This is a genomic window from Streptomyces sp. NPDC002467, from assembly GCF_042889825.1.
In the GTDB taxonomy this organism is placed as follows: Bacteria; Actinomycetota; Actinomycetes; order Streptomycetales; family Streptomycetaceae; genus Streptomyces.
Genome location: NZ_JBIARJ010000009.1, coordinates 112,733 through 153,207, shown reverse-complemented (window position 1 = coordinate 153,207; position 40,475 = coordinate 112,733). Strand labels below are relative to the sequence as shown.

General features: G+C 71.1%; 42 protein-coding genes (1 of these 42 cut by a window edge). 35 read left to right on the top strand and 7 right to left on the bottom strand.

Going from position 1 to position 40,475, the window contains the following annotated elements:
- Nucleotides 1-245: 245 nt before the first annotated feature.
- Entirely contained in the window at nucleotides 246-746 is a 501-nt protein-coding gene (gene bldD / locus ACFYYJ_RS20280) for a transcriptional regulator BldD (RefSeq protein ID WP_007263032.1), read from the bottom strand.
- Between the two features lie 280 nt (nucleotides 747-1,026).
- Here bldD and pyrR point away from each other — a divergent pair, with 280 nt between their 5' ends.
- From pyrR to ACFYYJ_RS20210, 14 genes are all read left to right on the top strand, one after another.
- On the top strand, nucleotides 1,027-1,599 hold the full coding sequence (gene pyrR / locus ACFYYJ_RS20275) for a bifunctional pyr operon transcriptional regulator/uracil phosphoribosyltransferase PyrR (protein WP_385128282.1): 573 nt from the start codon (nucleotides 1,027-1,029) through the stop codon (nucleotides 1,597-1,599).
- A 93-nt stretch (nucleotides 1,600-1,692) separates the two neighbouring features.
- Complete coding sequence (locus ACFYYJ_RS20270; protein ID WP_385128283.1) at nucleotides 1,693-2,679, top strand: aspartate carbamoyltransferase catalytic subunit; 987 nt, start codon at nucleotides 1,693-1,695, stop codon at nucleotides 2,677-2,679.
- A 2-nt stretch (nucleotides 2,680-2,681) separates the two neighbouring features.
- Entirely contained in the window at nucleotides 2,682-3,968 is a 1,287-nt protein-coding gene (locus ACFYYJ_RS20265; protein WP_389134192.1) for a dihydroorotase, read from the top strand.
- Entirely contained in the window at nucleotides 3,965-4,546 is a 582-nt protein-coding gene (locus ACFYYJ_RS20260) for a hypothetical protein (RefSeq protein ID WP_384593127.1), read from the top strand. Before ACFYYJ_RS20265 ends, ACFYYJ_RS20260 begins: the two co-directional genes overlap by 4 nt.
- Complete coding sequence (gene carA, locus ACFYYJ_RS20255; protein WP_385128284.1) at nucleotides 4,543-5,685, top strand: glutamine-hydrolyzing carbamoyl-phosphate synthase small subunit; 1,143 nt, start codon at nucleotides 4,543-4,545, stop codon at nucleotides 5,683-5,685. The genes ACFYYJ_RS20260 and carA overlap by 4 nt, the downstream gene beginning before the upstream one ends.
- Entirely contained in the window at nucleotides 5,678-8,986 is a 3,309-nt protein-coding gene (gene carB, locus ACFYYJ_RS20250; RefSeq protein WP_385128285.1) for a carbamoyl-phosphate synthase large subunit, read from the top strand. The genes carA and carB overlap by 8 nt, the downstream gene beginning before the upstream one ends.
- An 85-nt stretch (nucleotides 8,987-9,071) precedes the next feature.
- Nucleotides 9,072-10,181: a quinone-dependent dihydroorotate dehydrogenase gene (locus tag ACFYYJ_RS20245; protein ID WP_389134188.1), complete on the top strand. Its 1,110-nt coding sequence runs from the start codon at nucleotides 9,072-9,074 to the stop codon at nucleotides 10,179-10,181.
- Nucleotides 10,178-11,023 carry an orotidine-5'-phosphate decarboxylase gene (gene pyrF, locus ACFYYJ_RS20240; protein WP_389134185.1) on the top strand — a complete coding sequence of 282 codons (846 nt, stop codon included), beginning with the start codon at nucleotides 10,178-10,180 and terminating at the stop codon, nucleotides 11,021-11,023. Before ACFYYJ_RS20245 ends, pyrF begins: the two co-directional genes overlap by 4 nt.
- Before the next feature lie 289 nt (nucleotides 11,024-11,312).
- A complete protein-coding gene (locus ACFYYJ_RS20235) occupies nucleotides 11,313-11,636 on the top strand; it encodes an integration host factor (RefSeq protein ID WP_030008746.1) in 324 nt (107 codons plus the stop codon).
- Nucleotides 11,637-11,697: 61 nt separating this feature from the next.
- Nucleotides 11,698-12,261 carry a guanylate kinase gene (gmk, locus tag ACFYYJ_RS20230; RefSeq protein WP_376662360.1) on the top strand — a complete coding sequence of 188 codons (564 nt, stop codon included), beginning with the start codon at nucleotides 11,698-11,700 and terminating at the stop codon, nucleotides 12,259-12,261.
- 65 nt (nucleotides 12,262-12,326) lie between these two features.
- Complete coding sequence (rpoZ, locus tag ACFYYJ_RS20225) at nucleotides 12,327-12,599, top strand: DNA-directed RNA polymerase subunit omega (RefSeq protein ID WP_004948662.1); 273 nt, start codon at nucleotides 12,327-12,329, stop codon at nucleotides 12,597-12,599.
- Between the two features lie 107 nt (nucleotides 12,600-12,706).
- Nucleotides 12,707-13,930 carry a bifunctional phosphopantothenoylcysteine decarboxylase/phosphopantothenate--cysteine ligase CoaBC gene (coaBC, locus tag ACFYYJ_RS20220; protein ID WP_389134180.1) on the top strand — a complete coding sequence of 408 codons (1,224 nt, stop codon included), beginning with the start codon at nucleotides 12,707-12,709 and terminating at the stop codon, nucleotides 13,928-13,930.
- A 190-nt stretch (nucleotides 13,931-14,120) separates the two neighbouring features.
- A complete protein-coding gene (metK, locus tag ACFYYJ_RS20215) occupies nucleotides 14,121-15,329 on the top strand; it encodes a methionine adenosyltransferase (RefSeq protein ID WP_384593147.1) in 1,209 nt (402 codons plus the stop codon).
- A 201-nt stretch (nucleotides 15,330-15,530) separates the two neighbouring features.
- A complete protein-coding gene (locus tag ACFYYJ_RS20210; protein WP_385128289.1) occupies nucleotides 15,531-17,693 on the top strand; it encodes a primosomal protein N' in 2,163 nt (720 codons plus the stop codon).
- Nucleotides 17,694-18,429: 736 nt separating this feature from the next.
- Here ACFYYJ_RS20210 and ACFYYJ_RS20205 read toward each other — a convergent pair.
- On the bottom strand, nucleotides 18,430-18,930 hold the full coding sequence (locus tag ACFYYJ_RS20205; protein WP_385128290.1) for a hypothetical protein: 501 nt from the start codon (nucleotides 18,928-18,930) through the stop codon (nucleotides 18,430-18,432).
- A 227-nt stretch (nucleotides 18,931-19,157) separates the two neighbouring features.
- Between ACFYYJ_RS20205 and fmt the strand changes: the two genes are divergently transcribed.
- The 8 genes from fmt (at nucleotide 19,158) to ACFYYJ_RS20165 (ending at nucleotide 25,313) form a co-directional block, all read left to right on the top strand.
- Nucleotides 19,158-20,102: a methionyl-tRNA formyltransferase gene (gene fmt / locus ACFYYJ_RS20200; RefSeq protein ID WP_385361930.1), complete on the top strand. Its 945-nt coding sequence runs from the start codon at nucleotides 19,158-19,160 to the stop codon at nucleotides 20,100-20,102.
- Between the two features lie 44 nt (nucleotides 20,103-20,146).
- A complete protein-coding gene (locus ACFYYJ_RS20195; RefSeq protein WP_385128292.1) occupies nucleotides 20,147-21,619 on the top strand; it encodes an RsmB/NOP family class I SAM-dependent RNA methyltransferase in 1,473 nt (490 codons plus the stop codon).
- A gap of 142 nt (nucleotides 21,620-21,761) precedes the next feature.
- The gene (locus ACFYYJ_RS20190; RefSeq protein WP_389134425.1) at nucleotides 21,762-22,046 is read left to right on the top strand and encodes a DUF6177 family protein; all 285 of its coding nucleotides are present in this window, start codon (nucleotides 21,762-21,764) and stop codon (nucleotides 22,044-22,046) included.
- Nucleotides 22,047-22,236: 190 nt separating this feature from the next.
- Entirely contained in the window at nucleotides 22,237-22,923 is a 687-nt protein-coding gene (rpe, locus tag ACFYYJ_RS20185) for a ribulose-phosphate 3-epimerase (RefSeq protein ID WP_376657676.1), read from the top strand.
- Nucleotides 22,924-23,015: 92 nt separating this feature from the next.
- The gene (locus ACFYYJ_RS20180; RefSeq protein WP_385128293.1) at nucleotides 23,016-24,062 is read left to right on the top strand and encodes a sugar-binding transcriptional regulator; all 1,047 of its coding nucleotides are present in this window, start codon (nucleotides 23,016-23,018) and stop codon (nucleotides 24,060-24,062) included.
- An 87-nt stretch (nucleotides 24,063-24,149) separates the two neighbouring features.
- Nucleotides 24,150-24,371, top strand: coding sequence for a CarD family transcriptional regulator (locus ACFYYJ_RS20175; protein WP_384746843.1), 222 nt, complete (start codon nucleotides 24,150-24,152; stop codon nucleotides 24,369-24,371).
- A 49-nt stretch (nucleotides 24,372-24,420) separates the two neighbouring features.
- Nucleotides 24,421-24,855, top strand: a complete 435-nt coding sequence (locus tag ACFYYJ_RS20170) for a ribonuclease domain-containing protein (RefSeq protein ID WP_389134173.1) — start codon at nucleotides 24,421-24,423, stop codon at nucleotides 24,853-24,855.
- Nucleotides 24,852-25,313, top strand: coding sequence for a barstar family protein (locus tag ACFYYJ_RS20165; RefSeq protein WP_389134170.1), 462 nt, complete (start codon nucleotides 24,852-24,854; stop codon nucleotides 25,311-25,313). The genes ACFYYJ_RS20170 and ACFYYJ_RS20165 overlap by 4 nt, the downstream gene beginning before the upstream one ends.
- 49 nt (nucleotides 25,314-25,362) lie before the next feature.
- Here the strand turns inward: ACFYYJ_RS20165 and ACFYYJ_RS20160 are convergent, their stop codons facing one another.
- The 5 genes from ACFYYJ_RS20160 to ACFYYJ_RS20140 form a co-directional block, all read right to left on the bottom strand.
- Nucleotides 25,363-25,839 (bottom strand): group II truncated hemoglobin, encoded by a 477-nt coding sequence (locus ACFYYJ_RS20160; RefSeq protein ID WP_385361937.1) that lies wholly within the window; start codon nucleotides 25,837-25,839, stop codon nucleotides 25,363-25,365.
- Nucleotides 25,836-26,165, bottom strand: coding sequence for a putative quinol monooxygenase (locus ACFYYJ_RS20155; protein ID WP_389134167.1), 330 nt, complete (start codon nucleotides 26,163-26,165; stop codon nucleotides 25,836-25,838). The genes ACFYYJ_RS20160 and ACFYYJ_RS20155 overlap by 4 nt, the downstream gene beginning before the upstream one ends.
- A 72-nt stretch (nucleotides 26,166-26,237) precedes the next feature.
- A complete protein-coding gene (locus ACFYYJ_RS20150; RefSeq protein ID WP_389134164.1) occupies nucleotides 26,238-26,753 on the bottom strand; it encodes a hypothetical protein in 516 nt (171 codons plus the stop codon).
- 59 nt (nucleotides 26,754-26,812) lie between these two features.
- Nucleotides 26,813-28,447: an FAD-dependent oxidoreductase gene (locus ACFYYJ_RS20145; protein ID WP_385361974.1), complete on the bottom strand. Its 1,635-nt coding sequence runs from the start codon at nucleotides 28,445-28,447 to the stop codon at nucleotides 26,813-26,815.
- Nucleotides 28,448-28,554: 107 nt separating this feature from the next.
- Nucleotides 28,555-28,827 carry a UBP-type zinc finger domain-containing protein gene (locus tag ACFYYJ_RS20140; protein WP_384746850.1) on the bottom strand — a complete coding sequence of 91 codons (273 nt, stop codon included), beginning with the start codon at nucleotides 28,825-28,827 and terminating at the stop codon, nucleotides 28,555-28,557.
- A 281-nt stretch (nucleotides 28,828-29,108) separates the two neighbouring features.
- Here ACFYYJ_RS20140 and ACFYYJ_RS20135 point away from each other — a divergent pair, with 281 nt between their 5' ends.
- The 13 genes from ACFYYJ_RS20135 to ACFYYJ_RS20075 form a co-directional block, all read left to right on the top strand.
- Complete coding sequence (locus ACFYYJ_RS20135) at nucleotides 29,109-29,933, top strand: type 1 glutamine amidotransferase domain-containing protein (protein ID WP_385128301.1); 825 nt, start codon at nucleotides 29,109-29,111, stop codon at nucleotides 29,931-29,933.
- Nucleotides 29,934-29,949: 16 nt separating this feature from the next.
- Nucleotides 29,950-31,608 carry a thiamine pyrophosphate-binding protein gene (locus ACFYYJ_RS20130; protein ID WP_385128302.1) on the top strand — a complete coding sequence of 553 codons (1,659 nt, stop codon included), beginning with the start codon at nucleotides 29,950-29,952 and terminating at the stop codon, nucleotides 31,606-31,608.
- 28 nt (nucleotides 31,609-31,636) lie between these two features.
- A complete protein-coding gene (locus ACFYYJ_RS20125) occupies nucleotides 31,637-32,071 on the top strand; it encodes a nuclear transport factor 2 family protein (RefSeq protein ID WP_384586027.1) in 435 nt (144 codons plus the stop codon).
- 23 nt (nucleotides 32,072-32,094) lie between these two features.
- Nucleotides 32,095-32,550 (top strand): nuclear transport factor 2 family protein, encoded by a 456-nt coding sequence (locus ACFYYJ_RS20120; protein ID WP_385128303.1) that lies wholly within the window; start codon nucleotides 32,095-32,097, stop codon nucleotides 32,548-32,550.
- A gap of 16 nt (nucleotides 32,551-32,566) precedes the next feature.
- Nucleotides 32,567-32,944, top strand: a complete 378-nt coding sequence (locus tag ACFYYJ_RS20115; RefSeq protein ID WP_385128304.1) for a nuclear transport factor 2 family protein — start codon at nucleotides 32,567-32,569, stop codon at nucleotides 32,942-32,944.
- Between the two features lie 9 nt (nucleotides 32,945-32,953).
- Complete coding sequence (locus ACFYYJ_RS20110; protein WP_389134159.1) at nucleotides 32,954-34,558, top strand: GMC family oxidoreductase; 1,605 nt, start codon at nucleotides 32,954-32,956, stop codon at nucleotides 34,556-34,558.
- Nucleotides 34,551-35,162 carry a DJ-1/PfpI family protein gene (locus tag ACFYYJ_RS20105; protein WP_385361946.1) on the top strand — a complete coding sequence of 204 codons (612 nt, stop codon included), beginning with the start codon at nucleotides 34,551-34,553 and terminating at the stop codon, nucleotides 35,160-35,162. Before ACFYYJ_RS20110 ends, ACFYYJ_RS20105 begins: the two co-directional genes overlap by 8 nt.
- Nucleotides 35,162-35,614, top strand: coding sequence for a VOC family protein (locus tag ACFYYJ_RS20100; RefSeq protein WP_389134157.1), 453 nt, complete (start codon nucleotides 35,162-35,164; stop codon nucleotides 35,612-35,614). The genes ACFYYJ_RS20105 and ACFYYJ_RS20100 overlap by 1 nt, the downstream gene beginning before the upstream one ends.
- Before the next feature lies 1 nt (nucleotide 35,615).
- Nucleotides 35,616-37,436: an AGE family epimerase/isomerase gene (locus ACFYYJ_RS20095; RefSeq protein ID WP_385128308.1), complete on the top strand. Its 1,821-nt coding sequence runs from the start codon at nucleotides 35,616-35,618 to the stop codon at nucleotides 37,434-37,436.
- A gap of 61 nt (nucleotides 37,437-37,497) precedes the next feature.
- Nucleotides 37,498-37,854, top strand: coding sequence for an STAS domain-containing protein (locus ACFYYJ_RS20090; RefSeq protein WP_385128309.1), 357 nt, complete (start codon nucleotides 37,498-37,500; stop codon nucleotides 37,852-37,854).
- Nucleotides 37,851-39,986 carry a glycogen debranching protein GlgX gene (gene glgX / locus ACFYYJ_RS20085; protein WP_389134153.1) on the top strand — a complete coding sequence of 712 codons (2,136 nt, stop codon included), beginning with the start codon at nucleotides 37,851-37,853 and terminating at the stop codon, nucleotides 39,984-39,986. Before ACFYYJ_RS20090 ends, glgX begins: the two co-directional genes overlap by 4 nt.
- Nucleotides 39,987-39,999: 13 nt before the next feature.
- Complete coding sequence (locus ACFYYJ_RS20080) at nucleotides 40,000-40,311, top strand: STAS domain-containing protein (protein ID WP_376657694.1); 312 nt, start codon at nucleotides 40,000-40,002, stop codon at nucleotides 40,309-40,311.
- Between the two features lie 14 nt (nucleotides 40,312-40,325).
- Nucleotides 40,326-40,475: the beginning of an ATP-binding protein gene (locus ACFYYJ_RS20075; protein WP_385128311.1), read on the top strand. The gene runs 306 nt beyond the window's last position; only the first 150 of its 456 coding nucleotides appear in the window; its start codon is at nucleotides 40,326-40,328; its stop codon lies off the right edge, out of view.

The window sequence follows — 40,475 nt, the reverse complement described above, 5'->3', positions numbered from 1 at the left end:
CCGCGGGGCCCCCGGGGGGGGGGGCCGCCCCGCCCCCCCCCGCCCCGCGGGGGGGGGGGGGGCCCCCCCCCCCGGGGGGGGGGGGGGGGGCGCCGGGGGGGGGGCCGGCCCCCCCCCCCCCCCCCCCTCCGCTTTTCGCCGCTCGGGACGTGCCTCGTGGCGGCGGGGACGCGAAACGGCGGGTGCCGGGAGCCTCTCGGACTCCCGGCACCCGCCGGTAAACGTTTCTTCTGGGGCCTGACGGACTAGATGTCCTCGTGGGCCACCGCACGACGGGCATCCGCGTCCAGGACGCCCCAGCTGATCAGCTGCTCGGTCAGGACCGAGGGGGACTGGTCGTAGATGACGGCCAGGGTGCGAAGGTCGTCCTGGCGGATCGACAGCACCTTGCCGTTGTAGTCGCCGCGCTGGCTCTGGATGGTGGCCGCGTAACGCTGGAGCGGGCCGGCCTTCTCGGCGGGCACGCCCGCCAGGCGCTCCAGGTCCAGACGCAGCTTCGGCGGCGGCTCGGCGGCCCCGCCGGGAGTGGTGCCAGGCAGCAGTTCCTGCACCGGAACCCCGTAGAAGTCCGCCAGCTCGGCAAGGCGCTGGACGGTCACGGCGCGGTCCCCGCGCTCGTAGGAACCGACCACCACGGCCTTCCACCGGCCCTGCGACTTCTCCTCGACACCATGGAGGGAGAGGCCCTGCTGGGTGCGGATGGCGCGGAGCTTGGCCCCGAGCTGTTTGGCGTATTCGCTGGACATAACGCTCCCGGACGCTGTGACGCTGTGACGATATGGACAACGCGACCAATTGCGGCTCCGCCGCGCGGTTGGTAACTCACTGTGAGGTTACGCAGCGTTACTTGGGTGCGTCAAGCCGAATGGTCTCCATCGCCCCCTTAAGAGGAGCCCCAGGAGCCCCGTGCGCGCTCCCGCGCACCAGCCCGGTGCCCGTTCACCGCCGAGCCCCTGGTACCGTGTGAGACGTACATCAGACGTCCTTTAAGGTCCGTCCCGTGAGGCGGAGAAGGAGGTCCTTTTCATGGACGCTCAGAACGATGACGTCATGCGCCCCGTGCTGGACGCGCAGGACATCGCCCGGGTCCTGACCCGCATCGCCCACGAGATCGTCGAACGCGCCAAGGGCGCCGGCGACGTGGTGCTCCTCGGCATTCCCACCCGCGGTGTCTTCCTCGCCCGCCGGCTGGCCGCCAAGCTCGAAGAGATCACCGGCACGAAGATCCCGGTCGGATCGCTCGACATCACCATGTACCGCGACGACCTGCGGATGAAGCCCGCCCGCGCGATCGGTCGCACCGAGATCCCCGGCGACGACATCGACGGACGCCTCGTCGTCCTCGTCGACGACGTCCTCTTCTCCGGCCGCACCATCCGCGCCGCCCTCGACGCGCTCGGCGACCTCGGCCGCCCCCGCGCCGTGCAGCTCGCCGTCCTCGTCGACCGCGGCCACCGCGAACTTCCGATCCGCGCCGACTACGTCGGCAAGAACCTCCCCACGTCGCTGCGGGAGATCGTCAAGGTCCAGCTCCAGGAGGAGGACGGCCGTGACGCCGTGCTGCTCGGCCAGCGGACCGCCCAGGCAGCCGGGCACTAGCCCGTACGAGCGGACGGGCCCCGGACGGGGCCCGCGCCGCAGCCTGCCCTGCTCGAACCCCAGCCTGCCCTCCTGACCTACGGAGCCATCCAGATGAAGCGCCATCTCATCTCGGCCGCCGATCTCACGCGCGACGACGCCGTCCTGATCCTCGACACCGCCGAGGAGATGGCACGCGTCGCGGACCGGCCGATAAAGAAGCTGCCCACCCTGCGCGGCCTGACCGTCGTCAACCTCTTCTTCGAGGACTCGACGCGCACGCGGATCTCCTTCGAGGCCGCCGCCAAGCGGCTGTCCGCCGACGTCATCAACTTCTCCGCGAAGGGTTCCTCGGTTTCCAAGGGCGAATCCCTGAAGGACACCGCGCTGACCCTGGAGGCCATGGGCGCCGACGCGGTCGTCATCCGCCACCACGCCTCCGGCGCGCCCTACCGCCTCGCGACCTCCGGCTGGATCGACTCCGCCGTGATCAACGCGGGCGACGGCACCCACGAGCACCCCACCCAGGCCCTGCTGGACGCCTTCACCATGCGCCGCCGCCTCGTCGGCCGCGACGCGGGCCTCGGCAAGGACCTGAACGGCCGCCGGATCACCATCGTCGGCGACGTCCTGCACAGCCGCGTGGCCCGCTCCAACGTCCAGCTGCTGCACACCCTCGGCGCCGAGGTCACCGTCGTGGCCCCGCCGACCCTGGTCCCCATCGGCGTCGAGAGCTGGCCCTGCGAGGTCTCGTACAGCCTCGACGACGTGCTGCCGAAGTCCGACGCTGTGATGATGCTGCGTGTGCAGCGCGAACGCATGAACGCCGCCTTCTTCCCGACCGAGCGCGAGTACTCCCGCCGGTACGGGCTCGACGGCGACCGCATGGCGAAGATGCCCGAGCATGCCATCGTGATGCACCCCGGCCCGATGAACCGCGGCATGGAGATCACCGCCGAGGTCGCCGACTCCGACCGCTGCACGGCCGTCGAGCAGGTCGCGAACGGCGTCTCCACGCGGATGGCCGTCCTGTACCTGCTGCTCGGAGGCTCCGAGCCCGCCGTCACCACCACCGCCGCCCGTACCGAGGAGACCAAGTAACCATGAGCAAGATCCTTATCCGCGGCGCGAAGGTACTCGGTGGCGAGGCGCAGGACGTCCTGATCGACGGCGAGACCATCGCGGAGGTCGGCACCGGGCTGTCCGCCGAGGGCGCGACCGTCATCCAGGCCGAGGGCCAGGTCCTCCTCCCGGGCCTCGTCGACCTGCACACCCACCTGCGCGAGCCCGGCCGCGAGGACTCCGAGACCGTCCTCACCGGCACCCGTGCCGCCGCGAGCGGCGGCTACACCGCCGTCTTCGCCATGGCGAACACCTTCCCCGTCGCCGACACCGCCGGCGTCGTCGAGCAGGTCTGGCGCCTGGGCAAGGAGTCCGGCTACTGCGACGTGCAGCCCATCGGCGCCGTCACCGTCGGCCTGGAGGGCAAGCAGCTCTCCGAGCTGGGCGCCATGCACGACTCCGCCGCCCGCGTCACCGTCTTCTCCGACGACGGCAAGTGCGTGGACGACGCCGTCATCATGCGCCGCGCCCTGGAGTACGTGAAGGCCTTCGGCGGCGTCGTCGCCCAGCACGCCCAGGAGCCCCGCCTCACCGAGGGCGCCCAGATGAACGAGGGCGTCGTCTCCGCCGAGCTGGGTCTGGGCGGCTGGCCGGCCGTCGCCGAGGAGTCGATCATCGCCCGCGACGTCCTCCTCGCCGAGCACGTCGGCTCCCGCGTCCACATCTGCCACCTCTCCACCGCCGGCTCCGTCGAGATCGTCCGCTGGGCCAAGTCCCGCGGCATCGACGTGACCGCCGAGGTCACCCCGCACCACCTCCTCCTCACCGACGAGCTCGTGCGCTCGTACAACGCGGTCTACAAGGTCAACCCGCCGCTGCGCACCGAGAAGGACGTCCTGGCCCTGCGCGAGGCGCTCGCCGACGGCACGATCGACATCGTCGCCACCGACCACGCCCCGCACCCGCACGAGGACAAGGACTGCGAGTGGGCCGCCGCCGCCATGGGCATGGTGGGCCTGGAGACCGCGCTCTCCGTCGTCCAGCAGACGATGGTGGAGACCGGGCTGCTCGACTGGGAGGGGGTCGCCGACCGCATGTCCTTCGCCCCGGCCCGGATCGGCGGCCTGGAGAACCACGGCCGTCCCGTCTCGGCAGGTGAACCCGCGAACCTGACCTTGGTCGATACCTCGTACCGTGGTGTCGTGGACCCCGCACACTTCGCCTCCCGCAGCCGCAACACGCCTTACAAGGGCCGTGAGCTGCCGGGTCGCGTCACTCACACCTTCCTGCGGGGCCGGGCAACGGTCGTGGACGGGACGCTGGCGTGACACCTGCAGTAATCCAACTGGCCGCCGAGGCCGCAGAACGGCAGTCGGCGGAGGTGACCAGCTTCGGTGCCCGCATGGCGTGGGTCGTCGGTCTGGCCGTCTTCGTCGCCTTCGTGTACTGGCTGATGCGGCAAGGCTGGAAATGGCGAGGAGCCCTGCAGAACGACCTGCCGGAGCTCCCCGCCGCCCCCGACGGTCTCCCCGAGCACCGGCTGGCCCTGACCGGCCGGTACCACGGGTCCACCACCGCCGGACAGTGGCTCGACCGGATCGTCGCCCACGGCCTGGGCGTCCGCAGCCGGGTGGAGCTCACGCTCACCGACGCGGGCCTCGACGTGGTCCGACCGGGTGCCAACGACTTCTTCGTACCGGCCGCGCAACTGCGCGGCGCCCGCCTCGACAAGGGAATCGCGGGCAAGGTACTCACCGAGGGCGGCCTGCTCGTCGTCACATGGGCGCACGGCGACAAGCTGATCGACTCCGGATTCCGCTCCGACCGTGCGGCCGAACACGCCGCCTGGGTCGAAGCCATCAATGACATGAACCAATCCATCACGACGGAAGGCGCCGAACGATGACGACCTCCACCAGGGGAGCAGACAAAACTCCCGCCGTACTCGTCCTGGAGGACGGTCGGATCTTCCGGGGCCGCGCCTACGGCGCCCACGGGGAGACCTTCGGTGAGGCCGTGTTCTCCACCGGCATGACCGGCTACCAGGAGACCCTCACCGACCCGTCGTACCACCGACAGGTCGTCGTGATGACCGCCCCGCACGTGGGCAACACCGGCGTCAACGACGAAGACCCCGAGTCCTCCCGCATCTGGGTGTCCGGCTACGTCGTGCGCGACCCCGCGCGCGTGCCCTCCAACTGGCGCTCCCGGCGCTCGCTGGACGAGGAGCTCGTCCACCAGGGCGTCGTCGGCATCAGCGGCGTCGACACCCGCGCGCTCACCCGCCACCTGCGCGAGCGCGGCGCCATGCGCGTCGGCATCTTCTCCGGCAACGCGGTCGCCGACGACGGCACCCTCCTCGCGAAGGTCCGCCAGGCCCCCGAGATGAAGGGCGCGAACCTCTCCGCCGAGGTCGCCACCAAGGAGACCTACGTCGTCCCCGCCATCGGTGAGAAGAAGTTCACCGTGGCCGCCGTCGACCTGGGCATCAAGGGCATGACCCCGCACCGGATGGCCGAGCGCGGCATCGAGGTCCACGTGCTGCCCGCCACCGCCACCGTCGAGGACGTGTACGCGGTCAACCCGGACGGCGTCTTCTTCTCCAACGGCCCGGGCGACCCGGCCACCGCCGAGCACGCGGTCTCCGTCATGCAGGGCGTCCTCGCCCGCAAGACCCCGCTCTTCGGCATCTGCTTCGGCAACCAGATCCTGGGCCGCGCCCTCGGCTTCGGCACCTACAAGCTGAAGTACGGCCACCGCGGCATCAACCAGCCCGTCCAGGACCGCACCACGGGCAAGGTCGAGATCACCGCGCACAACCACGGCTTCGCCGTCGACGCGCCCCTCGACAAGGTCTCCGAGACCGCCTACGGCCGCGCAGAGGTCTCCCACGTCTGCCTGAACGACAACGTCGTGGAAGGCCTCCAGCTGCTCGACCAGCCGGCCTTCTCCGTCCAGTACCACCCCGAGGCTGCCGCCGGCCCGCACGACGCCGCGTACCTCTTCGACCGCTTCACCGCCCTGATGGAGGCCGATCGTGCCTAAGCGCACCGATATCCAGTCCGTCCTGGTCATCGGCTCCGGCCCGATCGTCATCGGACAGGCCGCCGAGTTCGACTACTCCGGCACCCAGGCCTGCCGCGTCCTCAAGGCCGAGGGCCTGCGCGTCATCCTGGTGAACTCCAACCCGGCGACGATCATGACCGACCCGGAGATCGCCGACGCCACGTACGTCGAGCCGATCACCCCCGAGTTCGTCGAGAAGATCATCGCCAAGGAGCGCCCCGACGCGCTGCTCCCGACCCTCGGCGGCCAGACCGCGCTCAACACCGCCATCTCCATGCACGAGCAGGGTGTGCTGGAGAAGTACAACGTCGAGCTCATCGGCGCCAACGTCGAGGCCATCAACAAGGGCGAGGACCGCGACCTCTTCAAGGGCGTCGTCGAGGCCGTCAACGCCAAGATCGGCCACGGCGAGTCCGCCCGCTCGGTCATCTGCCACTCGATGGACGACGTCATCGCCGGCGTCGACACCCTCGGCGGCTACCCGGTCGTCGTGCGCCCCTCCTTCACCATGGGCGGCGCCGGCTCCGGCTTCGCACACGACGAGGAAGAGCTGCGCCGCATCGCCGGCCAGGGCCTCACGCTCTCCCCGACCACCGAGGTGCTCCTGGAGGAGTCCATCCTCGGCTGGAAGGAGTACGAGCTGGAGCTGATGCGCGACACCAAGGACAACGTGGTCGTCGTCTGCTCCATCGAGAACTTCGACCCGATGGGCGTCCACACCGGTGACTCGATCACCGTCGCCCCGGCGATGACGCTCACCGACCGCGAGTACCAGCGGCTGCGCGACATCGGCATCGCGATCATCCGCGAGGTCGGCGTCGACACCGGCGGCTGCAACATCCAGTTCGCGATCGACCCGGTCGACGGCCGCGTCATCGTCATCGAGATGAACCCGCGCGTCTCCCGCTCCTCGGCGCTCGCGTCGAAGGCCACCGGCTTCCCGATCGCCAAGATCGCCGCCAAGCTGGCCATCGGCTACACGCTCGACGAGGTCCCCAACGACATCACCGAGAAGACGCCGGCCTCCTTCGAGCCGACCCTCGACTACGTCGTCGTCAAGGCCCCGCGCTTCGCCTTCGAGAAGTTCCCGGCCGCCGACGCCACCCTCACCACCACCATGAAGTCGGTGGGCGAGGCCATGGCCATCGGCCGCAACTTCACCGAGGCCCTCCAGAAGGCCCTGCGCTCCCTGGAGAAGAAGGGCTCGCAGTTCACCTTCGTCGGCCCCGTCGGCGACAAGGCGGAGCTCCTCGCCACCGCGGTCCGCCCGACCGACGGCCGCATCAACACCGTCATGCAGGCCATCCGCGCCGGCGCCACCCAGGAAGAGGTCTTCGAGTCCACGAAGATCGACCCCTGGTTCGTCGACCAGCTCTTCCTGATCAAGGAGATCGCCGACGAGCTGGCCGCCGCCGAGAAGCTCTACCCCGAGCTGCTCGCCGACGCCAAGCGCCACGGCTTCTCCGACGCCCAGATCGCCGAGATCCGCGGCCTGCGCGAGGACGTCGTCCGCGAGGTCCGCCACGCGCTGGGCATCCGCCCGGTCTACAAGACGGTCGACACCTGCGCCGCCGAGTTCGCCGCGAAGACCCCGTACTTCTACTCGTCCTACGACGAGGAGTCCGAGGTCGCCCCGCGCGAGAAGCCCGCGGTGATCATCCTGGGCTCCGGCCCGAACCGCATCGGCCAGGGCATCGAGTTCGACTACTCCTGCGTCCACGCCTCCTTCGCGCTCAGCGACGCGGGCTACGAGACCGTGATGGTCAACTGCAACCCGGAGACCGTCTCCACCGACTACGACACCTCCGACCGCCTGTACTTCGAGCCGCTCACGCTCGAAGACGTGCTGGAGATCGTCCACGCCGAGTCCCTCGCGGGCCCGATCGCGGGCGTCGTCGTACAGCTCGGCGGCCAGACCCCGCTGGGTCTCGCCCAGGCCCTCAAGGACAACGGCGTCCCCGTCGTCGGCACCTCCCCGGAGGCCATCCACGCCGCCGAGGACCGCGGCGCCTTCGGCCAGGTCCTCGCCGACGCCGGCCTGCCCGCCCCCAAGCACGGCACCGCGACCACCTTCGCGGGCGCCAAGGCGATCGCCGACGAGATCGGCTACCCGGTCCTCGTCCGCCCGTCCTACGTGCTCGGCGGCCGCGGCATGGAGATCGTCTACGACGAGGCCCGCCTGGAGTCGTACATCGCCGAGTCCACCGAGATCAGCCCCACCCGGCCGGTCCTGGTCGACCGCTTCCTCGACGACGCCATCGAGATCGACGTCGACGCCCTCTACGACGGCCACGAGCTCTACCTCGGCGGCGTCATGGAGCACATCGAGGAAGCCGGCATCCACTCCGGCGACTCGGCCTGCGCCCTGCCCCCGATCACCCTCGGCGGCCACGACATCAAGCGCCTGCGCGCCTCCACCGAGGCCATCGCCAAGGGTGTCGGCGTGCGCGGCCTGATCAACATCCAGTTCGCGATGGCCGGTGACATCCTCTACGTCCTGGAGGCCAACCCGCGCGCTTCCCGGACCGTCCCCTTCACCTCGAAGGCGACCGCCGTCCCGCTCGCGAAGGCCGCCGCCCGCATCTCGCTCGGCACCACCATCGCCGAGCTGCGCGCCGAAGGCCTGCTGCCGAAGACCGGCGACGGCGGCACCCTGCCGATCGACGCGCCGATCTCCGTCAAGGAGGCCGTCATGCCGTGGTCGCGCTTCCGCGACATCCACGGCCGCGGCGTGGACACCGTCCTCGGCCCGGAGATGCGCTCCACCGGCGAGGTCATGGGCATCGACGCCGTCTTCGGCACCGCCTACGCCAAGTCCCAGGCCGGCGCCTACGGCCCGCTGCCCACCAAGGGCCGCGCGTTCATCTCCGTCGCCAACCGCGACAAGCGCTCGATGATCTTCCCGGCGCGCGAGCTCGTCGCCCACGGCTTCGAGCTGCTCGCCACCTCCGGCACCGCCGAGGTGCTGCGCCGCAACGGCATCAACGCCACCGTGGTGCGCAAGCTCAGCGAGGGCGAGGGCCCGAACGGCGAGAAGACCATCGTCCAGCTCATCCACGACGGCCAGGTCGACCTGATCGTCAACACCCCGTACGGCACCGGCGGCCGCCTCGACGGCTACGAGATCCGCACGGCGGCCGTGGCGCGCAGCGTCCCGTGCCTGACCACGGTCCAGGCGCTCGCCGCGGCCGTCCAGGGCATCGACGCGCTGAACCACGGTGACGTGGGCGTCCGCTCGCTCCAGGAGCACGCGGAACACCTGACCGCGGCCCGCGACTAGCAGCCCGTACCAGGGAGGGGGACACCGGATTCGCGAGAGCGAGGGGTGTCCCCCTTCCCATGAGCGCAGAGGGATTTCTCGGACGATGTACAAACTGTTCTTCAACCTGGTCTTCAAGCGGATGGACCCCGAGCAGGCCCACTACATGGCCTTCCGCTGGATCCGCCTCGCCGCCCGCACCCCGGTGCTGCGCACCTTCGTCGCGGCCGCCCTCGCACCGCGATACGAGGAACTGCGCACCGAGGCCCTCGGCCTGCGGATGCACGGTCCCTTCGGGCTCGCGGCCGGCTTCGACAAGAACGCCGTCGCCATCGACGGCATGTCGATGCTCGGCTTCGACCACATCGAGATCGGCACCGTCACCGCCCAGGCCCAGCCCGGCAACCCCAAGAAGCGCCTCTTCCGGCTCGTGCCGGACCGCGCGCTGATCAACCGGATGGGCTTCAACAACGAGGGCTCGGCGGCCGTGGCGGAGCGCCTGGCGGCCCGCAACCCCGTCTTCAAGACGGTGGTCGGCGTCAACATCGGCAAGACCAAGGTCGTGCCCGAGGAGGAGGCGGTCGGCGACTACGTGACCTCCACCGAGCGCCTGGCCCGCCACGCCGACTACCTCGTGGTGAACGTCTCCTCGCCGAACACGCCCGGCCTGCGCAACCTCCAGGCGACCGAGTCGCTGCGCCCGCTGCTGACCGCCGTACGGGAAGCCGCCGACCGGGTCGTCACCGACCGTCGGGTCCCGCTGCTGGTCAAGATCGCCCCGGACCTCGCGGACGAGGACGTCGACGCCGTCGCCGACCTCGCCCTGGAGCTGGGCCTGGACGGCATCATCGCGACCAACACCACGATCGCCCGCGAGGGCCTCGGGCTGAAGTCCTCGCCGTCCCTGGTGAAGGAGACCGGCGGCCTGTCCGGCGCACCCGTCAAGGAGCGCTCCCTGGAGGTCCTGAGGCGCCTGTACGCCCGCGTGGGCGACCGGATCGTGCTGGTGGGCGTCGGGGGCATCGAGAACGCCGAGGACGCCTGGCAGCGGATCCTGGCGGGCGCGACCCTGATCCAGGGCTACAGCGCCTTCATCTACGAGGGCCCCTTCTACGCCCGCGCCATCCACAAGGGCCTGGCCGCGCGCCTGGCCACCAGCCCGTACGCGACGCTCGCCGAAGCGGTGGGCGCGGAGACCCGAAAGGCCGCGAAGTGAGCCCTGTGACCCCCTTCGGCACCCGCCTCCGCGAGGCGATGGACACCCGCGGCCCGCTGTGCGTGGGCATCGACCCGCACGCCGAGCTGCTGGAGCAGTGGGGCCTGTCGGACGACATCGCGGGCCTGGAGCGGTTCTCGCGCACCGTCGTCGAGGCGCTGGCCGACTCGGTGGCGGTCTTCAAGCCGCAGGCGGCCTTCTTCGAGCGGTTCGGCTCGCGGGGCGTCGCGGTGCTGGAGCGGACCGTGGCCGACGCCCGCGCGGCCGGCACGCTGGTCGTCATGGACGCCAAGCGGGGCGACATCGGCTCGACCATGGCGGCCTACGCCTCGGCCTTCCTGGACCCCGCCTCGCCGCTCTTCTCCGACGCGCTGACGGTCTCCCCGTACCTGGGCTACGGCTCGCTCCGGCCGGCGGTCTCGCTGGCGCGGGAGTCCGGCGCGGGCCTGTTCGTCCTGGCCCTGACCTCGAACCCGGAGGGAGCCGAGGTCCAGCGCGCGGTCCGCGAGGACGGCCGCTCGATCGGCGCGACGATGCTGGCGCACCTGGCGGCGGAGAACGAGGGCGCCGAGCCGATGGGCTCCTTCGGAGCGGTCGTGGGCGCCACGTTGGGGGACCTGTCCTCCTTCGACCTGGACATCAACGGGCCGCTGCTGGCGCCCGGCCTGGGCGCGCAGGGCGCGACCGCGGCGGACCTGCGACACGTCTTCGGCGCGGCCGTGCGCAACGTCGTGCCGAACGTGTCGCGGGGCGTGCTGAAGCACGGACCCGACGTGACGGCCCTGCGCGCGAGCGCGGCCGCCTTCGCGGACGAGATCCGCGAGGCCGTCGCCGGGTCCTGAGGCCCCGGCGAGGGCCCGCCGGCCGGGCTCGTCGCACGTCTTGACGAAAATCGAACGGTCTTCATCGGACAAAACCGGGGTGTTATGTCCTTGATGTACGGTTCAGTGGAGGCTGACCAGGACTTTTCGTCCGTTCTCGCTGACTCAGGCGGCCTTGGCCGCTAGTCTCCGAGCAGAGTGAACGTGCAGCGAACGAGCAAGACCGCTGTTCGGGAGCTCGCCTGGTGTGGTGCCCTCGGGTTACCCACTGGTCCGTATCCGACAGTTCGACATCCGAGGTGACGTAGGCGTGGCTCTTCCGCCCCTTACCCCTGAACAGCGCGCAGCCGCGCTCGAAAAGGCCGCCGCGGCTCGCCGGGAGCGGGCCGAGGTCAAGAATCGACTCAAGCACTCCGGCGCCTCCCTCCAGGAGGTCATCAAGACGGGGCAGGAGAACGACGTCATCGGCAAGATGAAGGTCTCCGCCCTGCTGGAGTCCCTTCCCGGCGTGGGCAAGGTCCGCGCCAAGCAGATCATGGAGCGCCTCGGCATCTCCGAGTCGCGACGTGTCCGAGGTCTCGGCTCCAACCAGATCGCCTCTCTGGAGCGCGAGTTCGGCAGCACCGGCGCCTGAGGCGTCGCCTGAAGTTCTCCCGGCGTTCTCAGGCAGTCCCGAGAACCTGGATAATCGCTCTATGGCAGCAGAGGTTCGTCCGCGGCTGACCGTGCTCTCCGGCCCTTCGGGGGTCGGCAAGAGCACGGTCGTCGCGCATATGCGCAAGGTCCACCCCGAGGTCTGGCTCTCGGTGTCGGCCACCACCCGCAAGCCGCGGCCCGGTGAGCGACACGGAGTCCAGTACTTCTTCGTCAACGACGACGAGTTCGACAAGCTGATCGCCAACGGCGAGCTGCTGGAGTGGGCCGAGTTCGCGGGCAACCGCTACGGCACACCCCGCGGCGCGGTGCTGGAACGCCTGGACAACGGCGAGCCGGTACTGCTGGAGATCGATCTCCAGGGCGCACGACTCGTCCGCGAGTCGATGCCCGAGGCCCAGCTGGTCTTCCTGGCCCCGCCGAGCTGGGACGAGCTGGTGCGCCGGCTCACCGGTCGGGGCACCGAATCGCCCGAGGTGATCGAGCGCAGGCTCGACACCGCCAAGATCGAACTGGCTGCCGAGTCCGAGTTCGACACCACCCTGGTCAACACCTCCGTCGAGGACGTGGCGCGTGAGCTGCTAGCCTTGATGGAAGTTGTCTGATCGTTGGTCGATTTTTCACAATCGATCAATGTTTGATCTTTCACCCATTCTTCGGAAGGTAGAGCGTGTCCTCTTCCATCACCGCGCCCGAGGGCATCATCAACCCGCCGATCGACGAGTTGCTCGAGGCCACGGACTCGAAGTACAGCCTCGTGATCTACGCGGCCAAGCGCGCGCGTCAGATCAACGCGTACTACTCGCAGCTCGGTGAGGGCCTGCTGGAGTACGTCGGCCCGCTGGTGGACACCCACGTCCACGAGAAGCCGCTCTCGATCGCACTGCGCGAGATCAACGCGGGTCTGCTGACCTCCGAGGCCATCGAGGCCCCGGCCCAGTAAGGCACGACATCATCACCACAGGCCCGGCAGCACGGCTGCCGGGCCTGTGGTGTGTCATAGGTACGACTGTGTCGTGGGTACAGACGCAACCGATCACGGGAGAAGCAGTGGACAAGCCGAAGGTCGTGCTGGGGGTCAGCGGCGGGATCGCCGCCTACAAGGCGTGCGAGCTGCTCCGCCGGCTGACCGAGTCCGGGCACGACGTGCGCGTGGTGCCCACGGCGGCGTCGCTGAACTTCGTCGGCGAGGCCACCTGGGCCGCCCTGTCCGGGAACCCGGCCTCCACCGAGGTGTGGGAATCCGTCCACGAGGTCCCGCACGTGCGCATCGGGCAGGGCGCCGACCTCGTCGTCGTCGCTCCGGCCACCGCCGACATGCTGGCCAAGGCCGCCCACGGGCTCGCGGACGACCTGCTCACCAACACCCTGCTCACCGCCCGCTGCCCGGTGGTCTTCGCCCCCGCCATGCACACCGAGATGTGGGAGCACCCGGCCACGCAGGAGAACGTGGCCGCGCTGCGCCGGCGCGGAGCGGTCGTCATCGAGCCCGCCGTCGGCCGGCTCACCGGCAAGGACACCGGCAAGGGGCGGCTGCCCGACCCCGAGGAGATCTTCGAGGTGTGCCGCCAGGTCCTGCGCAGGGGCGCCACGGCCGAGCGGGATCTCGCCGGCCGCCACGTGGTCGTCAGCGCGGGCGGCACGCGGGAGCCGCTCGACCCGGTGCGCTTCCTCGGCAACCGCTCCTCCGGCAAGCAGGGGTACGCCCTCGCCCGCACCGCCGTCGCCCGCGGGGCCCGGGTCACCCTGGTCGCCGCGAACACCGCCCTCGCCGACCCGGCCGGGGTGGACGTCGTACGCGTCGGGACCGCCGTCCAGCTCCGGGAGGCGGTGCTCAAGGCCGCCGCGGAGGCCGACGCGGTGGTGATGGCCGCGGCGGTGGCCGACTTCCGGCCCGCCGAGTACGCCGGCGGCAAGATCAAGAAGAAGGACGGGGAGGACCCCGCGCCCGTGGCCCTCGTACGGAACCCCGACGTCCTCGCGGAGGTCTCGGCGGACCGGGCCCGCGAGGGACAGGTCGTGGTGGGCTTCGCCGCCGAGACCGACGACGTCCTGGCCAACGGGCGCGCCAAGCTCCGGCGCAAGGGATGTGATCTTCTCGTCGTCAACGAGGTCGGCGAGGCGAAGACCTTTGGTTCGGAGGAGAACGAAGCCGTGGTCCTGGGTTCCGACGGATCAGAGCTCCAGGTCCCCTACGGTCCCAAGGAAGTGCTGGCCGACGTCATTTGGGATCAGGTCGCGGGCCGACTCCCGGCCCGGCGCGCCCTGGGTTGATCCCTTCTCCTCGCTCCGCCGGTGGGTCAGAATGGAGTGCCGCAGCTCACACGGCTCCCATAAGGCGAGACGGGTGGACTGACAGACCGTGGCAACCGATAAACTGCATTCGGAACGTGATCGGGCGCAGCCCCTGGTGTGGTTCCGCCAAATGAGTCAGACAGCAGCCGCTGCAAACCCAGGGAGCGTTGTGTCCCGTCGTCTGTTCACCTCGGAGTCTGTGACCGAGGGCCACCCCGACAAGATCGCTGACCAGATCAGCGACACGATCCTCGACGCGCTCCTCACCGAGGACCCGACCTCGCGCGTCGCCGTCGAGACCCTCATCACCACCGGTCTCGTACACATCGCGGGAGAGGTGACGACGAAGGCCTATGCCCCGATCGCGCAGCTCGTCCGCGAGAAGATCCTGGAGATCGGCTACGACTCCTCGAAGAAGGGCTTCGACGGCGCCTCCTGCGGCGTGTCCGTCTCCATCGGCGCGCAGTCCCCGGACATCGCGCAGGGCGTCGACACCTCGCACGAGACCCGCGTCGAGGGCGACGAGGACGAGCTCGACAAGCAGGGCGCCGGCGACCAGGGCCTGATGTTCGGCTACGCCTGCGACGAGACCCCCGAGCTGATGCCGCTGCCGATCCACCTGGCGCACCGGCTCTCCCGCCGCCTGTCCGAGGTCCGCAAGAACGGGACCATCCCGTACCTGCGTCCCGACGGCAAGACCCAGGTCACCATCGAGTACGACGGCGACAAGGCCGTCCGCCTCGACACCGTGGTCGTCTCCTCGCAGCACGCCTCGGACATCGACCTGGACTCGCTGCTCGCTCCCGACATCCGCGAGTTCGTCGTCGAGCACGTGCTGGCCCAGCTGATCGAGGACGGCATCAAGCTCGACACCGAGGGCTACCGCCTGCTGGTCAACCCGACCGGTCGCTTCGAGATCGGCGGCCCGATGGGCGACGCCGGCCTCACCGGTCGCAAGATCATCATCGACACCTACGGCGGCATGGCCCGCCACGGTGGCGGCGCGTTCTCCGGCAAGGACCCGTCGAAGGTCGACCGTTCCGCCGCCTACGCGATGCGCTGGGTCGCCAAGAACGTGGTCGCCGCCGGTCTCGCCTCGCGCTGCGAGGTCCAGGTCGCGTACGCCATCGGCAAGGCCGAGCCCGTCGGTCTCTTCGTCGAGACCTTCGGCACCGCCAAGGTCGAGGTCCAGAAGATCGAGGACGCGATCAGCGAGGTCTTCGACCTGCGCCCGGCCGCGATCATCCGCGACCTGGACCTGCTCCGCCCGATCTACGCCCAGACCGCCGCGTACGGCCACTTCGGCCGTGAGCTGCCGGACTTCACCTGGGAGCGCACCGACCGCGTCGAGGCGCTGCGCGCCGCCGCCGGTCTGTAAGCACCACCGCTCACGCCGTACGGCCCCGGACCTCCTGGTCCGGGGCCGTACGCGTGCCGCGTACCCGGCCCCGCCCGCGGAAACGCCGGTGCGCCGGGCAGCGGCGGGCACGATCCTGGCGCAGGCCTCCCGGTGCGAAGGCGACGGATACATCTGGAGCGGGTGGGTCGTCCCCGCGTCGAAGGACCCCCACCGCCGCCGATGAAGATCTCGGGAGCGCCACCGACCCCGCCGCTGTCAGCGCGGTTTGGTAAGAATGCTGGTGTGAGCAGCTCGAACGATTCCCCGCCGGAGCAGCTCGCGCTGATCCGGGAGATGGTCGCCGAGGCGAAGGCCAAGGCACCCAAGGCGAAACCGCGCACCTGGCGGGGGGCCGCCCTCGCCCGGGAACTTCCGGTCGCCCGGATCCTCGTCAACAAGGGCGTGCTCCACCTCGACCAGCTCTGGGACTACGCCGTCCCCGAGGAGCTCTCCGAAGCCGCACAGCCCGGCGTCCGCGTCCGCGTCCGCTTCGGGGCCGGCTCCCACCAGGTCCACGGCGGCCGCCGCGAGGGCGGCGGCCTCATCGACGGCTTCATCGTCGAGCGCCGCGCCGACTCCGACTACAACGGGGCACTGGCCGCCCTCGCCCACGTCGTCTCGCCCGAGGTCGTACTCGGCCCGCGCATGCTCGCGCTCGCCCGGGCCGTCGCCGACCGGTACGCGGGCAGCCTCGCCGACGTCCTCCAGCTCGCGCTGCCCGCGCGCAGCGCCCGCGCCGAGGCCAAGCCCTCGCCGGAGCCGCTGCCCCCGCCCGCCGCGCCCGAGCCCGGCGGCTGGCAGAGCTACGGATCGGGCCCCGCCTTCCTGCGCGCCCTCGCCACCGGCGGCGCCCCCCGCGCCGTGTGGACCGCGCTGCCCGGCCCCGGCTGGGCCGACGAGCTCGCCCGGGCCATGGCCGCCACGCTCGCCTCCGGCCGCGGGGCCCTCGCCGTGGTCCCCGACGGCCGGACCGCCGCACGGGTGGACGCCGCCCTGACCGCGCTGCTCGGCGAGGGCCGGCACGCGCTGCTGACCGCCGAGTCCGGGCCCGAGAAGCGCTACCGCCAGTGGCTGGCGGTCAGCCGGGGCTCGGTACGGGCCGTCGTCGGCACCCGCGCCGCGATGTTCGCCCCCGTGCGCGACCTCGGCCTCGTGGCGATCTGGGACGACGGGGACTCCAGCCACAGCGACGACCGCGCCCCGTTCCCACACGTACGGGAGGTGCTCGAACTGCGCGCGGTCAGCGACGGCTGCGGCTTCCTCGTCGGCGGTACGAGCTGCACGGTGGAGGCCGCCCAGCTCGTCGAGTCCGGCTGGGCCCGGCCGCTGGCCGCCGACCGCGAGACGGTACGCGCCCGCGCGCCCCGGATCCGGACCGTGGGCGACGAACTGCTCGCCCGCGACGAGGCCGCCCGGGCCGCGCGACTGCCCAGCCTGGCGTGGGAGACCGTGCGGGAGGGGCTCAAGACCGGGCCCGTACTGGTCCAGGTCCCACGGCGGGGCTACGTGCCCCGGCTGGCCTGCGAACGGTGCCGGACACCGGCCCGCTGCACGGTCTGCGCCGGGCCGCTGGAAGCCCCCGACGAGCGCGAGCTGCACTGCGGGTGGTGCGGGCGGGGCGAACCGTCCTGGCACTGCGAGGAGTGCGGTTCGTTCCGGCTGCGGGCGCAGGTGGTGGGCGCGCGGCGTACGGCGGAGGAACTGGGGCGGGCCTTCCCGGCCGTCGCCGTACGGACCTCCGGGCGCGACCACGTCCTGGACGAGGTGCCGGACCGGCCCGCGCTGGTGGTGTCCACACCGGGGGCCGAGCCGGTGGCGGCGGGCGCCGGGTACGCGGCGGCGCTGCTGCTGGACGGCTGGGCCATGCTGACCCGGCCCGACCTGCGGGCCGGGGAGGACGCGCTGCGGCGCTGGATCGCGGCAGCCTCGCTGGTACGGGGGGACGGGCAGGTCGTGGTGGTCGCCGAGCCGACGCTGCGGCCGGTGCAGGCGCTGGTGCGGTGGGATCCCGTGGGGCACGCGGTGCGGGAGCTCGCGGAGCGGGCGCAGCTCGGGTTCCCGCCGGTGTCGCGGATGGCGGCGGTCGCCGGGCGCGGGGAGGCCGTGGAGGCCTTCCTCGCCGGGGCGGGGCTGCCGGCGGACGCGGAGATCCTGGGTCCGGTGCCGGTGCCGGGGCGGCGGGGGGAGCGGTCGCCGGGGGAGCGGGCGCTGGTCCGCGTGCCGCCGGGCAGTGGCGCGGCGCTCGCGGCGGCGCTGAAGGCTGCGCAGGCGGGGCGGATGGCTCGGGGGGTGCCGGTGGGGGAGGCGGTGCGGGTCCGCATCGACCCACCGGACATCGGCTGACCCGCCCGCCGGCTCGGCCGCGTCCTGAGCCCGCGGCCCGGGCCGGCTGACCCGGGCCTTGCGGCCCCGGTCCTGCTGTCCGCAGCCCCGGCCCTGCGGCGCGCCGCCCCGGCCCTGCGGCCCGGCTTTGCCTGCCGAGGCTGCCTGCCGGGGCCCGCTGGCCTGGGTCCGCTGCCGCGGCCTTGGCGGCCCGGCCGTGGCGGCCGGGGGCCGCTGCCCGGGCCTTGCGGCCCGGCTTCGCCTGCCGGGGCCCGCCGGCCGGTGTCGGCCGGTGCCGGTGCCTGGTGTGGTGGTCGGTGCGGTGTGTGGGTGCCGCTGCGCGGGGCTGGGTCCCCTACCCGCCCTTCCACCGTTCCCCGGGGCTCCGCCCCGGACCCCGGTCCTCAAACGCCGGACGGGCTGGAAGTGCCCGCAGCGGCGGATGTATCCAGCCTCGCCGGCGTTTGAGCCCCGGGTCTGTTCAGCCCGTCCGGCGTTTGAGGACCGGGTCCGGGCAGCGCCCGGGGAACGGTGGAAGGGCGGGTAGGGGAGAGGCCCCGCAGGGCACGACCCCGGCGGAGCGGCCCTTGGGGGCGCTCCGCCGGGGTCGGAGGGGGCGGCTGCGGCCGTCGGGGGTCGGCGTCCCGGCGGTCGGCCGTCGCGGGGCTCGGCGAGCGGTGCGCCGCTGCCGGGGCCCGGGAAGGGGCAGCCGTTGCGGGGGCCCGGGAGGGGGCAGCCGTCGCGGGGCCCGGGCGGGTTAGCCGTTGCGGGGGCCCGGGAAGGCCGGGGAGCCCTCGCGGAGGGGCTGCGGGGGGACCGAACGGGCGGCCGGGATCGTGGGGAGCGGCCCCAGGGTCCGGGTCGTCGTCCCCTCGGTCGGCGGCTCCGCGGCGGCGGCCTCCGCGCTCTGCGCCCGCCGCGCGCCATAGCGCCGGTGCACGGCCTGCTTGGTGACGCCGAGCGCCGAACCGACCGCGTCCCACGAGAAGCCGAGCGAGCGGTCGAAGTCCACCGCGGCGGTGACCAGCGTCTCGACACTGTCCCGCAGCTCCTGTGCGAGGCGGACGGTGGGCGCGGGCGCCCGGCCGTAGACGACGAATCCCGTGGAGGGGCCGGAGCGGCGCGGGCGGTACACATTGCCGAGCTGGGCGGTGAGCGTACGCAGAGCATCCACCTGGCGGCGAACCCGCTCGATGTCCCGCACCAGCAGGTGCAGGCTGGCCCGGGCTTGGGCGTCGTGGGTGGCGTGGTCGGCCATGAAGAAGCCTCTCGAACCGGTGCTGAAGGGCGGATCGGGCCGCAGACGCCGTTCGCGGGGCGGCCCGTACTGGTCAATCTCCTTTGACCAACGCGCCACCCGTCGACCAGGTCACGCTGTGGGGGCGTGTCGGCATATGCGAGAGGCGCGCGCGTGTACGTACGCCCCCTCCACGGCCCCATAGACTGGTGCGCTGCTGACAGCCGAGATAGCGAGGTAGGACCCCAGTGAAGCTCGTCTTCGCAGGCACCCCCGAGGTCGCCGTACCCGCCCTGGACGCCCTGATCGCCTCCGGGCGGCACGAGGTCGCCGCCGTCATCACCCGGCCCGACGCCCCCGCCGGGCGCGGACGGCGACTCGTCGCCAGCCCGGTCGCCGAGCGGGCCGAAGAGGCCGGGATCGAGGTCCTCAAGCCCGTACGCCCCCGCGACCCCGAGTTCCAGGCCCGGCTGCGCGAGATCGACCCGGACTGCTGCCCCGTCGTCGCCTACGGCGCCCTGATCCCCAAGAGCGCGCTGGAGATCCCCAAGCGCGGCTGGGTCAACCTGCACTTCTCCCTGCTGCCGGCCTGGCGCGGCGCCGCGCCCGTGCAGCACTCGATCATGGCGGGGGACCAGGTCACCGGTGCCTCCACCTTCCTGATCGAGGAGGGCCTGGACTCCGGCCCGGTCTACGGGATCCTCACCGAGGAGATCCGCCCGACCGACACCAGCGGCGACCTGCTGACCCGCCTGGCCTTCGCCGGCTCCGGTCTGCTGGCCGCCACCATGGACGGCATCGAGGACGGCACCCTGCGCGCCGTCGACCAGCCCGCCGACGGGATCTCCCTCGCCCCGAAGATCACCGTGGAGGACGCCCGGATCGACTGGACGGCCCCCGCGATGCGCGCCGACCGCGTGGTGCGCGGCTGCACCCCGGCGCCGGGCGCGTGGACCGTGTTCCGCGGCGAGCGCCTCAAGGTGATCTCCCTGGGCCTGGTGCCCGACCGCACCGACCTGGAGCCCGGCGTGCTCGCCCCGGCCAAGAACAACGTCCACGTCGGCACCGGCTCGCACGCCGTGGAGCTGCTGTGGGTGCAGCCCCAGGGCAAGAAGCCGATGCGCGGCGCCGACTGGGCCCGCGGGGTGCGGATCGCGCCCGGCGAGCGCGTCGGCGGCACCGACGTAGGCTGATTTCCGAACCACTCGGCAACTCGTAAATCCGGAGCACCTTTCACGTGAGCGAACAGCCCCGTCGTCGTCCCGCCGCAGGCGCGGGCGGCAAGCAGAACAAGTCGGCCAAGCCCTACCGGCGGCCCCAGAAGGACCCGGTCCGGATGCTGGCCTTCGAGGTGCTGCGGGCGGTGGACGAGCGTGACGCGTACGCGAACCTCGTGCTGCCGCCGCTGCTCCGCAAGGCCCGCCAGGACGAGAACTTCCAGGCGCGGGACGCGGCGCTGGCCACCGAGCTCGTGTACGGGACGCTGCGCCGGCAGGGCACGTACGACGCCGTGATCAAGGCCTGCATCGACCGTCCGCTGCGGGAGGTCGACCCGCCGGTGCTCGACGTGCTCTCGCTCGGCGCGCACCAGCTGCTGGGCACCCGGATCCCGACGCACGCGGCCGTCTCGGCCAGTGTCGAACTGGCCCGCGTGGTGCTCGGCGACGGCCGGGCGAAGTTCGTCAACGCGGTGCTGAGGAAGATCGCCGCGCACGACCTGGAGGGGTGGCTGGAGATCGTCGCCCCGCCGTACGACGACGACGCCGAGGAGCACCTCGCGATCTACCACTCGCACCCGCGCTGGGTCGTCAGCGCGCTGTGGGACTCCCTGGGCGGCGGCCGGGCCGGCATCGAGGACCTCCTCGAAGCCGACAACGAGCGGCCCGAGGTGACGCTGGTCGCGCGCCCCGGCCGGTCCACGCCGGAGGAGCTGCTGGAGGCCCTCGGCGAGGACTCGGCGCTGCCGGGGCGCTGGTCCCCGTACGCGGTGCGGATGGCCGAGGGCGGTGAGCCGGGCGCGCTCGACGCCGTGCGCGACGGGCGCGCCGGCGTCCAGGACGAGGGCAGCCAGCTCGTGGCGATGGCCCTGGCGGCCGTGCCGGTCGAGGGCCGTGACGAGCGCTGGCTCGACGGCTGCGCGGGCCCCGGCGGCAAGGCCGCGCTGCTCGCGGCGCTGGCCGCGCAGCGCGGGGCGTTCCTGCTGGCCTCCGAGAAGCAGCCGCACCGGGCGCGACTGGTCGAGAAGGCCCTCGCGGGCAATCCGGGGCCGTACCAGGTGATCGCGGCCGACGGCACCCGGCCGGCGTGGCTGCCGGGCTCCTTCGACCGGGTGCTGATGGACGTGCCGTGCAGCGGCCTGGGCGCGCTGCGCCGCCGCCCGGAGGCCCGCTGGCGCCGCCGCCCGGAGGATCTGGAGGGCTTCGCGCCGCTCCAGCGGTCGCTGCTGCGCGAGGCACTGTCCGCGGTGCGGGTCGGCGGCGTGGTCGGCTACGCGACCTGCTCCCCGCACCTGGCGGAGACCCGGATCGTGGTGGACGACGTACTGAAGGGCCGGGGCGCGGGCGCCTCGCCGATCGCCGCCGAATTCATCGACGCCCGCCCGTACATGGAGGGCGTCCCGGGCCTGGGCGACGGCCCGGACGTCCAGTTGTGGCCGCACCTGCACGGCACGGACGCGATGTACCTGGCGCTGCTGCGACGCACGGCGTAGGGGCCGCCGCCCCTGTGGAATCTCAGAACGGGTGACGGGGCCGGTTTGCCCGTGTCACCTTCGGATCGAGGGCTCACAGCGTCACCTTCGGATCGAGGGCTCACAGCAGCAGCTGTGAGCCCTCGATCCGTATCGGTACGGGCTGAAGACCATGCTGTGCCGGCTGCGCGGAGGGCGCCGGGACCTGAGCGCTCCGCCCCACTTCGAAAGCCCGCCGATGCCGTACGCGTTCGTGCAGGGCCCCGAGGAGGTCCGGGAGGCGGGGCGCGACACCGTGAGCAGGACGCCGCTGGAGGAGCGGCCGGTGCGGCTGGGCCCGAGCGCCCGGCCGGGCTTCTACTACCCGCTCGGCGACGGCGAGGGCGCCGAGAGCTGGACCGCCCTCGAACGGCTCGCGCGTCATCTGTGCGGGGCGCCGCCCGGCTGACGTCCTTGAGCTCGAAGCCGGCGGCCACGTAGTGGGTGTCGGCATCGATGGCCGGCATGGACACAGCCGCACCCCGGGCGATCTTGCAGGGTGAATGAAATGTTCTCCATGATCACTTAAGTGTTGCTACGCCGCGTTCGACTTCCGGGGTCGTGGCCGGAACCGCGCGGTGGCATGGCACGCTTGGGGCATGGCCGCCCAGATTTTTCCCAGCATCCTGTCCGCCGACTTCGCCCGCCTCGCCGAAGAGGCGAAGGCCGTCGAGGGAGCCGACTGGCTGCATGTCGACGTCATGGACAACCACTTCGTCCCCAACCTCACCCTCGGCGTCCCGGTCGTCGAATCCCTGAGCCGGGCCACGGACACCCCGCTCGACCTCCACCTGATGATCGAGAACCCGGACCGCTGGGCCCCGCAGTACGTGGAGGCCGGCGCGGGCTCGGTGACCTTCCACGCCGAGGCCGCCGCCGCGCCGGTGCGGCTCGCGCGGGAGATCCGGGCCAAGGGCGCGCGCGCCTCGATGGCGCTCAAGCCCGCGACGCCGATCGAGCAGTACGAGGACATCCTCCCCGAGCTCGACATGCTGTTGATCATGACGGTCGAGCCGGGCTTCGGCGGCCAGCCCTTTCTGGACATCATGCTGCCCAAGATCCGCCGCACCCGTGAGCTGATCTCCAAGCACGGCCTGGAGATCTGGCTCCAGGTCGACGGCGGGGTCTCGGCCTCGACCATCGAGCGCTGCGCCGAGGCCGGCGCGGACGTCTTCGTCGCGGGCAGCGCGGTGTACGGAGCGGTCGACCCGGCGGCCGCCGTGCGCACGCTGCGTGAGCAGGCGGGTGCGGCCATCGCGGCGGCGCCGTGGGCTTGCGACCACTGAGGAGGAGGGTTGGTGGACGGCTCGGTGAACGGGAGCTGTCCAGGCTGATCAACGGCCGTCGGATCTGACAGGATGAACGACGAGTCGAGAGTGTGAACAGCAGTGAGGAGAACGCGGTGTCTGCAACTTCGGCGGGACGGTCAGCCCTGCGGATGGGACCCGCGGAGCTGGTGCAGGCTGCGGCCATGGCGCGCCGCTTCTACCTGGAGGGCAAGTCCAAGATCCAGATCGCCGAGGAGTTCGGCGTGAGCCGCTTCAAGGTGGCCCGGGTCCTGGAGACCGCCCTCGAACGCGATCTCGTACGCATCGAGATCCGTGTTCCCGCCGAACTGGACGCGGAGCGCTCGGACGCGCTCCGCGCCCGGTACGGACTGCGGCACGCGGTGGTCGTGGAGTCCCCGGCCGACGCGACCGAGGACGCGCCCGACCCGGAGAACCTGGGTGCGGTCGCCGCGGACCTGCTCGGCGAGCTCGTCAACGAGGGCGACGTGCTCGGCCTGGCCTGGGGGCGCTCGACGATCCACATGGCCGCCTCCCTGCACCGGCTGCCCCCGTGCACCGTGGTCCAGCTGACCGGTGTGTACGACGCCGGGACCGCCGAGCGCGGTTCGGTGGAGGCCGTACGACGGGCCGCGCAGGTCTCCGGCGGGGACGCGCACCCGATCTACGCGCCGATGCTGCTGCCCGATCCGGCGACCGCGGCGGCGCTGCGCAGCCAGACCGGCATCGCGCGCGCCTTCGAGTACTTCGACAAGGTGACGGTCGCGGCCGTCTCCATCGGCTCCTGGGAGCCCGGCATCTCGACCGTCCACGACATGCTCACGGACGAGGAGCGGGCGCACTACGCCTCGCTCGGCGTCGCGGCGGAGATGTCCGCGCACCTGTTCGACTCCGAAGGGCGGCGGGTCGGCCGGGACCTCGGCGAGCGGTGCATCACCGTGGAGGCCGACCGGCTGCGGCGGATCCCCGAGGTCGTGGCGATCGCGGGCGGGCTGCGCAAGGCCTCCGCGATCGGGGCGGTGCTGCGCTCGGGCCTGGTGACCAGCCTGGTCACGGACACGGCCGTCGCCGACTACCTGCTGACCGAATCGGCGCCGGGGCTGCGGCCGGCGCTGGACCGGGCCGACCCGGACGACTGACCGGTGGGGGCGTCGGGACGGATGGTGCCTCAATCGAGATCCGAGCGACGGGCCGTGGCACGGGTCACTGGGGCCATACTGGTTCCGATGACCAAATCAGCAGTACCTCGCCGTCATTTGCCGTCCAGCCCGTTCAAGGCCCCGGAGGAACAGCCGATCCGGCAGTTCTCCGTAGGCGACCGGGTATCCCACGATGAGCACGGCCTCGGCCGTGTCGTCGGAATCGAGGAGGGGATCGCTGTTCTCGTCGACTTCGGATCGGTCCAGAAGCGCGTTCTGAGCCCGTACACCAAGATGTCCGCTCTCTGAGGGCATCGGACGATTCGCGAGCGAATCGGATGTTTGACACGATCGGCGCATGATCCTTCGGACCGCGCCCCGATCGTTCCTGCGGCTGCTGGGGGCCTTGTTCCTCGGCGCCGCGCTGGTCGGCGGCACGATGGGCTGCGGTGGTCCGAACGCCGCGCCCGCCGCCGTCACCGGCAGTGCCGCTCCCGCTCCTTCGTGGGCGAAGGGGCTGGCCACCGTGCGGGCCGACGCGCTGCCGCAGCAGGCCCGGGACGTGCTCGTGCTCATCGACAAGGGCGGGCCGTACCCCTACCGCCAGGACGGCACGGTCTTCGGCAACTTCGAGAAGGCACTGCCGAAGCAGAAGCGCGGCTACTACCACGAGTTCACGGTCAAGACGCCGGGGGAGCCGGACAGGGGCGCCCGGCGGATCGTGACGGGGCAGGGCGGCGAGTTCTACTACACAGACGATCACTACGACACATTCAAGGCGGTTCTCCGATGAGCCCGATCTCACCCCTGTCCCCCTCCACCTCCCTGGAGCCGTTGCCGCTGACCCCGGCGCTCGACGCCGCGGAGAAGGCCGGCTGGACGGTCATGGAGCTGGACCTGGACGGGGTACGCGGCAAGGCCGCGCTGATGCGGCGCTGCCAGGAGGCCCTGGAGCTGCCGGAGTGGTTCGGCGGGAACTGGGACGCGCTGGCCGACGTGCTGCGCGACTTCTCCTGGCTGCCGCAGGCGCCGGGTCGGCTGGTGACGCTGACCTCCTGGCGGGGCTGCGCGGAGGCGGGGCCCGACGAATGGGCGAAGTTCGTGGAGATCCTGGAGGGGGCGGTGGAGTTCTGGCAGCACGCCGAGCCGCAGGACGGAGCCGCCGCCGTGCCGCTCACCGTGCTCCTCGCCGAGGGCATGCCGCCCCGGACCCCGCGGCTGCCCCCTCGGCGCTACAAGTTCATGCGCTGAGGCGGTCGGCCGGCGGGGCCCGGGGCGGAGGGGAGCGGGATCAGGCCCTTCAGCCCTTGGGGATCCACGGCGGGGTCTGGCCCCAGGACCAGACCGGGATCTTGGCCGCGTCCACCGGGGGCGGGTTGGGTCCCGAGTAGATCAGGGCCATCCGGGTGCCCCACTCGATGTAGTACGCGAACACCCCGCGGAACTCCGGGTCCGTGGGGAGCCCGACCTCGTCGGCCGTGTCCATCAGCAGGTCCACCCAGCGGCGGCGCTGCTTCTCGGTGATGGCGCGGCCCAGGTGCTTGGTGGCCATGTGCTGGTGGCCGCCGTGGTGGGCGGTGTACTCCGCGGGGCCGCCGAAGACCTCCGACAGCCAGACGGCGACGTGCCGGGGGTGCTCGGAGTCCATGCCCGCGAAGACCGGGGCCAGGACCTCGTCCTGCAGGGCGTGCGCGTAGAAGGCGTCCGTGAGGCGTTTCATCGCCTCCGCTCCGCCCATCCACTCGTAGATGGTGGGTGTCGAAGGTGTGGTGCTCATGACTGTCCGGCGGCCTTTCCGGTGCCCGCGACATCGGTCACCGTGTAGTGCTGCATTTCCTCGATCGCCGTCACGTACGGCCGGATCGCGCTGAAGAAGGCCGGGAAGTGCTCGCCCTTGCGGAAGCCGTTCAGGTGGGCGTCGACCGAGGTCCAGCGGATGCGCAGGATGTAGCGCTCCTTCTCCTCCTCGCAGCGGGCGAGTTCGTAGTCGATGCACTCGGGTGAGGCGGCCAGTGCCTCGGCCGCCCTCGCGTACGAGGTTTCGAAGGCCTGCTGATCGTCCAAGGCGATCCGGTAGCGGATGTATTCGACGGTCGTGGTCATGGTGCGTGCCTCTCCCTCGTTGTCGGTCCGGGCCAGCCTTACGCGATCATGGGCGGTTGTGGGGTGATTCCGTCATTCCGAGCCGGACTTCCTGGAGTCCGTGTCGTCCGTACCGGTGACGTCCGGGCCCTGGGCGCGGACCCGCTGCACCTCGTCCAGCGACTCCCGCAGCCCGGAGAGCCATTCGTCGGTGTTGCGCCCGACCAGACGGACGCACCAGGCCAGCGCGTCGGCCCGGCTGCGGGCCACGCCGCCCGCGACCAGGGTGTCGAGGACCTGGCGTTCGGACTGGCGCAGCCGGGTCATGACGGGTACGGCCAGGTGCGTGAAGAGGGCCGTCTCCTCACCGGACCGCACACCCCAGGCCACCTTGCGGCGGTAGAGCTCCTCGGCCTCGCGCGCCACCTCGATGCGCTGCTCGCGGGTGCGCTCGCGGAACTCCTTGATCGATTCGTTCGCCGGGACGGTGCCGACGACCGTGATCTCCTCGCGGTCGACCGTGACCGACACGAGGGATTCGTACACGTCCACCGGCAGCCGCTCGGCGAACCACGCGCGGAGCTTTTCGCTCTGTTCGGCTGTAATCATGTAATCAACGCTGCGTCGGATACCTCCTTGATCGCAAGGGTCGCGGCCCGTGTTCGCTCTCAGCCCATCGAGCGGTAGCGGTGGATGAGGGAGACGGCCATCGCGCCCTCGCCCACGCCCGAGGCGACCCGCTTCACCGAGTGGGCCCGCACGTCGCCGGCCGCGAAGACGCCCGGGACGCTCGTCTCCAGGGGGTAGGGGGCCCGCTCCAGGCTCCATTCGGCCGGGAGCTCGCCGCCGTTCGCGATCAGGTCCGAGCCGGTCAGGACGAAGCCGTACTCGTCCCGTTCGACGACCCCCGAGAGCCACTCCGTGTGCGGGCGGGCGCCGATGAAGGTGAACATGAAGCGGGCCGGGACCTCGGTGTCCGTGCCCGCGTCCGCGTCGTGGAGGGTGATGCTCTCCAGGTGCTCCCCGCCGTCCAGGCGGACCACCGTGGTGCGGACCCTGACCTCGATGTTCGGGATGCGGTCGATCTCGTCGACGAGGTAGCGCGACATGCTCGCGTCCAGTGAGGCCGCGCGCACCAGGATCGTCACCCGCGCCGCGTACTTGGCGAAGTGCACGGCCGCCTGGCCCGCGGAGTTGGCCCCGCCCACGATGAACACGTGCTGCGAGATGCACGCCGAGCTCTCGGTGGTGGCGGCGCCGTAGTAGAGGCCGGCCCCCTCGAAGCGGTCCGCGCCCGGCGCCTCCAGCCGGTTGTACGAGACGCCGGTCGCGAGGAGCACCGTCTCCGCGCTGATCTCCGTGCCGTCCGCCAGGGTGAGGATCTTCGCCGGGTCGTCCCGGGTCAGCGAGACCACCTCCACCGGGTGCAGGATCTCCGCGCCGAAACGGGAGGCCTGGATGGTGGCGCGGCGGGTCAGGTCCCCGCCGGAGAGGCCCGAGGGGAAGCCGAGGTAGTTCTCGATCAGGCTGGAGGTGCCGGCCTGGCCGCCCGGGGCGCGGGAGTCCAGCATCAGGGTCGACAGGCCCTCCGAGGCGGAGTAGACCCCGGCCGCCAGGCCCGCCGGACCCGCGCCGACGATGACGCACTCGTAGTGCGGGCGGGAGGCGGTGGTGGCCAGACCGAGGCGCTGGGCGAGCTCCGTGTCACCGGGGGCCGAGAGCACCGACCCGTCCGGGAAGCGGACCAGGGGCAGCGCCCCGCCCGGCTGGGCCGCGATCAGGGTCAGCGCCTCGGGGTCCCGCTCGACGTTGAGGAAGCGGAACGGCTGGCCGTTGCGGGTGAAGAAGTCCCGCACCGCGTGGGTGCCGGGGGAGACCAGGTGGCCGGCGACGATGATCCCGTCGTACGCCGGGCGGTAGGTGGCCAGCCAGTCCGACAGCAGGTCGTCCAGGACCGGGAACAGCCGCTCGTGCGGCGGGTCCCACGGCTTGAGCAGGTAGTAGTCCAGCCGGACCCGGTTGATGGCGGTGATCGCCGCATCGGTCTCCGCGTACGCGGTCAGCAGCACCCGGCGCGCGTCCGGGAAGCGGCTGACGGCCTCCAGCAGGAACTCCACCCCGGTGACGTCGGGCATCCGCTGGTCGACGAGGAACAGGGCCGGGTCGTGGCCCCGCTCGTCCAGCGAGTCCAGGATCTTCAGGGCGTCGGCGGCCGAGGAGGCGCCGAGCACCCGGTAGCGGTCTCCGTAGGCGCTGCGCAGGTCGCGGCGGACGGCCCGCAGCACCTGCGGATCGTCGTCCACGGCCAGGATGACCGGCTTCCTGTTCTCGGCGCGCTCGGCCGGGGCGGCGGCGCCGGACGTGACCGCCGTGTCGGAGGTGACGGCCGCGGGGCTCTCCGGGGCCGCGCTCACGCCGGGTCCAGCATCAGCTTGTCGGCGTAGCACCAGGCCCAGTCCTCGCCGGGCTCGTGCGAGGCGGCGATGGGGTGCTCGGTGACCCGGTAGTGGCGGGTGGCGTGACGGTTCTTCGAGGAGTCGCAGCAGCCGACGTGCCCGCAACTCAGGCACATCCGCAGGTGAACCCAGCCGTCACCGGAGGCGAGGCACTCCTCGCAGCCCTCGGTGCCCGGTTTCACCGGACGTATCCGGTCGAGGTGTGTGCACAACAGGTCCATCGCCATCGTCCCCGTCCCTCTCTTCGCGTCCTCGCGCCGGTGCCCCGTGCATTCCGTGATGGACGGCGCGTCCAGACCATAGGTCGCGACCCTCGCGATGGTTCAGCGATTCGGCCGAAGTCAGGTAGTCCTGCAGCGACTTCATGACCTCCCGGAGCGACTTCCTGAAGTGCCGCGATGACCATGGCCGCTACCTCACCAAGTCGCACACCGACGCTTTGACGCATGCCCCGGGCGCGGCCAGTGTGGGGGACGCCAACGACAACAGGCGGCGCCTGGAGGAATTCGTGAGCAGAAAGATTCTGGTCATTGTCTCCGAACACGGTTACTGGGCCGAGGAACTGATAGGCCCCGTGTCGAAGTTCGACGAGCGGGGCTACGAGGTCGTATTCGCCACGCCGACCGGAAAGCGTGCGCACGCTCTTCCGCCGAGCCTCGACGCGAACTACATCGACCCCCCGCTGGGCCGCTCGGTCACCACCGAGGAGAACGCCCGGCTGGGCCGCGAGTTCGAGCAGTCCAGCCGGCTGGACTCCCCGCTCGACATCGAGGCGTGGGTCCCCGAGCGCCCGTACACGAGCGACGAGGGCTACCTGCGGAAGCTGGAGCAGTACCACCGCGATCTGGACAGGCTCGACGCCGACGTCGCCGGATACGACGCGATCCTCATCGTCGGCGGCAGCGGACCCATCGCCGACCTCGCCAACAACGAGCGCGTGCACGCCCTGATCCTGGCCTTCGAGAAGGCCGCCAAGGTCGTCGCCGCCGAGTGCTACGGCGTCGCCTGCCTGGCCTTCGCCCGGGACTGGAGCGACCGCAAGAGCATCATCTGGGGCAAGCACGTGACCGGCCACTGCAAGGAGTACGACTACAAGGACGGCACCGGATTCCTCGGTACCGACTTCAACATGGGCCCGCCGCCGTACCCGCTGGAGTACATCCTGCGCGATGCCACCGGCCCGCGCGGCGCGTACCACGGAAATTTCGGAAAGCCGGTCTCCGTGATCGTCGACTTCCCGTTCGTCACCGGCCGCTCGACCCCCGATTCGTATCTCACGGGGCAGAAGATCGTGGAAGTCCTGGAGGACGGTCTCATCCGGTACGGCTGGTGATTTCAGGGGGAATCCGATGAATGCCGAAGCCACTCCGGCGAGTCCGGGACGGGAAAGGCTGATCGAGCAGTTCAAGGCCGACGGCCTGAATGTGATGTTCGGAAATCCGGGAACGGTGGAACAGGGATTCCTCGACGCGGTCGACGCGGCGGAGGACTTCACCTACGTCCTCGCCCTCCAGGAGACCGTGGCCGCCGGCATCGCCGACGGGTACGCCCGGGCCACCGGCGGCGCGGCCCTGCTCCAGCTGCACTCCGGGGTCGGGCTGGGCAACGGCATCGGCATGCTCTACCAGTCGCTGCGCGGCCACACCCCGCTCGTCGTGGTCGCCGGCGACGCCGGGGTCCGCTACGACGCCATGGACGCGCAGATGGCCTCCGACCTGGTGGCCATGGCGAAGCCGGTGACGAAGTACGCGACCCGGGTCACCGACCCCCGGTCCGTACTGCGCACCATCCGGCGGGCCGTGAAGATCGCGCTCACCCCGCCCCGCGGGCCCGTGTTCGTGGCGCTGCCGATGGACGTGCTGGACGAGCTCAACTCCGAGCCCGTGCTGCCCACCACGGTGCCGCTCACGGACGTGGCACCCTCGCCGGCCTCGGTGGGGCGGGCGGTCGAGCTGCTCGCCCCCGCCGAGCGGCCGGTCCTCCTCGTCGGCGACGGGGTGGCGCTCTCCGGGGCCCAGCGCGAACTCGCGGCCGTCGCCGAACTGCTGGGCGCCGACGTCTACGAGGTCGACTCCTCCGAGGTCAACATCGCGGCATCGCACCCGCTGCGCCGCGGCCAGACGGGCCACATGTTCGGCCCGCACAGCAAGGAGCTGATCGGGGACGCCGACGGCGTCCTGATCGTCGGCACCTACGTCTTCCCGGAGGTGTTCCCCGAGTTGGAGAGCCCCTTCCGGCCGGGCGCGAGGATCGTCCACATCGACCTCAACGCCTACGAGATCGCCAAGAACCACCCGGTCGACCTGGGCCTGGCCGCCGACCCCCGGCAGGCGCTGCGCGCGCTGGCCGGCGTACTGGAGCGGCGACTCACCCCGCAGCAGCGGGCCGCCGCGGCCGCCCGGCTCGACGTACGGACCAGGGAACGGGTGCGGGCAGCACGGGCACATGGGGAGGCGGACGACGGCACGCCGATGACCGTCTTCCTGAAGACCCTCGCCGAACGCACCGGCGGGGACCTGATCGTCTTCGACGAGGCGCTGACCACCTCCCCGCTGGTCACCCGCCACCTGCCCGCGGAACGCCCGGGCGACTACCACCTCACCCGGGGCGGCTCGCTGGGCGTGGGCTTCCCGGGCGCGGTCGGCGCGAAGCTGGCCCGGCCCGAGCGGCTCGTCGTCGGCTTCGCCGGCGACGGCGGGTCGATGTACACGTACCAGGCGCTGTGGACGGCGGTCCGGCACGGCATCGACGCCAAGTTCGTGGTCTGCAACAACCGCAAGTACCGGCTGCTGGACGACAACATCGCCCAGTACTGGCGGGAGCGGGAGATCCCGGAGCACGCGTTCCCAGGCTCCTTCGACCTCTCCCACCCCGAGATCGACTTCGCCGGGCTGGCCCGGTCCCTCGGCGCCGGCGGGATGCGGGTGGAGAAGCCGGACGAGGCGGCGGCCGCCGTGCACCGGATGCTCACCCACCCCGGACCGTTCCTCGTCGACATCCAGATCTGACACACCCGACCGGACAGGAGGAGACCGCATGCCCGCCGAGCGGCAGTTGACCGAGGACGCGATCCGCAGGTTCGCCGAGGACTGGTACGTGGCGCTGGACCGGCACGTGCCGGCGGACCAGGTGCTCGCCCTGATCACCGAGGACCTGGAGTTCAAGGTCCCCGAGGACACCTTCCTGGGCCACCAGGGCTTCGGCCGCTGGTACGAGGCCGTGACCAACCGGTTCTTCGACGAGGTGCACACGGTCACCAAGGTGGAGCCGGTCATCGAGGGCGACCGGGCCATCGTCCGGGTCCTCGTGAACTGGCAGGCCAAGATCTGGGACCCGCCGGCCGCCCGCAGCGAATGGCTCGGCTTCGACGCCGACCAGACCTGGACGGTGGTGGCCGGTCCGAACGGGCCGCTGATCAAGCAGTACACCGTCAACGACCTGGCCCCGATGCCCGGTTCCGGCTCCCTCTGACCGCCGGCGAAGGAGAAGCGACGATGACCGAAGTGACGCGGGAGCGGGTCCGCGAGGCCTACGCCGCCCTCGGCTCCGGCGACCGGGCGCGCATCCTGGAGTACTACTCCGAGGACCTGCGCTGGCTGGTGCCGGGCAACCACCCGCTGGCCGGGTGGTACGAGAGCCTCGACGCCTTCCTGGAACTGATGGGGCAGACCCACAAGCTCACGGGCGGCACCTTCCGGATGGACCTGGAGGCGATCCTCGTCGGCGAGGACTGCAGCGCGGACGTGTGCCGCAACGTCGCCCTGCGCGACGGCGCCGACCCCGCGAGCGAGTCGCCGTACGAGCGGATGGACTACCCGGTCTTCCACTTCATGAAGTGGCGGGACGGCCGGATCGTCGAGGGCCGCGACGGGCTCTTCGGCGACACGGCGGCCGCCTTCAGCCGGTTCTGGGCGCCCTTCGCGCCGGACGGCACCCGACGCGACCGATAGAGGGGTGAGCGAGGCCATGGAACCGCGAGAGATCCTCACGAAGTACTACCAGTACGCCAACGCCGGTGACTGGGACAGCTGGTGCGACCTGTTCGCCGACGACCAGGTCATGGACGAGCAGCTCGCCGGCCACATCGAGGGCCTGGAGGTGCTGCGCTCGATGATGAAGGGCATGGGCGCCATGTACCGGGTCTTCCGGAACGAGCCCGTGCACTTCGTCGTCGACGGCGACGGGGAGAAGGCCGCGGCCGTCTCGCACCTGACTGCGGTCAGCGCCTCCGGCGAGGCCATCGAGGCCGAGGTCATGAACTTCTTCCGGATCGTGGACGGAAAGATCGCCTACATGGCGAACTACCACGACACGGCCCCCTTCCAGGTCCTGAGCCAGGGCTGAGGGGGACCCGTGAGCGCCGAAGAGTACGACTACGTCGTCGTGGGATCCGGCACCGCCGGCAGCGTGCTGGCGAACCGGCTCTCCGAGGACCCGGACGTCTCCGTCCTCGTCCTGGAGGCGGGCGGCTCCCGGATCCCGCCCGAGGTGGACGACCCGTCGTCCTGGTACAAGCTGCTCGGCGGGCCCGTCGACTGGGGCTACACCAGCACCCCGCAGCCCGGCCTCGACGGCCGCCGCACCTACGAACCGCGCGGCAAGGCCCCCGGCGGCAGCAGCAACCTCTACATCATGATGCACATCCGGGGCCACGCCTCGGACTTCGACAACTGGGCCTATCAGGGCGCGGCCGGCTGGGCGTACGAGGACGTGCTCCCGTACTTCGCCCTCCTGGAGGGCCAGGAGGACGCCACCGCCGCCACCACCGGCACCCGGGGCCCGCAGCGCATCACCAACGCCGGCCGGCACGCCCCCAACCCGGTCTCCCGCGCCTTCATCGACGCGGCCGTCGAGCTGGGCCACCAGGAGATCGCCGACTTCAACACCGACGGTCCCCGGCGCGGCCTCTTCGGCACCGGCTGGCACCACATCGACGTGGCCGACGGCCGCCGCCAGGGCACCCTCGCCGCGTACCTGGAGCCCGCGCTCGACCGCTCCAACCTGACCCTGCGCACCAGTGCGCAGAGCACCCGGCTGCTCTTCGACGGGGACACCTGCACGGGCGTGGAGTACGTCCAGCTCCAGGCCCCCGCGGAGTTCGCCGGGCGAACCGTCCGCGACGGCCACAGCGCCGCGGCCGAGCCGGGCCCGCACACCGCGCGGGCCCGCCGCGAGGTGATCGTGGCCGCCGGGGCGATCGAGTCGCCGAAGCTGCTGCTGCTCTCCGGCATCGGGCACCCGCGCCAGCTGCGCGAGCACGGCATCGGGGTCACCGCGGAGCTTCCCGGTGTCGGCGAGAACTTCCACAACCACGTGCTGACCGGGCTGATGGCCGAGGTCACCCAGGAACTGCCGCCGCCGACGCAGAACCTTTCGGAGAGCGCTCTGTTCCTGTCCTCCCGGCCCGGACTGCCCGCGCCGGACCTGCAGATCGCCTTCGTCCACGTCCCGTTCGACGTGATCGTCGGCCAGGACCACCCGAACACCGTGTCCATCCTGCCGGGGGTCGTACGCCCGGTCTCGCGCGGCTGGATCAGGCTGGCGAGCGCCGACCCGCTGGCCCACCCGCTGATCAATCCGAACTACCTGGGCGACCGCTGGGACCTGGAGCGGATGGTGCAGGGCGTCAAGATCGCCCGGGAGCTCTTCGCGACCTCCGCCTTCTCGCCCTGGTACAAGCAGGAGCTCCAGCCCGGCCCGGCCTACCTGAGCGACTCCGAGCTGCGCACCTTCGTGAAGCAGAAGTCGGAGAGCTACCACCACCAGGCCGGCTCCTGCCGCATGGGTGTCGACGACCTCTCCGTGGTCGACCCCGAGCTGCGGGTGCACGGCGTACGCAATCTGCGCGTCGTCGACGCGAGCGTGATGCCCGCCGTCCCGTCGGGCAACTGCCACACCGCCATCGCGATGATCGCCGAGCGCGCGGCGGACTTCCTGAAGGGGGCCTCCCGTGCCTGACGCGGTCCTGCGCGAGGGCGCGCTGACCGGGACCCGGATCGCGGTCCTGGTCGAGAGCGACTTCTACGAGCCGGAGATCTTCTACTACCGGCACCGGTTCGCGGAGGAGGGTGCCGAGGTCGACTTCCTGACCCGGCTGTGGGGCAACGACTCCATCACCTTCTCCGGGCACGAGTACCGGGCGCCGTTCACCGCCGACAAGTCCCTGGAGGGGCTGAGCGACGACGACCTGCGCCGGTACGCGGCGATCATCGTGCCCTCGGGCATGGTGGCCGACCGGCTGCGCTACACCGAGGACGTGGACGTGCTCGCGCCCGCCACGGAGCTGCTGCGCCGGGCCTTCGAGGAGCCCACGGTCCTCAAGGGGATCATCTGCCACGGCATGTGGCTGGCCTCCTCGATCCCCGGGAAGATCCGCGGCCGCAAGGTGGTCTGCCACAACAACCTCATCGGTGACGTCCGCAACATGGGCGGCGAGTACGTCGACGAGGACGTGGTCGTCGACGGCGACCTCGTCACCGGCCGCACCGGCGCCCACCACCACCTCTTCGCCCGCCGGATCATCGAGCTGATCTCGGCCGGGCGGGGCCGGGGCGCCGCCTGATGGCGCCGACCGGACTGCGCTGGTCGCACGTGGGCCTGAACTGCACGGACCAGAAGACCACCGAGGAGTTCTACACCCGGTACTTCGGATTTTCCCGGGCCCGGGTGGTGAACCTGGGCGACTCCGAGATCGTGTTCCTGCGCAGGGGGGACGCGTACCTGGAGCTCTTCGCGGCCGGCGGTACCGAACCGGCCCGCCCGGCGCACGACGACGGGCCGCAGGCCCCGGGCCGGATGCGCCACCTGGCCTTCCAGATCGACGACGTGGACGCGTTCCTGGCGGGGCTGGGGGACGCGGCCGAAGTGACCCTGGGGCCCCTGGACTTCGACGACTTCATCTGCGGCTGGCGGACCGTGTGGCTGCGCGACCCCGACGGGGTGATCGTCGAGGTCAGCCAGGGCTACGAGGACGACCGCTCTCACGACGGATCTCACGACAAGGACGGTGCATGACATGGCGGACGCCGTGAGCTTCTCCTTCTCCGACACCATCGCGGGCTACGTCGTCCGCTTCGACTCCGGATCGCGCCTCCTGCGGCTGAGGACCTCCGACGGCCGCGAGTTCGACGTCTCGCTGGCCGGCGGCCCGAGCGCCGAGCTCGTCCGCAACCTGGAGGAGCCGTACATCGACGCCTCCGGCCACATCGACGAGATGCTCTCGCCCGGCCGGTTCCTCTTCGCGTACGGCATCCACTACCCCGAGCACGGCGGGCGCTTCGACGCCAAGCGCCTGGTGTTCCTGGGCCGCGGCGCCGAGGACTACCGCTTCGAGGAACCCAGCTGGTGGATCAAGCAGATCGAGTCGCTGGCCGACTTCTACAAGCGGGCCCAGTTCGGCGACGGGCCGGTGGACTTCACCGAGTACCGCACCGAGATCCGGCTCGGCGGCGACAAGACCGCCAGCCACGTCCAGGAGACCGACACGATCTCCCGCCTGGTCTACGGCATGGCCTCGGCCTACCTGCTGACCGGCAAGGACGAGTACCTGGAGGTCGCCGAGCGCGGCACCGAGTACCTGCGCAAGCACATGCGGGTCGTGGACAGCGAGGAGGACGTGGTCTTCTGGTACCACGGCATCAGCGTCGACGGGGACACCGAACGCAAGCTGTTCACCTCGGAGTTCTCCGACGACTACGACGCGATCCCGATGTACGAGCAGATCTACGCGCTGGCCGGCCCCATCCAGACGTACCGGGTCACCGGCGACGTCCGGATCAAGAACGACGCGGACGCCACCATCCGGCTGTTCGACAAGTTCTTCTTCGACCCGGAGCAGGGCGGCTACTACTCGCACATCGACCCGATCCTCTTCAGCGCCGACCACGAGTCCCTCGGCGAGAACGCCGAGCGCAAGAACTGGAACTCGGTCGGCGACCACGCGCCCGCGTACCTGATCAACCTGTACCTGGCGACCGGCGACCAGAAGTACGCCGACTTCCTGGAGTACACCTTCGACACCATCGCGGACCGCTTCCCGGACTACAAGAACAGCCCGTTCGTCCAGGAGCGCTTCAACCGCGACTGGTCGCACGACAAGGCGCACAGCTGGCAGCAGGATCGGGCCGTCGTCGGCCACAACCTGAAGATCGCCTGGAACCTGATGCGGATGAACTCGCTGAAGGCCAAGCCGGCCTACGAGGAACTCGCCCGGAAGATCGGCGAGATCATGCCGGCGGTCGGCAGTGACGTGCAGCGCGGCGGCTGGTACGACGTCGTCGAGCGGGTCAAGTCCGGCGACGAGGAGGCGTATCGATTCGCCTGGCACGACCGCAAGGCCTGGTGGCAGCAGGAGCAGGCGATCCTCGCCTACCTCATCCTGAACGGCACGGTCGGCGGGGACGCCAACCTGCGCGAGGCCCGGCAGGCGCAGTCCTTCTACAACACCTTCTTCCTCGACCACGACGAGGGAGCCGTCTACTTCAACGTGCTCGCCAGCGGCACGCCGTACCTGCTCGGCACCGAGCGGCTCAAGGGCAGCCACTCGATGTCCATGTACCACTCGGCGGAGCTGTGCTACCTCGCCGCCGTCTACAACAACCTCCTCGTCAACGGGCGGGAGATGGACTTCCACTTCCAGCCCGACCCGACCGGCCTCCCGAACCGCGTCCTGCGCGTCTCGCCCGACCTGCTCCCGGCGGGCTCCGTGCGGATCGCGTCCGTGGAGATCGACGAGAAGCCGTACGAGGAGTTCGACGCGGACGAACTGACCGTCCACCTCCCCGACGTCCAGGGGCGGGTCAAGGTCAAGGTCCGCCTCCGGCCCGTGGCCAAGTAGTTCCACGGGGGCTCACCGCGCGCTCAACGGGGGGCGCCCCAACCAGAGGGGAATGCAAGCAATGAGTCTCAACGTCAAGGAACGCCGCAACAAGACGGGCACCGTGCTCGTCGCCACCGGTGAGATCAACAGCGAGACCTCCGGTTCGCTGCTCCAGTCGCTGCTGCCGCTGGTCCGCGAGGGCCGGCCGCTGCGGATCGACCTCACGGCGGTCACCTACGTCTCCAGCGCCGGCCTGCGCACCCTGCTCGTCGTCTACCGCGAGGCCCAGCACGCCGGCGTGGCCGTCACCCTGTACGGGGTGAGCGAGGAAGTCCGGTTCGTCATGTCGGCCACCGGCTTCCTCGACTTCTTCCAGACCGGCGAGGCGGCGGCCGCGGAAGCCAAGGCCAAGGCCAAGTCCAGGGCTGCGCGATGAGCGAGACCCGGTCCGAGCAGGTCCTGCGCGTCGACGCGTACCCGACCCACGAAGTGGGCGGGTACCGCGTCCGCGCCGGCAAACCGTTCCCCTTCGGGGCCAACGTGGTCCCCGGCGGGGTCAGCTTCTCCGTCTTCTCCGACCAGGCCACCTCCATGACCCTGGTCATCTACAAGCGCGGAGAGCCCGAGCCGATGGCCGAACTGGAGTTCCCCCAGGAATTCCGCACCGGCAGCGTCTTCGCCATGACGGTCTTCGGCCTCGACCACGAGAACATCGAGTACGGGTACCGGGCCGACGGGCCCTACGACCCGGTCACCGGCCACCGCTTCGACGCCCGGCAGGTCCTCTCCGACCCCTACGCCCGGCTGATCGCCGGCCGCGACGTGTGGGGCGTGGAGCCGGACCGCGGCCGCGGCTACCAGTACCGTTCCCGCGTCTGCCTCCAGGACTTCGACTGGGGAGACGACACCCCGCTGGGCATCCCCGCCGAGGACCTCGTCGTCTACGAGACCCACGTGCGCGGCTTCACCCGGCACCCCAACTCGCAGGTCACCGCGCCCGGCACCTTCGCCGGGCTGCGCGAGAAGATCCCGTACCTCAAGGAACTCGGCGTGAACTGCATCGAGCTCCTGCCCGTGTTCGAGTTCGACGAGAGCGACAACCCGCGCAGCAACCCGGAGACGGGCGAGCGGCTCTTCGACTACTGGGGCTACAACACCGTCTCGTTCTTCGCACCCAAGGCCGGCTACGCCGCCACCGGCCGCTACGGGATGCAGGGCGACGAGTTCCGCACCCTGATCAAGGACCTGCACGCGGCCGGCATCGAAGTCATCCTCGACGTCGTCTTCAACCACACCGCCGAGGGCAACGAGCAGGGCCCGACGATCTCCTTCAAGGGCCTCGACAACGCCACGTACTACATGCTCACGCCCGAGGGGTACTACTTCAACTTCAGCGGCACCGGCAACACCGTCAACTGCAACCACCCCGTCGTGCGCAACTACGTGCTCGACTGCCTGCGCCACTGGGTCGCCGATTACCACATCGACGGCTTCCGCTTCGACCTCGCGGCCATCCTCGGCCGGGACCTGGACGGCACCCCGCTGCCCAACCCGCCGCTGCTGGAGCTGCTCGCCTACGACCCCGTCCTGCGGCACACCAAGCTCATCGCCGAGGCCTGGGACGCGGGCGGCCTCTACGAGGTGGGCAACTTCCCGGCGTACGGCCGCTGGGCCGAGTGGAACGGGAAGTACCGCGACACGGTGCGCAGCTTCCTCAAGGGGGACCCGGGCGTCACCGGGGAGCTCGCCACCCGGATCGCCGGTTCGCCCGACCTCTACTCCAGCCGCGGGACCGCCGCCTCGGTCAACTTCCTGACCGCGCACGACGGTTTCACCCTCGCCGACCTGGTCTCCTACAACGACAAGCACAACGAGGCCAACGGCGAGAACAACAACGACGGCGCCAACGACAACAACAGCTGGAACTGCGGAGCCGAGGGCCCCACCGACGACCCCGAGGTCAACGCCCTGCGCACACGGCAGATGAAGAACGCCCTCGCCATCCTCTTCACCAGCCAGGGCATCCCGATGCTGCTGGCCGGCGACGAGGTCGCGCGGACCCAGGGCGGCAACAACAACACGTACTGCCAGGACAACGAACTGTCCTGGTTCGACTGGGACCAGGTCGACGACAACGCCGAACTGCTCCGGTTCACCCGGCAGATGATCGCCTTCCGGGGGCACCACCGGGAACTGCGCGCGACCACCCACCCCACCGGCCGGATCCGGGAGAACCTGGGTCTGCCCGACATCAGCTGGCACGGGGAGCGGGCCTGGCAGCCCGACTGGTCGGCGGAGAGCCGACTGCTGGCGGTGGCCCGCTGCGGCACCGGCGACGACGACGTGGTGTACGTGGCCATGAACTCGCACTGGGAGTCCCACGACCTGGAACTGCCCGCCCTGCCCGGCGGACGCAGCTGGCACCTCTTCGCCGACACCGGGGCCGAGGCGCCGCACGACATCCGCACCCCGGGCACCGAGCAGGAACTCGACAACGCCGGGAAGTACCTGATCGGCCCGCGCTCGGTCGTGATCCTGGTCGGCCGCACGAACGATCCCGACGAGTAGAAGGAGACCTGAGATGCCCCTTTCCGTGTCCCTGAGCATCGACGGCGACACCACCGTGATCGAACTGGCGGGCGAACTGGACGCCAAGACCGCGCCGGACTTCCACCAGACCATCGAGAAGGCCGCCGGGCACGGCACCAGCACCGTCGAGATCCGGATGGCCGGCGTCGGCTACATGGCCAGCGCCGGACTGCGCTCGCTGGTCTTCGCCCAGCAGAAGGTCGCCGACCACGTCACCATCAAGGTCGTGGGAGCCATCGAGCCCGTCTCCCGGACCATCCGGACGGCCGGCCTCGACCGGAGCATCGTCCTCGCCGACGAGTGACCACCGTGACCGACATGGCCGAACTGGCGAGGGAGCCCGTCGTACTGGAGGTGCCCGCGACGGTGGGGGCACTGGGCGAGATCGCCGCCTTCGTCCTGCGGCTGGCCGGACGGGCGGACCTGGACAAGGGCGCCGCCTACCGGATCCGGCTGGCCGTGGACGAA

Excerpts from the sequence above, each read along its gene's own strand:
- bldD (WP_007263032.1), bottom strand. The coding sequence starts at position 746 with ATGTCCAGCGAATACGCCAAACAGCTCGGGGCCAAGCTCCGCGCCATC.
- pyrR (WP_385128282.1), top strand. The coding sequence starts at position 1,027 with ATGGACGCTCAGAACGATGACGTCATGCGCCCCGTGCTGGACGCGCAG.
- ACFYYJ_RS20270 (WP_385128283.1), top strand. The coding sequence starts at position 1,693 with ATGAAGCGCCATCTCATCTCGGCCGCCGATCTCACGCGCGACGACGCC.
- ACFYYJ_RS20265 (WP_389134192.1), top strand. The coding sequence starts at position 2,682 with ATGAGCAAGATCCTTATCCGCGGCGCGAAGGTACTCGGTGGCGAGGCG.
- carA (WP_385128284.1), top strand. The coding sequence starts at position 4,543 with ATGACGACCTCCACCAGGGGAGCAGACAAAACTCCCGCCGTACTCGTC.
- ACFYYJ_RS20245 (WP_389134188.1), top strand. The coding sequence starts at position 9,072 with ATGTACAAACTGTTCTTCAACCTGGTCTTCAAGCGGATGGACCCCGAG.
- gmk (WP_376662360.1), top strand. The coding sequence starts at position 11,698 with ATGGCAGCAGAGGTTCGTCCGCGGCTGACCGTGCTCTCCGGCCCTTCG.
- ACFYYJ_RS20210 (WP_385128289.1), top strand. The coding sequence starts at position 15,531 with ATGAAGATCTCGGGAGCGCCACCGACCCCGCCGCTGTCAGCGCGGTTT.
- ACFYYJ_RS20205 (WP_385128290.1), bottom strand. The coding sequence starts at position 18,930 with ATGGCCGACCACGCCACCCACGACGCCCAAGCCCGGGCCAGCCTGCAC.
- rpe (WP_376657676.1), top strand. The coding sequence starts at position 22,237 with ATGGCCGCCCAGATTTTTCCCAGCATCCTGTCCGCCGACTTCGCCCGC.
- ACFYYJ_RS20175 (WP_384746843.1), top strand. The coding sequence starts at position 24,150 with ATGACCAAATCAGCAGTACCTCGCCGTCATTTGCCGTCCAGCCCGTTC.
- ACFYYJ_RS20170 (WP_389134173.1), top strand. The coding sequence starts at position 24,421 with ATGATCCTTCGGACCGCGCCCCGATCGTTCCTGCGGCTGCTGGGGGCC.
- ACFYYJ_RS20165 (WP_389134170.1), top strand. The coding sequence starts at position 24,852 with ATGAGCCCGATCTCACCCCTGTCCCCCTCCACCTCCCTGGAGCCGTTG.
- ACFYYJ_RS20160 (WP_385361937.1), bottom strand. The coding sequence starts at position 25,839 with ATGAGCACCACACCTTCGACACCCACCATCTACGAGTGGATGGGCGGA.
- ACFYYJ_RS20155 (WP_389134167.1), bottom strand. The coding sequence starts at position 26,165 with ATGACCACGACCGTCGAATACATCCGCTACCGGATCGCCTTGGACGAT.
- ACFYYJ_RS20150 (WP_389134164.1), bottom strand. The coding sequence starts at position 26,753 with ATGATTACAGCCGAACAGAGCGAAAAGCTCCGCGCGTGGTTCGCCGAG.
- ACFYYJ_RS20140 (WP_384746850.1), bottom strand. The coding sequence starts at position 28,827 with ATGGCGATGGACCTGTTGTGCACACACCTCGACCGGATACGTCCGGTG.
- ACFYYJ_RS20130 (WP_385128302.1), top strand. The coding sequence starts at position 29,950 with ATGAATGCCGAAGCCACTCCGGCGAGTCCGGGACGGGAAAGGCTGATC.
- ACFYYJ_RS20125 (WP_384586027.1), top strand. The coding sequence starts at position 31,637 with ATGCCCGCCGAGCGGCAGTTGACCGAGGACGCGATCCGCAGGTTCGCC.
- ACFYYJ_RS20120 (WP_385128303.1), top strand. The coding sequence starts at position 32,095 with ATGACCGAAGTGACGCGGGAGCGGGTCCGCGAGGCCTACGCCGCCCTC.
- ACFYYJ_RS20115 (WP_385128304.1), top strand. The coding sequence starts at position 32,567 with ATGGAACCGCGAGAGATCCTCACGAAGTACTACCAGTACGCCAACGCC.
- ACFYYJ_RS20100 (WP_389134157.1), top strand. The coding sequence starts at position 35,162 with ATGGCGCCGACCGGACTGCGCTGGTCGCACGTGGGCCTGAACTGCACG.
- ACFYYJ_RS20095 (WP_385128308.1), top strand. The coding sequence starts at position 35,616 with ATGGCGGACGCCGTGAGCTTCTCCTTCTCCGACACCATCGCGGGCTAC.
- ACFYYJ_RS20090 (WP_385128309.1), top strand. The coding sequence starts at position 37,498 with ATGAGTCTCAACGTCAAGGAACGCCGCAACAAGACGGGCACCGTGCTC.
- glgX (WP_389134153.1), top strand. The coding sequence starts at position 37,851 with ATGAGCGAGACCCGGTCCGAGCAGGTCCTGCGCGTCGACGCGTACCCG.
- ACFYYJ_RS20080 (WP_376657694.1), top strand. The coding sequence starts at position 40,000 with ATGCCCCTTTCCGTGTCCCTGAGCATCGACGGCGACACCACCGTGATC.